We start from the raw sequence: 57,671 nt of genomic DNA, 5'->3' as shown, positions 1-57,671 counted from the left end.
TCAGCGTTGTGCAGAGCGATGGCTCGCCCACTGGCTCCCCGGCAGTTCCAGTTGAAGCGCCGGATATCCAGGCCCCCACTGCCCCTTCCAATCTGTCGCTGAATGCAGGCGGCACTGAACTGAGCGGCACCGGCGAACCCGGTGCCACGGTGTCGGTCAAGGATTCGGCCGGCAATGTGCTGGGCACCGCGATCGTCGACGGCACCGGCACCTTCACGGTGACGCTGAACAGCCCGCAGATCGATGGCCAACAACTGCAAGTGAGCCAATCGGATGGCGTGAACGTCTCCCCCAACACGCCGCTGACCGCAGCGGACACCACCGCGCCGCTGGCGCCGGACAATCTCGTGCTCGCCAGCAACGGCGTGACGTTGACCGGCACCGGACAAGCCGGCAGTACCGTAACCGTGAGCGCAGCGGACGGCACGGTGCTCGGCACTACGGTGGTCGCCAGCGATGGCAATTTCAGCGTCAACCTGAGCCCGGCTCAGCTCGACGGTCAGGTGCTGAGCGTGATCCAGACCGATGCGAGTGCCCTGCCCTCGCCCGCCACACCGGTCACCGCACCGGACATCACCGCCCCACCTGCACCGAGCGGTCTGCTCATCGATCCGGCGGGTGCCACGGTCACCGGCACCACGCAGCCCAATAACACGGTGCAGGTGCTGGATGCCGACGGCAACGTCATCGGCACCGCGACCGCTGACGGCACGGGCGCCTTCATGGTCAACCTCGATACTGCGCAGACCAATGGCGAAGCCTTGCAAGTCGTGGTGTCGGACGGCGCCAACAGTTCGCTTCCCGGCAGCGTCACTGCGCCGGACAGCACCCCGCCGGCGCCAGTCAGCGATCTCGCGCTCAATCCCGCCGGCACGCAGGTCTCTGGCCTTGCCGAACCGGGCACCACGGTCACCGTCAGCATTGCCGGCGGTGGCGCTGTGCTGGGCACCGCGACGGCCGATGCGGACGGCCGCTTCGTCGTGACCCTTAGCCCACCGGCCGAGCCTGGCGGCAATCTGGAAGTCATCAGCACTGACGGCGACGGCAATGATTCGCCCGTTGTGCCGCTGGCAGGACTGGACGGTAGCCAGGTCGCGACCCCGACCGATCTGGCCTTGAGTGCCGATGGTTTCACCCTGACCGGCGCCGGAACGCCTGGTTGCACCGTGACGGTGACCAGCAGCAGCGGCGCTGTGCTCGGCTCCGGGCTGATCAACAGCTTCGGCCGCTTCACCCTGTTGCTCAGTAGCAAACAAATCAATGCGCAAGTCCTCCAGGTGACGGCCACCAGTCCCGACGGTGACGTGTCGATTCCGGGCACGGTGACGGCGGCCGATGGCACGGCGCCGGACGCGGTGACCAATCTGGCGCTGAATACCAACGGCACGACACTCACTGGGCGCGGAGAGGCCGGAGCGACGGTCACTGTCACCGACGCTACCGGCACCGTGATCGGCACTGCACTGGTCGCCAGCAACGGCACGTTCAGCCTGACGCTGACGCCGGCACAACTTAATGGCCAGGCGCTTACCGCGATCCAGAGCGACGCCGCCGGCAATCTGTCGCAACCCGCCGGCATTATCGCTACCGATCTGCAACCGCCAGCCGCAGCGACTGGCGTTACGATCAATGACGTCGGCACCGTGGTCAAAGGCCAGGGCGAAGCCGGCAGCACCGTGACCGTGCGCGATGCCGCCGGCAATGTTCTGGCCACCGGCGTGGTCGATCAGAGCGGCAATTTCCAGGTCACCTTGCCCAATGCGCAGAACACCGGCGAAACCCTGCAGGTCACCCTGACCGACGCCAACGGCAACACCTCGATTTCCACTGGCGTGGTCACCGTCGACGGCACCCCGCCGGCCGCTGTGCAGAACCCACTGATCAGCGCCGATGGCAGCACCCTCAGCGGCACGGGTGAAGCTGGCGCAACCGTCAATGTCACCACCGCCAACGGCACCCTGCTGGGTAGCGCCGTAGTTGGCGCGGACGGCTCGTTCAGTGTGACCCTGGCGCCAGCGCCGACCAATGGAGAGGCATTGGCGATCAGCCAGACCGACCCTGCCGGCAACGTCTCGCCATCGACCAGTGTCAACGCCCCCGACATCAGCCCGCCGGCGGCACTGACCCAGGTTGCGGTGAATGCTGACGGTGTCACCGTCACCGGCCACGGCGAGCCCGGCGCCACCGTGTCTGTGCGCAGCGCCGACGGCACCTTGCTCGGCACCGCACAGGTCGGCAGCGGCGGCGCGTTCACTGTCACCCTCAACGCAGCACAACTGAATGCTGAGGTGCTGACCGTTACTCAGGAGGATCCGCCGGGCAATGTGTCGACTGCGGTTGAAGTCACCGCCGTGGATTTGACTGCGCCGGCGATTCCGAGCGCATTGACCCTCAACGCTGCCGGCGTGCAACTGTCGGGTAACGCCGAGGCCGGCAGCACGGTGACCGTGCGTGACAGCCAGGGCAACCTCCTCGGCACCTCCACGGCGGCCGCGAACGGCACTTTCCAGATTACCCTCAACAGCCCGCAGACCAACGGCCAGTCGCTGAACGTGACGGCCACCGATGCGGCAGGCAATCCGTCAGCCCCGGCAATCCTCAATGCGGTCGATAGCACGGCGCCGTTGTTGGCGAGCGATCTGGCGGTCAGCGCCAATGGTGCCACCCTGACCGGCATCGGCGAGGTCGGCGCCAGCGTGGAAGTTCGCGATGCCGGCGGTATTTTGCTGGGTACTGCGACCGTTGCCAGCAATGGCAATTTCAGCGTCACGTTGTCCCCGGCTGCGGTGGCTGGATCGAATCTTTCCGTGGTGCAGATCGATGCTGCCGGCAACACCGGACCGGCAGCGCCGGTGACTGCGCCGGGCAATCTGGCGGAGAGTGCACCGACCAATCTGGCCCTCAGCGCTGACGGCCTGACCCTGACCGGCTCGGCCACCGCCGGCAGCACCGTGAGCATTCGCAATGCCTCGGGCGTGTTGCTCGGCAGCGCGCTGGTGGCGGCCAATGGCACTTTCAGCGTCACCCTCAACGCCGCGCAACTCAACGGCGAACAGCTGTCTGCCGTGGCGACGTCGAGCACCGGTATCAATTCATCCCCGACCGACTACACCGCTGCCGATATCGCCGCGCCAGCGCCGCTCAGCGAACTGAGCCTGGCACCGAACGGCACGGCCCTGACCGGGCGCGGTGAAGCCGGCGCCACGGTGACCGTGCTCGGCACCGGCGGAGTGGTTCTCGGCAGCGCCGTGGTGGCGGCCAATGGCACGTTCAGCGTCACCCTCAGCCCGGCACAGACCTCTGGCCAGACTTTGAGCCTGAGCCAGGCCGACACCGCCGGCAACGAATCCAACAGCGTCAACCTGATCGCCCCGGATCTAATCGCGCCCAATCCGCCGGCGGCGCTGGTGGCGAGCGCTGACGGCACCTTGCTGTCGGGCACCGGTGAGGCCGGCACCACGGTCAACGTGTACAACGCCGCCGGAGCGCTGGTCGGGACCGGCACCGTGAGCATCGACGGCACCTTTGCGATCACCCTGACCACACCGCAAGCCAACGGCCAGGCGCTGACTGTGTCGCTGACGGATGCAGCGGGCAACACCTCGGCAGCCACGCCGTTCACTTCGGTCGACAGCACACCGCCAGCGGCCGTTTCGCAACTGAGCATCGGCGGCGACGGCGCAAGCCTGACCGGGCGCGGCGAACCGGGCGCGCAGGTGCGCGTCATCGACAGTGACGGCAACGTGCTTGGCACCGCCGTGGTCAGCGCGACCGGTACCTTCACGCTGCCACTGAACCCGGCGTTGACCAATGCCGAAGTGATCACCGTGGTCCAGGCCGACGCAGCGGGCAACGACTCGCCGGCAGTGAACCTGACCACGCCGGACTTCACCCCACCTGATCCACTGGACAACGTCGATATCAACTCGTCCGGCGCGCTGGTCATCGGTACTGGCGAACCCGGCGCGACCGTGACCGTGCGCGATGCCAACGGCACTTTGCTCGGCACCAGCGTGGTACTCGGCGACGGCACGTTCAGCGTCACCCTCAATCCGCCGCAGATCAACGAACAGATTCTCAGCGTGCAGCAGGCCGATCCACCCGGCAACGTCAGCGCCCCGGTGACGGTCACCGCCCCGGATCTGACCCCGCCAGCGACGCCGGCCGATCTGCAACTGAATGCCGATGGCGGTCTGCTCACCGGTACCGGCGAAGTCGGCGCCACTGTCCGTGTGACGTCGGCCGATGGCACCGAACTGGGCACCGGCACCGTGGGTAGCGATGGTCGTTTCCAGATCACCGTGACTCCGGTGCAAACCAATGGCCAAGCGCTGTTCGTGGTGTTGGCGGATGCAGCCGGCAATGCCTCGCCTGCCGGCACGCTGAGCGCACCGGACAGCACGCCTCCTGCAGCACTGACCGATGTCGAGATCGACGCCAGCGGCAGCCTGATTACCGGCTCCGGTGCGGCTGGCTCGCAGGTGGTCGTCACCAATGCGCTGGGCACTATCGTCGGCACTGGCACGGTGCAGGCCGACGGCAGTTTCAGCGTGACGCTCGACCAGCCGCTGCTCAATGGTGAAGCCTTGTCGGTGATCCAGCGCGATGCGGCGGGCAACCCTTCGCCGATCGTGCCTATCACTGCGCCGGACATCACCCTTCCCGCTGCACCCACCGGCCTCATTCTCACGCCCGACGGCGTGACATTGACCGGCAGCGGTGAAGCCGGCGCCACGGTGCGTGTACTCAGCGCGACTGGCACTGTGTTGGGCTCGGCAACCGTGGCCGGCAATGGCTCGTTCAGCGTGACCCTCAACCCGCCGCAAGTGAACGGCGAGCTGTTGAGCGTCAATCAGACCGATCTGGCATCCAACACATCGCCGACAGCGCCCGTGCAAGCGGGCGATATCACCGATCCACTGGAGGTGGCCGACCTCAATGTCAGCCAGGACGGCTTGACCGTGACCGGCACCGGCGAGCCCGGAGCGACCGTCACCGTGCGCGACGGCACGGTGGTGCTCGGCACGGCGACCGTGGCCGCAGATGGCAATTTCAGCGTCACGTTGTCGGCTGCGCAAATCGATGGCCGCGCACTGTCGGTCGTGCAAGCCGACGCGCAAAACAACCAGTCCGAGCCCGTACTGGTCGACGCGCCGGACAGCACTGCACCGATCGCACCAACGGTGACATCGCTGACCGGCGCCGGCACCTTGCTCGCCGGGACCGCCGAAGCCGGCAGCACCGTGACTGTGCTGTCCGCCACCGGCACCGTGCTCGGCACAGCGGTGGCATTGGGCGACGGCACCTATACAGTCACGCTGAATCCGGCTCAGGCCAATGGTCAGTTGTTGTCGGTGATCGCGACGGACGAAGCGCAAAACGCATCGCCAGTGCTGCTCTACCCGGCGGCAGATACCACGGCTCCGGATGCCGTCACCGGTCTGACCATCAGCGGCGATCTGAGCCAGCTCGCCGGTCGTGGCGAAGCCGGTGCCAGTGTCGAGGTGACCGATGCGCTGGGCAATGTTGTCGGCACCGGCACGGTCGCGGCCAACGGCACATTCCTGATCGATCTGGATCCGGGCATCACTGCCGGCCAGGTGCTGACAGTGAATCAAACAGACGTCGCGACTAACGTGTCCGCAGACGCCGACCTGACTGTTCCGGCAGTGCCAGCCCCGGCTGCGCCGGACAATCTTGTGCTGACAGCCGACGGCGTGACGCTGACCGGCACGGCGGCGATCGGCACCATCATCAATGTCTACGCGCCGGACAACAGCCTGATCGGCACCGGCGTCACCGGCGGGGATGGCACGTTCAGCGTCGTGCTGACGCCCGCGCAAACCAACGGCGAAAGCCTCGAAGTCACCGCCAACACTGCGTTGGGGGGTGCCTCGCTGCCGACTGAAATCACCGCAGGTGACACCTCGGCGCCGGCGCCAATCAGCGATCTGGCGGTCAACGCCAACGGCACTTTGGTTACCGGTCGCGGCGAAGTCGGCGCGTCGGTGACCATCACCGGCGCTGGCGGCGTCGTGCTGGGCAATGCGACGGTTGGCGCCAATGGCACTTTCAGCGCACAGCTCAATACGCCGCAGGTCAACGGTCAGGTGCTCAATGCGACACAGACCGATGCGTCCAATAACACCTCATCCGGGCTTAACGTAACGGCGCCCGATATCACTCCCCCGGCCGCTCCGACGGCGCTGGTCCTTAGCGGTGCCGGTCTGGTCCTCGGCGGGCTCGGTGAAGCTGGCGCCACCGTCACTGTTCGCGGTGCGGGTGGCACGGTGCTGGGCACGGCGACGGTGGCGGGCAATGGCTCGTTCTCGGTGACCTTGTCCTCCGCGCAACTCAACGGCCAGCAGCTGAGCGTCACGCAGAGTGATGCGGCGGGCAACGTTTCGCCGGTTACCAACCTCAGCGTCGCCGATACCACCGCGCCAGCGCCGCTGAGCAATGTCAGCTTGAACGGCACCGGCCTGGCGGTCAGCGGCACGGGTGAGGCCGGCGCGACCGTCAGCGTGACCAACGCAGCCGGTACCGTCCTCGGCACCGCTGTGGTCAATGCTGGCGGCACCTTCACCGTGCAACTGTCCAGCGCGCAATTGAATGGCCAACAGCTCAACGTCCAACAGGCCGACCCGACGGGCAATCTGTCGCAGGTCTTCAATCTGACGGCACCTGACGTGCAGGCGCCGATTGCAGCCAGCGGTCTGACGCTCGCTGCCAACGGTCTGACTTTGAGCGGTACGGGCGAAGCCGGTGCGACGGTCAACGTCTACGGCCCGGGCGGCGCGCTGATTGGCACTACCACCGTGGGCAGTGGCGGCACGTTCAGCTTCAACCTGAACACCGCACAACTCGACGGGCAGCTGTTGACCGTGCGTCTGGTCGACCCGGCCGGCAATCTGTCGCCCAACGCCAGCCTGACAGCGCCGGACATTACCGCGCCCGGCGCGCCGACCGGCGTCAGCGTCAATGGCAGCGGCACCGTGCTCACTGGCGTCGGTGTGCCCGGTTCGACCATCAGCGTACGCGGCGTCGGCGGTGTGGTGCTCGGCACCGCGACCGTTGCCGCTAACGGCAGTTTCTCGGTGACACTGGCCTCGGCGCAGATCAACAGCCAAGTGCTCAGCGTTACCCAGGCCGATCCGAGTGGCAACGTATCGGCAGCGGCGACCGCGACGGCGCCAGACCTGACACCGCCCGCTGCGGCAACGGCGCTGCTGGTCGGTGCCGATGGCCTGACCGTCACCGGTACCGGTGAAGCCGGTGCAACCGTGACCATCAAGTCGGCCAGCGGCAGCGTTCTGGGCACTGGCACGGTCGACAACCTCGGCGTGTTTAACGTCACCCTGAGCAGTGCGCAGATCAACGGCGAAAACCTCACCGTCAATCTCAGCGACGCTCGCGGCAACGTTTCGGTGGCCGCCAACGTCATTGCGCCGGACGTCGACGTCAACGCGCCAGTGGTCGCCAGCGATAACCTCGCCGTCGGCACCGTCACCCTGGCACCGGTCACCGCGTCGCAGACCTTCAACGACTCGTTCACCACACTGCTGGCCGGATTCTCGAAAACCTTCACCTTCACCGTCGCCGGCGGCACGCGTCTTGATCCGACCCTGACGCTGACCACCAGCAGTCTGATTTCGCTGATCGATGGCGTGGTCTACACCCTGCAAGTCAAGGATGCCAGCGGCAACTGGGTGACTCTGGATGTCAACGGCAGCGGCGGCCTGCTTGACCTGATCGCGCTCGCCGGCCAGGGCGTACGGGTCGACATCGGTAACCTGCTGTCAGGCGATTATCGACTGACAGTTTCGAGCACCGGTATCGGCGTGCTGACCACGGTCAATACCCAGCTGCAACTGGACGTCAGCAGCCTGACCCAGTTCAACGGCATTGCCGGGCCAGCGGTGACCGGCAACGTCATCACCAACGTCGGCGTCGATGGTACGGCCGATCAGACCGGCCCGGACAACGGCGCGCAGTTGCAGATCTTCAAGAACGGCGCCTGGGTCAGCGCCGGGGCCGGCACCACGGTGCAAGGGTTGTACGGCACGCTGACCATCGACGCCAACGGCAACTACAGCTACAAACCGAACGGCAGTGTCGGCAGCGTCGGCAAAGTCGACGTGTTCAACTATCAACTGGTGCACCCGAACGGTTTGAGCGACACCGCCAATCTGTATGTGCGCATCGACAGCCCGCAAGCCACCGAAGTGTGGAATGACGCCAACCTTGGCAGCCCGGCGCTGGTGGTGGATGCCACGCCAGACGTCGCCTCTACTGACGTCACCCTGGTCAACCGCGAAGTCACCACCAACTCTGCCCTCGGCACGTTCAATGTGCTGCTGGGCGGCGGCAGCGGTAACTACAACACTGTGGTCGCGGCCGATACCGTCAGCGACCTGACCGTGGTGGTCAACTCGAGCAACCTGCTGGCGCTGCTCGGTTCGATGACGGTCGGCCTGTATAAACTCAACACGGCGACCAACCAGTACGTGCTGGTCAAGAGTTACGGCGGCAACGCGCTGGTCAATCTCGGCGGCGGCAACTACGGGATCAAGTTCGACGACCAGACCGCCGGCAGTTATCAGGTGCGGGTGGCAGTAGGCGGCCTCGGCCTGCTGACCAGCGTCAACACCAGCCTGATCAACGTCGCGACCTACAACAATCAGTTCGTGGTCGGCAGCTACACACCGGTATCGGGCAACCTGCTCACCGACACCGCTGGCGGCGGCGCCGATGTGCTGGGCTCGGTCTATACCTTGCTCAGCGTGCTGGTCGCTGGCAGTTACGTCGCGCCGGGTTACAACGGCGTCTCGCTGGTCGGCAACTACGGCACCCTGGTGGTCCAGGCCAACGGCAACTACACCTACACGCTCAAGGCCGGGCTGACCGATGCGGTGATCGGCCAGGAAGACACCTTCACCTACCAACTCACCCACCCCAACGGCACCGTGGATACCGCGACGCTGACCATCGACCTGAACAATGCCGGCGCATTCGCCAGCACCGCGTTCTCGGCACTGGCCAGCGATGACCTCGGTCTGGCCCATGTCGCTGGTAGCGAACTGATCCAGGGCACCGAAGGCAACGACACCCTCGACGGCTCGCACGGTGGCGCCGTCACGCTGCAAGGTGGCGGTGGCGACGACACGCTGATCATCGCCGATCAGCAGTTCACCTCGGTGGACGGCGGCAGCGGCACCGACACCCTGCTCTGGGCCGGTGGCGATGTGTCGATCAACCTCGGCGATCTGCAGAGCAAGATCCACAACGTCGAAATCCTCGACCTCAACCATTCCAGTGCGGTTGCGCTGACATTGAATCTCGGCGATCTGCTGGCGATTACCTCTTCGGACAACAACACCCTGCTGATCAAGGGTGACGACAGGGACAGCGTGCACATGACCGATGGCTGGGTCGCCGATGGCACGCAACAGGCCGACGGCATCGACTATGTTCAATACACGGCACAGGAGGATCCGAGCCACCACTTGTGGGTGCAGAACGGCATTCAAGTGGTTTGAAACAAGACATCAAACGTCGGTCTCTCAACAGTAAGGGAAGTCTGTGGAGTCAGTTTTTCGCCAGAAATGGCCGGTGGTCCTGTTGACCATCGGCCTCTACCCCGCGTTCACCGTCGGCGTTCGCGCTGACGACAACCTCGACAGCAGCTTGCGCAGCATCAGCCCGTCGCAACTGCAACAACCTGCAGGCAATGACAATCGTCAGCGCCCTGCCCCTGCTTCAAAAACGGCCGCCAACGCGGATACTTTGGGGCTGGAACAAGCGGTCAGGCTGGCCGTGGACTGGCACCCACGCATCGGCGAGGCCATCGGCACCCTGTTCCAGCAAGGCGAAGGGGTCAACGTCGCCGAGTCCGGTTATTACCCGCAGGTCACCGGCGGCATCAAGGGTGGCTACACCAGCGGTTACGGCAGCGATGCCGGCAGCCAGTCGGTGAACATTTCCCTCAAACAGATGCTGTATGACTTCGGCAAGGTTTCCAGTTCGGTCGACGCCGCCCGCGCCCGGGTGGCGCGCAGTCAGGCCGGGATTCTGCTGGCGATCGACGACATCGCCCGCGACACCGCCAGAGCCTACATCGAAGTGCAGCGTTATCAGCGTCTGCTCGAGGTTGCCCGTGAACAGATTCAGGGCATCGGCGGCATCGTTGACCTGGCCAGACAGCGCAGCGACATGGGCGCCAGCACCCGTTCCGATATGGTCCAGGCGCAGTCCCGGGCCGAAGGCGCGACGGCGACATTGCAGGAATTCAAGGCGCAATACGCACGCTGGCAAGCGACCCTGACCAGTCTGCTCGGACGGCGCACGCCGCCGGCGGTCAGCGACGCCGCCGCGCCGACATTGACTCAGGCCTGTGACGCGTCGCAGATTTCCGACACCCTGCCCGCCGTCCTCCAGGCCGCCGCGCAACGCACTCAGGCCCAGGCCGAGCTGGCCCAGGCCAAAGCCGAGGCCTACCCGACCCTGTCGCTGCAACCGTCGGTCAACCAATATCTGGACGACCATTACGACGATCAGAACTCGCGCGCCGATCGCACTCAGGTCGGGATCTTTCTCAATCTCGAAGTGCCGATCTACCAGGGCGGTGCGATCAGTGCGCGCAGCCGCGCCGCCGGGCATGCACTGACCGCAGCGGACTCGGCCGAAGACTTCGCCCGTCTGCAAGCGCGCCAGGGTCTGGCCGAAGCCCAGGCGCAAACCTCGGGCCTGAACCGGCGGCTGCGCTCGCTGGAATTTCGCCAGACCAGCATCACCGAGGCGCGCATGTTGTATGGCCGCCAGTACCTGGAACTGGGCACGCGGCCGCTGCTCGACCTGCTCAACGCCGAGCAGGAAATCCACCAGTCGCGCTTCGATCTGGTCAACACCCAGGCTGATCTGCAACGTCTGCAGATCGACTGCTTCTACAACAGCGGTGCGATTCGCCGGGTCTTCGGCATCGACCACAGCGCCATCCAGAATGTCGAGATCCTGCCATGACCGATGTCAGCATCACTGTCCCCGAACCCGCCGCTGCCGAAGCTCGCGAAGATTATTCGCCATGGCTGGAAGCGGTGCTCAAGGTCGCCCGTCACTATCGCCTCGACGTCTCGCCGGAAAGCGTGCGTCTGGCCTCGGTGCACAGCGAGGGCCGCGTCGAAGAAGTGGTTCGACACATGGCGCGCCAGGCCGGTTTGAGCGTGAAATTCGCGGCATTCGACAACAAGAGCCTGAGCCGCTGGCGCACGCCGCTGGTGGTGCAACTGCGCGACGGTCAGGTCGGCGTGCTCGAAAGCATCGGCGAAACCGGCGAGCTGGGCATCTGCTTCAGTGGCGATCAAGGTTTGCAGAGCCGCATGGAGGCTGGCGCGCTCGCCGAGCAGGCGCTGCGCACGGTGATTCTGCGTCCGACGCAACCGGTGGCGGACGTGCGCACCAACGATTACATCAAACCCTACGACGAGCACTGGTTCCGGCGCATCGTCCTCACCGATCTGCGGCCCTACAGCCAGGTGATGATCGCCTCGCTGGTCGCCAACCTGCTGGGCATGGCCGGGGTGCTGTTTTCCATGCAGGTGTACGACCGGGTGATTCCGGCCGAGTCGCTGCCGACCCTGTACGTGTTGTTCGGCGGGGTGATGCTGGCGCTGCTGTTCGATTTCGTCATGCGCATTCTGCGTCTGCGCATCACCGATGTGCTGGGCAAGCGCGCCGATTTGCGCGTCTCCGATCTGGTCTTCGGCCACGCCTTGCGTCTGCGCAATTCCGCGCGGCCGAAATCCACCGGTTCGTTCATATCGCAGTTGCGCGAGCTGGAGCAGATCCGCGACCTGATCACCTCCAGCACTGCCACGGCACTGGCGGACATGCCGTTTTTCCTGCTGTTCCTGCTGGTGTTCTATTTGATCGGCGGGCCGCTGGTGCTGATTCCACTGGTGGCGCTGGTGTTCATGTTGCTGCCCGGGATCATCGCGCAACCGCGTCTGGCGCGACTGGCCAATGCATCGATGCGTGAAGCGGCGCTGCGCAACGCCATGCTGGTAGAAAGTATTCAGGGCCTCGACGACATCAAGGCATTGCAGGCCGAGCAGCGTTTCCAGCAACAATGGAACCAGTACAACGCCGCCTCGGCGGACAGCAGCCTGCGCCTGCGCACCCTGACCAACAGCCTGGTGGCGTGGACGCAGAACGTGCAAGGCGGAGTGTTCGCGGTGGTCATTGTGTTCGGCGCGCCAATGGTGATTGCCGGCGACCTGACCACCGGCAGTCTGGTCGCGGCGTCGATTCTGTCGTCGCGGATGATGGGGCCGATGGCGCAACTGACCCACGTGCTCACCCGATGGCAGCAGGCCAAGGTCGCGCTCGAAGGCTTGAACCGGATCATGCAGATGCCGGTGGATCATCCCGAAGGCAGTCAGCGCGTGCACCTGCCGGCGATTCGCGGCGACTACCGCCTGCGTCAGGCCAGTTTTCGCTACAGCGAGGAAGCGACCCCGGCGCTCAACAACATCGATTTGAGCATTCGCCCCGGCGAGCGCATAGCCCTGCTCGGCCGCAACGGCGCCGGCAAGTCAACGCTGCTGCAAGCGCTGGGCGGCGCGATGGATCTGAGCAGCGGTGAAACCACTCTGGACGGCATTGCCCTTGCGCATCTGGATCCGGCCGATCTGCGCCGCGACGTCGGCCTGCTGTCGCAACAGGCGCGACTGTTTCATGGCACCTTGCGCGACAACATCACCCTCGGCGCCGGTCAGGCCAGCGATCAGGAAATCATCGCCGCGCTGACCGTCACCGGTGCCCTGGACTTTGTTCGGCAGCTGCCCAAAGGCATGGATCACCTGGTGCTTGAGGGCGGCCTGGGTTTGTCCGGAGGTCAGCGTCAAAGCCTGTTGCTGTCACGCTTGTTGATCCGTCAGCCACAAGTGCTGTTGCTCGATGAACCGACAGCCGCGCTCGATGACGTCACCGAGCGTTTGCTGCTGGAAAAACTCGCGACCTGGACCCAGGGCCGAACGCTGGTGGTCGCCACGCACCGGGTCAGTGTGTTGCAACTGGTCGAGCGGATCATCGTTCTCGACAATGGGCGTATCGTCATCGACGACCACCGCGACGCGGCCCTCGCGCGGCTGCGCGCACCGGGTAAAGGAGTGGCGGTATGAAGCCGATGATGACCGACGTGCCGGACCCGATGTCCTACCTCGACGGCCGCGATGAGCGCGCTCTTGCCGGTGGCGCAAAGGTGATCTGGGGTTGCGCGCTGATGCTCGCCTGCTTCATTGCCTGGGCGGCGTGGTTTGAGATCGTCGAGGTCTCGACCGGCACCGGCAAAGTGGTGCCCAGCTCGCGCGAGCAGGTGATCCAGTCGATGGAGGGCGGCATTCTCGAACAGCTCAATGTCAGCGAAGGTGCTTTGGTCGAGCGCGGGCAGATCCTCGCGCAATTGGACCCAGTGAAGAACCAGTCCAACGTCGGCGAAAGCGCGGCCAAGTACCGCGCGGCGCTGGCCAGCGTCAACCGCTTGCAGGCCGAAGTCAGCGAAAAGCCCCTGACCTTCGACGCATCGCTGCAGGAGTTTCCCGATCTGATCCGCGCCGAAACCGAGCTCTACCAGACCCGGCGCAAAGGTCTGGCGGAAACCCTCGACGGCATTCAGAGCTCGCTGAAACTGGTACGTAGCGAACTGGCGATCACCGAGAATCTGGCGAAGATCGGTGCCTCGAGCCGGGTCGAAGTGCTGCGCCTGACCCGTCAGCGTTCGGAGCTGGAATTGAAAGCCACCGAAGCCCGCTCCGATTACATGGTCCGCGCCCGCGAAGACCTGGCCAAAGCCAACGCCGAGGCGCAGATGCTCGAAGCGGTGATCCGTGGGCGCACCGATTCACTGTCGCGCCTGACCCTGCGCTCGCCGGTTCGCGGCATCGTCAAGGACATCGAGGTCAGCACGATTGGCGGCGTCATTGCGCCCAACGGCCAGGTCATGCAGATCGTGCCGCTTGATGAACAACTGCTGATCGAGACGCGCATCTCGCCGCGCGACATCGCCTTCATTCACCCAGGCCAGGCGGCGAAAGTGAAAATTACCGCCTATGACTATTCGATCTACGGCAGCCTCGACGGCGAGGTGGTGACGATCTCGCCGGACACCATCCAGGACGAAGCCAAGCCGGAGATCTTCTACTACCGCGTGTTCATCCGTACCGCTTCGGATGAACTGCGCAACAAGGCCGGCAAACGCTTCGCCATCGTCCCCGGGATGATCGCCACGGTGGACATTCGTACCGGCGAAAAAACCGTGCTCGACTACCTGATCAAACCACTCAACCGCGCCCGCGAAGCGTTGCGCGAACGCTGATCAGCGGCTGGCCAGTTTGGTCGCTGGTGGCGCTGTGGGGGTGATGCTGGCCTGATAGCGCGACCACTCGCGATTGATCTCCGCGTACGGCAAAAAGATGCTTACGCGCGGTTGATCGAGCAAGTCCTTGCGCTTGAGGCGGCTGACATCATCGCGGGTGAGAAACGCCACGTTGATGCCAACCACTTTGCCATCGGCGGAAAACACCGGCCCGCCGGACATGCCTTTGGCCAGTGCGCCATTGTGGGTGCCGTAAAGCACATTGCCCTCTTTGACGTCGAGGCGAACCATCGCCGGCAACGCCTGGCCGGTACCCTTGACCGACATGTACAGCGAATTGAAGCCCACCGAAGTCAGCTCTTCGCCCGGCTTGTAGCCGCGCCACGCCGGCACGCTATTGGCCTTGTGGCGGAAGAACTGTACGTCTGCCTGCCCTTGGAAAACCGTGCCCGACAAGTAAGGAATGTGCTTCACCGTCACGGCGAAGTCTTCGTTCCATTGCACAGCCGACCCCATCAGCACGTAAGGCAAAGGTGCGCCGGAGTGGACGACAAAGGCTTGGTCTAAAACAGGATCCTGAACATAAGCGACTGGCATTCCATTGCACCCGCTGAGCAGCAACGACGCTGCAACAAGTGACTTGAGGGGGCGCATTTTCGGTACATCTTGAAGTGAGGAAAGGTGCTGCAATATGTCATTGCGCCATCACTTTTAGCAATAGGCTCAGCCTACCGTTTGTCGGCGTGCGATATACTCAGTCAATGATTGGATCCAAGTAGCGATGTTGGGACGATGGTCGTCATCGTCCCATTCATACTCAGATCTGCGCTTGACCACCGTCGACAAACAGCTCGATACCGTTCACAAAGCTCGAGTCGTCCGAGGCGAGGAACACAGCGGCAGCGGCGATTTCTCCCGGCTCGCCGACACGCCCCATCGGTATCTGCGACGCCATGTAATCGAGCAAACCCTGTTGCTGTTCAGCGTCCGGACCGGCCAGCCCCACCAGCCCCGGGGTTTTGGTTGCGCCGGGACTGAGTGTGTTGATGCGCACGTTGCGACCCTTCAAGTCGAGAATCCAGCTGCGCACAAATGCCCTGACAGCCGCCTTCGACGCGGAATACACACTGAACGCCGCCGTGCCGGAACTGCCCGCTGTGGAACCTGTGAGAATCACCGATGCGCCTTTGGCCAGCAGCGGCAGGGCTTTCTGCACGGTGAACAGCACGCCTTTGACGTTGCGATCAAAGGTATCGTCGTAGTGCGCCTCAGTGATCTCACCCAATGGAAGCATCGACCCACCGCCGGCGTTGGCGACAAGCACATCGAGGTAGCCTTTCTCGGCACCGATTTGCTGGTACAGCGCATCGAGCTGTTCGAGGTTCGTCGAGTCAACCTGAACGCCTTTGGCGTTGCCGACCAGGGCAACGGCGGCATCGAGCTCAGCCTGACGACGGCCGGTAATGTAAACGTAAGCGCCTTCTTCGGCGAAGCGCTTGGCCGTGGCAAGGCCAATACCAGTGGTGCCGCCGGTAACCAGTGCGATTTTGCCTTGAAGTTTGCCAGTCATAAGTCTTCTCCAGAACGTGAGTACAGCCAGTCAGCGTTGGGTTGCGCATTGGGCAAAGCTTATCGACGCTGTAGACCTTTCAAAATAGACTTGTCTGAAACTCATCGTTGCAGAATTGAAATGAGCAAACTGCCTGATTTTGAAGGTCTGGCGATGTTCGCCAAAGTCGCGGAGGAAGGTTCGTTCGCCTCCGCCGCGCGGGTCATGGGTGTTTCGGTACCGACGGTGTCGCGCGCGATAGCGCGGCTCGAAGAGCGCCTCGGCGGTCGCCTGTTCAACCGCACCTCGCGGCAATTGGCACTGACTGAGTTCGGTTCGAGCATGGCGGTCAAAGCCGGGGACATTTACCGGCAGGCCGAGGAAGTCGAGAGTGAAGCCCAGGACCTCTCGGTGCAGCCGCGCGGACAAGTGCGCCTCGCCGTGCCCATGTCTTTCGGTTTGCGCTGGATCGCGCCGTTGTTGCCCGAACTGCTGCGCCGATTCCCCGAGCTGTTTGTCGACCTGCATTTGCACGACGCCTCGGTCGACCTGATCGCCGAGGGTTTCGACGCCGCGTTGCGTATCGCCGCCCTGCCCGATTCATCGCTGGTCGCGCGTCGACTGTGCGCCGTGAGCCAGTTGCTGGTAGCGTCTCCCGGCTACCTGGAAACTCATGGACGTCCCGCGCACCCGCGTGATCTGGCGACGCGTTCGTGCCTGAGTTACGCCTACCGTGCGCGTACACAAGTCTGGCGCTTCACCCACGAGAGCGGCGTCGAGGAAGATGTCGTGCCGAAAGGCCCGTTGCGCGTGACCAATTCCGATGCGCTGCTGCCGGTGTTGCTCGAAGGGCTGGCGATCGCCGAACTACCGGAATTCATCGCCAGCGAATACCTGGCCGATGGGCGGCTGGAAGTGTTGCTGCCGGAGTGGCACATGACGCGCGGCGGCCTGTATTTCGTGACGCCGTCTGCACGCAGTCGGCCAGCGAAAATCCGCGCGCTGTCCGACTTCTTTGCCGAGCATCTGTCAGAGCCGGTGTGGCGCTGTGATCCGGCCCACGCTTCGTACTTGCTCAAATGAACGTTCGTCGGTGCGCCTGAGGACCGCACGGGCAATCCGGAAAGTGCGTGTTAGGGTGTTTAGCCAAAGCACGTTTCAATCCAGGAAAAATGAGGAGGATTCATGCCACTTCATCCCATTCTGTTCATGGGCGGTTCCGGCGCCATTGGCCACCAGACAGCCCGCGCATTGCGCGCGGCGCATCCCGACGTTCCGTTGCTGATCGGCGGACGCGACCTCGCCAGGGCTGAGCAAACCGCCGAGCAAATCGGCAATGCCCAGGGTGTGGTCATCGATGCTCGCGCAGAAGATCTGGGACTGGGTGATCGCCCGGTCAGCGCCATCGCCTTGTTCTACATGGACCACGCCCTCGCCGGGCTGCGCTTTGCGCAAAAGCGCAAGGTGCCGCACTTGAGCATCTCTTCCGGCGTGTTCGAAATCGCCCCGCAGATCGCCAGTTTCATGCACACGCCTGACGCGTCGCCCATTGTCCTCGGCTACGAATGGATGGTCGGTGCCACCACCGTGGCAACGCTGCACCTCGCCAAGGCATTCGCCCGCGTGCACGACATCCACATCCATGCACTGGTCGACGAACAGGACGGCGGCGGCCCGACCGTGGCCGTCGATTTCGAGCACCTGAACAAAATGCTGCCCGCCGCGCTGACCCGCCGTGACGGCGAATTCATCTGGCGTGAAGGCGACGATGCCAAGGTCAGCTTCCGCGCCGTCGACGGCACCACCCTGCAGGGCGCCGGCTTCTCCTCCATCGACGTCACCGGCCTGGCCGCCGCCACCGACGCCCCGAACGTCGAGTTCAACCTCGCCAGCGGCGTCAGCTCGACCCGGCGTCAGGGTCAGCCGATGTCGACGGAGATACTCATCGAACTTGAAGGCACGGATCACGATGGACAGCCATTGCGCACCCGCCACGCCGTGGTTCACCGCGCAGGTGCAGCGGCGTTGACCGGGCTCAGCGTGGCCATGCTGCTGGAGCGACTGGTTGGGCTGGATGGGCAAGCGCCGGTAAGGCCGGGGCTGTATTTCCCGTATCAGTTGCTGGAGGCACAGGTGTTTTTGCAGCGGTTGAGAGAGGACGCTGGGGAGTTGATCGAACTGCTTCAATGAGACCGCGCACAGGTCGCTCGACACTTGAACTGCTCGTTTGAGAGAGTACCGGTCCTGCCCGCCACTGCTCGCAAGGATTGATTGCCATGGATTGCATCCCCACGCTTTACACCCGCCGCTTGATCCTCACGCCGCTGCAACTGAGTGATGCAGCGGCGGTGCAACAATTGTTTCCGCAATGGGAGGTCGTGCGCTATCTCGACAGCCGCGTTCCGTGGCCGTATCCGGACGACGGCGCGCTTGTTTACGTCCGCGATGTCGCGCTGCCCGCGATGGCTGCCGCAAAGGAATGGCACTGGATGATCCGCACCCGCGTTCAGCCCGAGAGCTGCATCGGCAGTATCAGCCTGTTTGATCAACCGGGTAACCATCGAGGCTTCTGGCTCGCCCCACAGTTTCAGGGCAACGGCTACATGCGCGAGGCCTGCAAGGTGATCAATGCCTACTGGTTCGATACGTTGATGCGCCCATTGATGCAGGTGCCCAAGGCCGCCGCCAACCGCGCTTCGCGCAAGATTTCCGAAGATGAAGGCATGCGGATGGCTGAAACACGGGACGGCCAGTTTGTGTCGGGGCCGATGCCGGTGGAGGTGTGGGAGATCACGCGCAGCGAATGGCTTGCCGAAGAAACAAACCGGTCAATTGATTGTTAGAGCCGATCAAGTGCTCAATCTTGCGTATATGCTGCTGTCTGCAAAATCAGGACAAGTACTCCCCAAACGTTCGAGACAGTAGAAATGATCTCCGATCCAGGAACACCAACGCTTGATCAACTGAAAGTATTTCTGACGGTTGTAGAAGTGGGCAGTTTTGCCGCTGCGGCCAGAAAACTGCATCGCGCGACATCGGTGGTGAGTTACTCCATTTCCAATCTGGAGATGCAGCTCGGGGTTTCACTGTTTGACCGCAAAACCACGCGCAAACCGCAACTGACGGAGGCAGGTCGAACCGTCCTGGCTGAAGCACGCACTATTACCAACGGCGTAAATGGGCTGCGCGCAAAAGTCTCCGGTTTGCTGCATGGGCTTGAAGCAGAAGTTCACCTCGCGCTCGATGTAATGCTCCCTGCCGAGCGAGTAGTCGATGCGTTGAGGACCTTCAGGGAAGAATTTCCCACAGTCACTCTGCACTTGCACATGGAAGCCTTGGGGGCAGTGACCCAACTGGTGATGGAGAAGAAAGCTGGAGTCGGCATCAGCGGTCCGCTGGACATTGGCCTGGACGGCATCGAGCGCATCGGCGTGGGCAGTGTTCAATTGATACCGGTCGCCGCGCCTGCACACCCGCTTGCAACCGAGTGTTCCAAATCCCCTGGCGCTGCCAGAGAGTTTGTTCAATTGGTGCTATCGGATCGTTCAACGCTTACGGGTGACAAGGACTTTGCCGTCGTGAGCACTCGCACTTGGCGACTGGCGGATCTGGGCGCCAAACACATGCTTCTCAAAGAGGGCATCGGATGGGGGAATATGCCGGTGCCCATGGTTCAGTCTGACCTGGACGAAGGACGCCTGGTCGAGCTTGATATGCCCGACTGTAAAGGCGGCACCTATGCCTTCGATGCGATTTATCGAACCGACTCGCCGCCCGGTCCGGCTGGGCAGTGGCTGATCAAGCGGTTCGGCGAACAGCTCTTGCCGACGTAAGCAATTCAGGGAAAAGAGCAAAAATCCGACAGCCTGAGCAAGGCTGCCGGAGAGATGCATGTCAAAAAGCAGGAAAGTTGAATTGTCGAAAGCGACTGACAACAACTGTTTATCCTCTTTTGATCCCCGGAGGCGCCATGACCGCATTTCGAAAATCCGACTTCCCTTTGAGCGAGGTTCGCCAGCATCTGGAAACCGGCCCCATCGTCCTGGTGACCTCCGCCTGGCAAGGTGAAACCAACATAATGACCATGGGTTGGCACATGATGATGCAGTTCTCCCCCGCCCTGTTTGGCTGCTACATCTGGAGTGCAAACCACAGCTACGAGCTGATCCACAACAGCCAGCAGTGCGTCATCAACGTGCCCACCGTCGAATTGGTGGACCAGGTTGTTGCCGTCGGCAACAGCAGCGGTGGCGCCATCGACAAGTTTGCCCAATTTGACCTCACAGCCGCCCCCGCAGAACGGGTAAAGGCCCCGTTGATCAAAGAGTGCTACGCCAATTTCGAGTGCAAGCTGTTCGACTCCAATCTTATCGGCGAGTACGGTCTGTTCGTGTGGGAAGTGGTCAAGGCGCATGTGGCTACGTCGGTGAAAAACCCCAAAACCCTGCATTACCGCGGGCAGGGGAAATTTATGGTGGCGGGCGAAACCCTGGATTTGCGCGATCAATTCCGCCCACAGAATCTGTAATACGACACTAATAAAAAAGCCGGAATGTTCATTCCGGCTTATGCGTCAGCGCTCGGGATATAACACCATGCCCGCGTGGTACAGCACGTTATCTCGAAACTCTCCGTCTGCGGTAAAGCCAGTATCGTCCACATACTCGATGTGGTCGCCTTCCAGCCAGTAGCGCCCTTGATAAGCGCTTTTTTGCCGACCGCGAGCCTCGTCATATCGCCCTCCTGGCAGCAACTCATGGCGAATATGACCGTCGGCTGTCACCCACATGCCAACGTACTTGCCCTGATCGCCGGCTGGATTTGCCGTGGCGTTTTCTTGCGCATCAGGGGTTACGCGAATTTCGACATCGGACATTTTAGAACTCCTGTTTTCAGATCATAGTTTCCTGCCGTTCAGCAGGATTTGAAGCAAGAGTAAAAAGTCGCGGCGCGGTGCCGTTATGCAATTCCTGCGCAGGTTTTGCCCAATGCTCCAGGCGCTCGCAGAACGTCTAAGCGAAGGACTACGCGAACTTCTGCAAAGGAGAGAAGGCCCGCGCATCTTTCAGCGCCCGTGCCCACCAGGCCAGCTGGATCAACAACTGCGCCATCGAAACCCGTGCTTGCGCAAAGTGCTCCAGTCCGAGGCCTTGTTCGAGACGCTCGGCAATCTCAGCGAACTTCACATAGCCACCAACAGGCATGGCCTGCAGCTTCAACAACTCGCATCCAAGCTCGTCGACCTCATCCTCCCCGCCGGTCGTGGTGCCATAACCAACAAATGAACAAGGTCGTCCCTGGAGGTGTTCAGGCCAGCGCGCCATCAAGACTTTCAATCCATGCTGGTAACCAAGGTGACGTGCGGGCACCAAGACGATATAGGCATCTGCTGCCGCTAGCGCTCTCAAGCACACTCGACGACCGGGTTGTTCCGAAAAATCGTCTATAAATCTCAGGTCAAACGGCTCTACCACGCTCAACGCAAATTCGCTGCGGTCTTGCACCACGGCGGTAATCCATTGCACCAACGCCGTGTCTACGCCGTTGGACTGGTTGCTGTTATGGATCAGTACTAATTGCAGTGTGTGAGTCATTTCAGCCTCCGAGCAGCTATCAACTTGGCAATGTTCTACGGTTAGAGAAAACAACGTGACAGCAAGAGCGCGATGGTTGGAAGTGGCCACTTCTTTGCTTGCAAAGTCGGCAACCGTTCCATATCGCGTTGGCAAAATATTAGGCGCGCGAAATGGTAGATAAACAGCCCGTGCCCAGGCACACGATTTATGACGTGAGTTCACATGCGACGACTGGATATCAATTGCTTCGCCGAGATGAGCGTGTTCGTTAAAGTGGTGGAACGCGGAGGTTATTCAGCGGCCGCAAGAGCTTGCGCGATAACCCCCTCTGCCGTGAGCAAGCTCATGACGCGCCTGGAAAGCCGTCTTGGCGCACGTTTGCTGAGCAGGTCCACGCGCAAGCAACTGCTGACGCCAGAAGGAATGGCTTTTTACGAACGCAGCGTTGCCATACTGGCCGATCTTGACGAAGCGGAACGCGAAGCATCTGCCAGTTCTGCACCGCAGGGAGTGGTCAGAATCAGCTCTAATGTGGGTATCGGCCGCCAGCTTTTTCTTCCCATCATCAACTTGTTCATGAATCAACATCCTGGGGTCAGCGTCGAACTTTTCCTCACCGATGAGGTGGTCGATCTCATCGAAGCACGTGCGGATATCGCCATACGCACCGGAGCGCTCAAGAACTCCAACCTTGTGGCGAAACGACTCGGGCAATCCAGAGGGCTGATCGTAGGATCTCCTGACTACCTGGCGGCCAAGGGCACTCCGCTGGTGCCTCAAGACCTTGCCGATCACAACTGTCTGGGTTTCACCTTTTCGCCTCCCGCCATGGAGTGGGCCTTGCTCGACGAGAGCGGCGAGCAACGTATGTACCCGGTAAAAGGCAATCTGCGCGTCAGCGATGGCGACGCCTTGCGTGAATTGACGGTGCTGGGCGCAGGGCTAGCCAGGCTGGGGTTCTGCCAGGTTGCAGATGACCTGGCTGCCGGAAGGTTGGTTTGCGTCCTGCAACCATTCGTGCCTGCAAGCGTCACGGAGATTCATGCGATTTACGTCGGCCAAGGCGGACATCTGCCCGCACGCGTAAGAGCCCTGATGGATTTCCTCGCCGCCCATTTGCATGTTCATTGAACCGCAACGCGGGCAAAGGGCCGTTCCTTCAATGCATAGGCCAGCACAAGAGCCGCGGGCAAAGCAGCGCCCAGTAGGCACAGCCCTTCCCAGCCGACATACCGAATACCGAAACTTGCAACTGCGGAGCCAATAGCGCCGCCAACAAAGTTGATACTGATAAACACCGCGGTAATCCGTGAGTTGGCTGCGGGGGCCAGTTTGTAGATGACCGATTGATGGGTGATCTGCAAGCCCATTACGCCAACGTTCAAGGCCATTGCGGCAGCGATAATTATCCAGAGCCCTGTCGCCGCAAAGCTCAGCATTGCCCAGGCCAGTATCATCAACGAGGCCAACCCGAATGCCAGCGCGTGCCGGTAGCCATGATCACAGAGCCGGCCAACCACACCGGGAATCAACGCGCCAGTCACTCCCGTGAGCCCGATCAGTCCGATGCTCGAAGTCGAAAAATTGAACGGCGGTTGCGACAACAGTATTGGTAATCCAGTCCACAACATGCTGAAGCTGGCCATTCCCAGCGCACCGTAAAGCGCCCGGCGAGCAAGCGCTGGGTACTCGAGGATGAGTTGCCACAACGAGCGCATCAACTGCTCATAACGCACGGGCTGGCCTCGGCGCTCGGGCTCGGTTGGCAAGGTGATTCTGAGCAGCATGAGCAGGATCAGCGCCGCGCACCCGGCGCTGGCGTACACCAAGCGCCACCCTGCCGCGTTGCCGATACCGCCGGAGACCAGCCACGACAGCGGTATCGCGAGCAAGGCCCCGGTCATCACTACACCGATCACTTGACCGCGCCGATGCTCGGCTGCGATGGACGCTACATACGGCACAATCAACATGGCAGCGGATGCCGTGACTCCACTGATCAACACTGCGGCGCAGAACAGCAAGAAATTCGGGCTGGCCGCAGCCACAAACAGCGCTAATGCGTTGATGGTAAACATCCGGCTCAGAAGCGCTCTTCTTTCGAGGACGTCACCGAGCGGGACGACCAGCACAATGCCCAGCGTGTAGCCAAGTTGAGCGCAACTCACCAGCAGGCCGGACGTGGCAAGCGGAATACCAAATGCCCCCGTTACCAACGACAGGATCGGCTGCAGATAATAGAGATTAGCGATCATGGCCCCCGCTGCGAATGCGCAGAGCCACATGAAAGGTCGGGACGGGGACGACGAATTCATACAAATACTCCTCGGTAAATGCCGTTCAAAATTGGGCGAGTCAACTCACTCGCCCAGTTTTTCCCGCACCGCGTCGTCCCCGTTAACTCACTCCTCTCAGGTGTTTGCCTGATTCTGTAGCGTCCATGCCATCAGTGCGGGCTTCGCCTGTCAGGCCGTCGGGAAGTCCGCGCCACGGGCGGTAGACTCCCATGCGCTGAACTCGCGGCCCATGGCGGCAAGCTTCGCCTGCGCTGCCTCATAGGCTTCATTGCCCAACAGCAGGCGCGCCGGCGGCGCTGCGCAGGTAACCGCGGCGTAGATCGCCGCTGCCGCCCTGTCTGGGTCGCCAGCTTGATTGCCAACAGATTGCTGGTAAGCGCGCATCGCAGCGCCGGCGGTTGCCTGATAATCCTCGGCCACCGTTTGCGCAGCGCCCGAAGACCCCGCCCATTGGGTTCTGAAGGCGCTGGGCTGAACGGTCATCACGCCGATACCCAGTGGCGCAACTTCGGCGCGCAGACTTTCCGACAGGCCCTCAACGGCGAACTTCGTCGCGCAGTAGTGGCCGACCGCTTCGAACCCGACCAGACCGCCTACCGATGTGAGGTTGACGATCATGCCGGTGCGCCGCTTGCGCATGCCAGGCAGTACCGCGCGAATCATATGGGCCGTGCCGAAGTAGTTGACCTCGAACATCCGCCGAACAGCCCCATCGTCGCTGTCTTCTATCGATGAGAAATAGCCGACGCCGGCGTTATTGATCAGCACGTCCACTCGCCCGAAGCGATGCTCGGCCGCCTGTACGACCTGCATCGCCTGCGCCGGATCGGTCACGTCCAGAGGCAGAATCAAAGCGTCGCCGAGGGCGGCCAGATCCTCGATCTGCTGTGTGTTGCGCGCCGTGACCACCACACGCTCACCCTCATTCAGCAGCGCCGTGGCGATGTGGCGACCGAACCCGGTGGAACAGCCTGTAACCAACCAAACCTTAGTCTCGTTCATTGCAGTACTCCTCTAGATAGCGGCGGTTCAGGATTCGGCTGAACCGCGTTCGAGACCAACGTACCGAATCCGCCCCGCCACTGTTATCCGATTAATCCGCGACATTTGCCTGATCCTGCTCTCCAACACACGTCGCTGACCACAGTGGAAGGTCCACTTCGATTTCTGCTGCATTTCTATTTTTTCGAACCTGATCATCGAAACTTGTCGGCTATTGCGCAAAGCTGCGCGGTGACATCATCTGCTCCACAACGGCGCTTCATGGTGAAGCGCTGAAATCAGCGGAATCCACGTCATGTCCCACGCAGCCACAATTTCCAGCGTCACTGCTTCAACGTCTTCCAACCTCAACAGCACCGTTTCCTTGATCGGGCGGATTCTTCTGAGCGCGATCTTCATTCTTTCGGGCCTGTCGAAAATCGCGGCACCGGCCATGATGATTGGCTACATCGGCTCTTTCGGGTTGCCTTTTCCCGAACTGGCGTTGGGCGTGGCGATTGCTGTCGAGGTTCTCGGCGGCGTAGCGTTGATCGCCGGTTATCGCACACGTACCACCGCAGCGCTGTTGGCGATTTTCAGCGTACTGACCGCACTGATTTTCCATAACGCCCTGGCGGACCAGAATCAGTTCATTCACTTCTTCAAGAATATCGCCATGGCCGGTGGGCTCTTGCAGATCGTTTCTTTCGGCGCAGGGCGTTTCAGCCTCGACGCACGTCGCCACTAATCGAATCGCCGGCACGTCCATTCCTTCCGACGAGCCTTGACCATCACAACGGAGAGAATCATGAAAGCGATCCAAGTCGCGCAGTACGGCCAGGCAGAAGCGCTGGAGCTCAAAGAACTTGCGGATCTGAAACCCAATGACGATCAGGTGTTAATCAATGTTGCCGGTAGTGGGATCAATCCAATCGATTGGAAAATCCTCTCCGGTGCCATGCAGCAATTCATTCCTCTGCCACTGCCCTACACGCCTGGCGTGGAAGTCTCAGGCACAGTCGCCGCGGTGGGCAGGAATGTCAGAGACTTTGTCGTTGGCGACAAGGTGTTCGGGTTTATCGGGATTACCGGCGGATATGCGACCCAGGCCCTCTCAACGCCAGATCGTCTGGCCCACACGCCGACAACACTATCGTTGCAAGAAGCCGGCGGCGTGCCGGCGGCAGCGCTGACCGCTTGGCAAGCTCTGCATGAACACGCCGGCATTCAGGCAGGTCAAAAAGTCCTCATTCACGGCGGCTCAGGTGGCGTGGGCAGCTTCGCAATCCAGCTCGCCCGCCTTGCCGGTGCTTATGTGATCGCGACCAGCTCTGCGAAGAACCACGACTATCTGCGTTCACTTGGCGCCGATGAGGTGATTGACTACACCACGGCTAAATTCGAAGACAGCGTTGCTGACCTCGATGCGGTCATTGATCTGGTCGGCGGCGAAACTCAGAACCGTTCATGGAGTGTGATCAAGCGCGGGGGCGTTCTGGTTTCCCCCGTAAGCGCACCCTCTGCACAGAAGGCAAGCGAGCACGGTGTGAGTGGCAAAAATTTCGCCACCCGCTCCGATGGCAGCCAATTGGTCGAGATTGCCGCGCTGTTCACATCCGGCAAGCTCAGCCTTGAGGCTCAAGTGGTACCGCTGACAGAAGTTGTCGACGCGGTTAAACAAAGCTGGGCCGGACACACCCGGGGAAAAATCGTGCTCGATGTCAGCGCTCAGGCCGAATCCTGAACCAGATCGCATACATCGCCGGCAGAAACACCAGCGTGATGATGGTGCCAACAAACGTGCCGCCGATCAGCGTGTACGCCAGCGTGCCCCAGAACACCGAGTGGGTCAGCGGAATGAACGCGAGAATCGCCGCCAGCGCGGTCAACAACACCGGCCGCGCCCGTTGCACTGTCGCTTCGACCACGGCATGGAACGGCGCCAGCCCTTCCTGCTCGTTGTGATGGATCTGCCCGATCAGAATCAGCGTGTTGCGCATCAGAATCCCCGACAGCGCAATCAACCCGACCAGCGCATTGATGCCGAACGGCTGGTTGAAGATCAGCAGCGTCGGCACCACACCGATCAAGCCTAACGGCGAGGTAAGGAAGACCATGATCATCGCTGAGATCGAGCGTACCTGGACGATGATGATGAGCAGCGTCATGGCGATCATGATCGGCAGCAACGGCAGAATCGCTTTGCCGGCCTTGCCGGATTCTTCGATGGCGCCCGCCTGTTCAATCCGGTAGCCGGAAGGCAGGTTTTCGAGGATCGGCTGCAACTGCTGGATGATCGCGCCTGAGACGTCCGGCGGCTGCAAGCCTTCGGCGATGTCGCCACGCACGGTGATGGTCGGCGTGCGATCGCGGCGGCGCAGGATCGGGTCTTCCATGCGCACTTCGACCTGGCCGATCTGCGACAGCGGGATGCGCTGCCCCGCCGCACCGACCAGGGTGAAGCCTTCGATCTGCGCCGGATCAAGGCGGATATTGCCCGCCGCACGGCCAACGACCTGCACGGAACGGATGTCTTCGCGCACCGCCGTGATCGGCACGCCGCTGAGCAGAAACTGCAACTGCTGGGCGACTGCGCTGGACGTCAGCCCCACTGCCTGCAAGCGATCCTGATCCAGGTTGAAATGCAGCGTCGGCGTCAGCGGCCCCCAGTCAGTGTTGACGGTTCTCATCATCGGGCTGTTCTGCATCACCGCCCTGACCTGCTCGGCAATGTCGCGCAATTTCGCCGGATCAGGCCCCATTACCCGGTAGGCCACCGGAAATGGCGAATACGGGCCGAATACGATCTGCGTCGCCCGAACGCGCGCCTCTGGAGCAAGCCCTTCGGCGACCGCTTCGCGCAAACGCAACTTCAGAGTTTCACGGGCGTCCTGGCTGTCGGTCAGCACGACGATTTTGGCGAACGATGGATCCGGTAACTCTGGCGCCATTGCCAGGAAAAACCGAGGCGCACCCTGGCCGATATAGGCGGTGACGATTTTGGCCTCTTCCTGCTTGTGCAGCCAGGCTTCGACTTTGGCCGCCGCCGCGCTGGTCTGCTCGATTGACGTGCCGTAAGGCATCTGCACTTCGATCATCACTTCGGGGCGGTCCGAGGTTGGAAAGAACTGCTTCTTCACCAGCCCCATGCCTGGGATCGCAACAGCAAACAGCGCGACCACCGCACCGGCCACCAGCCATTTCCGGGTAATCACCCACGTCAAAATCCGCCGGAAGCGGTTGTAGCGTGGCGTGTCGTAGATCGCCGCGTGCCCGCCTTCGACTTTCTTGATGTCGGGCAACAGCTTCACGCCCAGGTACGGCGTGAAAGCCACGGCGACGACCCACGAAGCAATGAGCGCGACGCCGACAATCCAGAACATGTTGCTGGTGTATTCGCCCGCCGTTGATTGCGCGAATCCGTTGGGCAAAAAGCCAATCGCGGTGACCAGCGTACCGGCCAGCATTGGCGCTGCCGTGTGGCTCCAGGCATAAGCGGAGGCCTTGATGCGGTCGTAGCCCTCCTCCATTTTCACCACCATCATTTCAATGGCGATGATCGCGTCATCGACCAGCAAGCCGAGCGCCAGAATCAGCGAACCCAGGGTGATCCGGTCAAAGTTCTTGCCGGTCGCCGCCATCACTACAAACACGATCGCCAAGGTCAAGGGCACCGCCGCTGCGACCACCACGCCGACACGCCAGCCCATGCTGAGAAAACACACGAGCATGACCACCAGCAGCGCGACAAAGAACTTGACCATGAACTCGCCGACCGCCGAGTCGATATTCACCGCCTGATCAGTGACTTTCGACAGGGTCATGCCCAAGGGCATTTCCTCGTTGATCCTGGCCGTTTCGGCGTCCAGCGCCTTGCCCAGATCGAGACCGTTCCAGCCCTCGCGCATGATCACGCCGAGCAATAAGGCTTCTTCGCCGTTGTTGCGTACGAGGAAGGTCGCCGGGTCTTCGTAGCCGCGTTCGACCGTGGCCACGTCAGACAGTTTGAGTGTTCGTCCCTGCGCCACCACAGGCGTGTCACGGATTTTCTGCAGCGTGTCGAACGCGCCATCGACGCGCAAAAATACCTCCGGCCCTTTGGTTTCGACCGATCCGGCGGGGGTCAGCACGTTCTGATTGTTCAGCGCGGCGAAGATGTCCTGTGGCGCCAAGCCCAGCGTCGCCAACCGATCATGGGAAAACGAGACGAATATCCGCTCGGCCTGCTCGCCGATGATGTTGACCTTTTTCACCCCCGGCACGTGCAACAGGCGCTGGCGTAACGTCTCTGCATCGCGTACCAGCAAGCGCTGCGGCTCGCCCTTGGCTTTCAAGGCGAACAGCGCGAAGGTCACGTCGGAGAACTCGTCGTTGACCATCGGCCCGATGACACCGGTCGGCAGCCTAATCGCTTCATCGTCGAGCTTCTTGCGTGCCTGATAAAACTCTTCCTGCACTTGCGACGGCGGTGTGCTGTCGAGCAACGAGACCATGGTGAACGCCAGTCCCGGACGCGTGTAGGTTTCCGTGCGGTCGTACCACTTCAATTCCTGCAAGCGTTTTTCGAGTGGTTCGGCGACCTGATCCTGCATCTCTTGCGCGGTCGCTCCTGGCCACGCGGTGATGACGGTCAGCTGCTTGACCGTGAACGGCGGATCTTCCGCCCGGCCCAATTTGAAGAACGACAGGACGCCGGCAACGGCGATGAGAAAAATCAGAAACACCGTGATTGCGCGCTGGCGCACGGCGATGGCGGAAAGGTTGAACCGGCCCTCGCTCATGGACGACTCCCGTCAATCTGGCCATCGTCGCGGGCAAGCAAGCGCACTTCTTCGCCATCGCGCAGCAGATGCGCGCCCAGCGCGACGATCGGCTCACCGACGTTGAGCTGGCCAGCGACACGGGCCGAGTCATCGCTCAAGCCCAGGACCTCGACCGGGCGCCAGCTCACTTTGGCCGGTGTGCCGGCGATGACCCACACGCCGGGGCCTTTGCCCGGGTCGTAGATCGCGGCGACGGGCACCTTCAGCGCTTGATCTGGCGAAGAACTCTGGGCAATTTCGACGGTGACCGTCGAGCCGATTGGCGCATTGGCCAAACTGCCTTCGAGCACATAGCGCGCCTCAAAAGTACGAGTTGTGCTGTCAGCCGAATCGGAAAGCAGACGCAGTTTTGCGCTCACGGTAGCCGACTTATCGCCATACAATTTTGCCTGAGCGGTCGAGCCCGGCGCGGGGCGCAAGGTCTCGGGCAGATGGACGATGGCCTCCCGCTGACCGGCCCGCGCCAGCCGCACCACCGGTTGTCCCGGGCTGACGACTTGCCCGGGCTCGGCGAGGGTTTCCACCACCACGCCATCAGCGTCCGCCAGCAAAACCGCGTAACCCGAGGCGTTGCGCGCTACGTCCGCTTGCGCCACAGCGGCATTGAGTTGCGCCCTGGCGGTGTCGGCTGCGGCTTTGAACTGATCGTAGGCCGATGCCGAAATGGCGCCGGCGGCGACGAGCCGGCGATTGCGCGCTTCGTCACCGGCAGTCTGTTTGGCTCGGGCGCGAGCGGCGCTGACCGCTTCTTCCTGAGCTCGCGCCTGCAGGCCGAGGTCGATCGGGTCCAGGCGCATCAGCGGCTGGCCGCGCTTGACCGTCTGGCCGGTATCTACCAGACGCTCAAGCACCTTGCCCGAGACGCGAAAACCCAGGTCGCCCTGCACTCGCGCCGCCACGACACCGGTGAACGATCGGGAGCCGTCTTCTGCAGGCTGCACCGCCGCCGACCTGACAAAGGGCGCCAAGGTACGCGGATCCTGCGCGGTGGAAGAATCACCGCACGCCGTCAGGGCCAGGGGCAATAAACATACCGCGAGGGGAAAAGGTCGGAGCCGGCGCATGGAATTCCTTCACTGAAAATAGGATGATCATCATATTCTCAATCTTGTGACCGATATCGTCAACAGTCACAGAGTCACCGGCCCGATGTTCAGCGCTGAATCAGAAGCGATAGCTGACAGAAGTACCGAGCCCGCTGGCGCTGTTCTTGTATTTCGCGCTGTACGAACCCTTGCCAGCCGAGGTGTCGTTGATCTCCACGCTCTCTTCCCAGAGATAGGAATAGGCGACGTCGATGGTGACATTTTCCGCAGGCGTCCAACCGGCGCCGAGGCTGAACACCTTGCGATCGCCCGTTGGAATACGCGGCCCGCGATTGGTGTTGTTCGCCGGAGACTGATCAACCGAGAACCCGGTACGCAGCACCCATTGGTTGTTCAACCGGTACGCCGCGCCGATGGCGTGAGCCCAGGTGTCGTGCCAGTTCTGCTCCTCGCTGATCGTGCCCAACTGGCCGGCTAGCAATGGCGGCAATCCACTATTTTCGATGGTCAGCTCTTTGAAGCGACTCCAGCGCGTCCAGGTGCTGCCGGCATACAGCGTCCAGTCGTTGTTCAGTTGATGGGTGACCGAGAAGTCCACCGACTCCGGGGTGTCGACGTCCAGCGAGGCGTCATAGCTGCGACCGCTGACCCCAAGCACGTTGAAGATGCCATCGCTGAGTTTGCTTTTCGCGTCGAGGTGGTAACTGACTTTTGAGTGATAGGTCAGGCCCAGGCGGGTCTGCTCGGTCGCCTGCACCATGACCCCGACGTTGAAGCCCAGCGCGGTATCGTCGCCCGTGCTTTTGACTTTGCCGTCATTGCGCCCGGGGCTCAGCGGATTGGCGACCATCCCCGACAGCTCGCCGCTGATGCGGTTGATGGTCGGGCCGAAGCCGATCGACACCTTGTCATTGAAGGCATAACTGATAGTCGGCTGGAACGTCAGCGTGGTGACTTCGCTTTTGTTGGCGTAATAGCGGCCAGCGAAACCACTGCCGTAATCGGTGATCAGGCCAAACGGCACGTAGAACCCCACGCCGAACGCCCACTGCTCGTCGATCGGTTTGACGTAATAACCCATCGGTACCGTGGTGGTCGGCACCATGTCGCCGTCTTCCTTGCCGCCGAACGTGCTGCGGGTCTGGCTGATATCGGACTTCGCAAACAGCGTCGCCTGCCCCACGCTCGCCTGCTCGCGCTTGAGCCGCGCCATGCCCGCCGGGTTGCCAAAAACGGTGCTGGCGTCTTCCGCCGAGGAAGAGCGACCGGCAAAGCCCGATCCCATGCCGCTGACGCTTTGCTCATTGAGCGCAAAACCACCCGCAAGAACATTCGACGAGGCAAGAACGACAGCCAGCCCCACCGGGCGCTTGAGCATTGTTTTTTTCATTGTGTGGACTCTATGGGTGACTCGGAATTGGATGAACTGCGGCGGCCATGTTATCCGAGTGACCATATCAGTCAACAGTCACGCCTTGGGCAATTTTTCATCGTCCGCCCTGTACAGGCGAGGCGAGATCAGGGGCGACTGATCCGAGTATTCAGATCAGAAGAGGGTCAAGGCATCAAGCTGCGCAAGATGAGGTTCGAAGTCAGCGTGGGCGCCACTTCGATAAAGTCGAGGTTGTGTTGCAGCATCAGTGGATTGACGAAGGGCCGCAGCGCCAAGTGGATCGATTCGACCGTCTCGTCCAGCGGCGTCCTGCGCTCGAACTCACCGGCCTCGCGCCCTTCGCGGACAATGTCGGTGATAAAGCGCTTGATCTGCGCATCGTAACGCTGCGCACTTGGCCAGTTCTCACCCGCTGCAAACGCGGCAATGTCATAGAGTTTGCGATCGTTGAAGAACAGATTCACACCCGTGGCGATCACGGTTTTCACCAAACGGCGGAAACGCTCGGTAGGCGTCAGGTCTTCCTCGTTGATCGCCTGCTCGACCGCCGCAACGATTTGCCCCAGACAGTTAGCGCAGATGGCTTCGCCAATCGCCTGCTTGGAATCAAAGAATTTGTAGATGTACGCCTTGGAGAAACCGATGGCCTTGGCCAGATCGGACACCGTGGTCTTGGCGTAGCCGTACTGGCTGAAATGCTCGTTGGCCGCCGCGACAATCTGATCACGAATGTCGTGATCAACGGGACCACGCGGGCCGGGGAAGGATGGGGAAACTGAGGACTGATTCATGTCGGCAGCTTACTCACCCGCCCGCCGACTGACAACGTGTGACTCATTCTGAAAACCACCACCCATCCACTGTGGGAGCGAGCCTGCTCGCGAATACGCCCGCCCAAACAACACCAATTCCCCAAGCTGCTGCACTACCCGGCCTTACTGATCGCAGAAAAATTGATACGAGAAAAGCCATGCAGCAACATCCCGACAATGATCAGCGCCCCCGCCCGCAACCACGTCTCCCACCCCTGCTGACTGAGCAGCACCAGACACGAAACAATCGCAAGCACCGGAACGAAGGTCGGCACGCGAAAGTGATCCTCCTCCACCCTGTCGCGACGAAGAACCAGCACCGCCACATTGGTACTCAGAAAAACGAACAGCAACAGCAAAACCACCGTCTCTGCCAACGTTGCCAGCGTGCCTGTGAGTGTCAGGGCAATAGCGACCACGGTAGTTGCAACAATGGCAGCCCATGGAGTTTTTCGTTCAGGCAGCACCGCACCCAAAACACCCGGCAACAGCCCCAGATTCGCCATGCCATAGGTCAATCGGCTGGCCATGATCATGGTTAACAGCGCACCGTTGGCCACAGCAATCAGCGCAATGAAAGAGAACAGTGCCGGCGGGATTGCGAGGGTCGATGCGCGGACAACTTCGAGCAAAGGCGCCGACGTGGCCACCAACTTCTCGGTAGGCAACACCGAAGAAGCCGCCACGCCCACCGCCATGTAAACCACGCCAGCGGTGAGCAAAGCCGCGAACAAGGCGCGCGGGTAGACCTTGCGCACGTCCTTGATTTCCTCGGCGAGATTGGCCGAGGTTTCGAAGCCTACGAAGGAATAGAAAGCCAACAACGCCGCCCCCAACACCGCCAGCATGGGACTGACGCCCGGCTTGAACGTGAGCGTCCGCCCCAGATCCGCATCGCCTGTGCGGAAATACCAGACAGCGGCGACGATCACCAAAATCAGCCCGGACAGTTCAATCACGGTCATCACCAGGTTTGCCCCAAGCGACTCCTTGATCCCCCGCGCATTGAGCAGGCCGATAGCCAGAAGAAACACCAGCGCTGCAATCTGCGGCGATACGTCGACGAAGGCGTTCAAGTAATCACCGGCAAACGCCAGCGACAAACCCGCTGCACTGGTGACCGCAGCCGCCAGCATGCAAAAACCGACCAGGAAGGAAATGAGCGGTGACTTGAAGGCTTTTTCCGCGAATACCGAAGCCGCGCCGGCGTGGGGATATTTGGTCACCAGCTCCGCGTAGGAACCCGCCGTCAACATGGCGAAGAACAATGCGATCAGCAGCGGCACCCAAATCGCGCCGCCCACCTCCCCCGCGATCGTTCCGGCGAGTGCGTAAACGCCCGCCCCCAGAACATCGCCGAGAATAAACAGAAACAGCATCGGGAAAGTGATAGCCCGGCGCAGAGAAGTTTTATCAGTGGGAGCCGTCACGGTCATTCCTTGATTCAGGTGGGTAGGAGCTGGAGGGTTGTCACCTCAAACAATGGAAATGGCGCCGAAAGCAAAGTTCAAAATGTGTGACCGCCCGACTGGCACGACGCTGTAAACGTTGCCCACTCGACACCTGTGGGAGCGAGCCTGCTCGCGAAGACCCCAGCCCGATCAACACGAAACCTCAGCCAAAACCAATTCCCTAAACACCCCGTTTAAAACCGACATCCAGACTGTTCCAGCAAGCTACAACGCCTTGCGCCATTGCCTACGACTACGCCAGAATCCGCCGGCTTGTGCGCCTCGGGCCGTGGTTCTATCGTTGGCCGGTCACTGAAAACAGTGATCGGGTTTGGTAGCCCGCTTTCCACATGGCGCATAACGTCATTCTATGCAGATGCTTTCGCATCGGTTTTATGGTGGCCATGCGCAGGGCGTTTTCGAGCGCGCCGGTTTTTCCATGTGGGCCGGTCTACCAACCTTCGTATGGCCACCACCCTTCGTTTGGTAGCGAGAGTGATGGCTCCCTTGGTCACATATGGAGCTTCACCATGTTCAAAGTCACGCCAAACCCGCCACAGTCGGACGCAACCTCCCCCTACGAATCCCTCGACTCAAAAAAACTCCACGAAGCTGCCGACCGCGCCCTCGACCACTACCTCAAACCCAGCGACACCATCAAAACCACGCCCTACCAGACCAGCAGCATGTTCCTCGCCAACCCGAAAACCGCGACTGAAGAATTGCTGGTCAACGCCAGCGAATCGCTAGGCTCGGCCTCGGTGATGTTGAGTGACGTGATTGGGATGGTTGAAGGATCTGCGCGCAAGACGCTGCAAGGTATCGCGCAGGTCGTCATGCTCGGCGAGCTGGCGGTTAATCAGGCGTTGGATAACGTCGTGCCGGTGGAGTAAGCGCAAACTCCCTGTCGCTGGTGAGGTACGAAGTTTCAAAGACCAGCGGTGAGCGTTGGCGTGGGCTCATGTCTCGCACCCTATCGCGCTCGTCTCAAAAGCCCAGCCTTGCGCTGGGCTTTTGCCGTTTAGTGGCAGTGGTAGTCGTTGGTTTTATGGTTGCGATGGCAACCCTTTGAATCAGTGCCACCGCTGTGCGCAAAGGCAGCAACGGATGTAATCGATAATATTGCGGCAATCAGAATGGCGGACAGTTTCATCAGGGCTTGCTCCATGCTCGTGTTGTTATTCTTTGTGAGATGTCTCACGCGGAGCAGCGTATGGCCAGGTGCCTTCATTGAGCAAGCGACTTCTCCGGACATTCGATCAAAGGTCAAGTGCTTATTTCTTGAGCTACGCATATCTCTGGTTTAGGATGAGCTCGCATCCCCCTAGGGGGGATATAAATTCATCTGAAACCGAGATTTCCTGAAGCCTCTTTCTTCGAGAAATCTCAATAATCAGATGGGCGCACGCGTTACATTCGAGATTGCTCATGTTGAAAATCCTGGCCAACCGCACCTATCGTCACCTCTTCCTTGCGCAAGTAATCGCACTCGTCGGGACCGGTCTTGCCACGGTCGCATTAGGCCTGCTTGCTTTCGACTTGGCCGGTGCCCAAGCGGGAGCCGTACTCGGTACGGCGTTAGCGATCAAAATGACCGCCTATATTGGCGTTGCGCCGATCGCAGCGGCTTTTGCAGAGCGACTTCCCCGGCGTGCAATGTTGGTGTCGCTGGATCTGGTGCGAGCCTTCGTCGCGTTGGCTCTGCCGTTCGTGACGGAAATCTGGCAAATCTACGTACTGATCTTCGTCCTTCAATCAGCTTCGGCAGCGTTCACTCCCACGTTTCAAGCGACCATTCCAGACATCCTGCCGGATGAAGACGATTACACCCGCGCCTTGTCGCTATCGCGCCTGGCTTACGATCTTGAAAGTGTTGCCAGCCCGATGCTCGCCGCCGCGTTGCTCACAGTGATCAGCTTCCACAATCTGTTCGCCGGCACGGTCATCGGCTTCCTCGCGTCGGCAGCTTTGGTCGGCACAGTATTGTTGCCAAAGGCGAAGCAGATACCACGACGCAGCATTTACGAACGAACCACTCGAGGTATGCGTATATTTCTGGCCACACCGCGCTTGCGTGGGCTGCTCGCTCTGAATCTGACAGTGGCCGCCGCCAGTGCCATGGTTATCGTCAATACGGTGGTGCTGGTGCAATCGCGCTTCGCTCTGCCTCAAAGCTCGACGGCATTGGCGCTGGCTGCGTTTGGAGGAGGCTCGATGGTGTCAGCACTGGTCCTGCCTCGGCTGCTCAAGAACATCAAAGATCGAACGGCCATGCTGGCTGGCGGTGGAATACTGGTCGCAGGCTTACTGGTTGGCATCAGCCTGACCACTTATCGCTTCCTTCTGCCGCTATGGCTGGTGCTGGGGGTGGGCTATTCGCTGGCTCAAACTCCAAGCGGTCGACTATTGCGACGCTCGGCACATGCCGAAGATCGGCCGGCATTGTTCGCCGCCCAATTTGCTCTCTCCCATGCCTGCTGGCTGATTACCTACCCGTTGGCTGGATGGCTGGGCGCAAACATCAGTCTTACGGCATCGTTTGTTGGGCTGGCTGTGGTGGCAGGTTGTGCTCTCGTTGTCAGTATCGTCATCTGGCGTCCAGCTCATGACCAAGACTCGATCAGACACACCCACGTGAACCTGTCGGACGATGACGCACACATCGACGGCGAGCAAGGGACAGATCACGAACATCCTTACGTGATCGATGATCAGCATCGCCGATGGCCCAACACCTGAGCGCCATTCCCTGAAACCTGACGCCGCTGGTGACCAGCATTCATATCAGTAACCGCAGGACTTGCAGAGCGGCAAGGTGCCCCGGATAGAACCAGTAGCCCCATTGCCTTACCGGCCAGACTTTGAAGGACAGGTTCTGACGCAGTAACCAGAGTCCTGTCAGAGGAGCGGCGAACGCGGTGCTCAAGGCCAGCAACGAATACAAATCCAGTTCCAACGCTTTGGTCACGATACTGCTTCGGGTGTTGATCAACAGGCATAACGCTGCTGGCAGCAAGCAAAGAACACCAGGTTTCTTTATCGCTACCAGGACGGCCGCTGGAACAAGTGCACCGTAGAAGCCATACATCAGTGGGTCATCCATCACGTAGGCAATAGCCACAGCCATCAACGCCGTGGCGCTACTCAACAACGTGCGATGTTGCCATCCCCAGGCGATCAACAGCCCTAACGCCAGGGTAACCAACACGTTGAATGATCCCGAAGTGCTGACATAGCGATAAGGCACTTCTGAAATGGCAGCAAACAAGACCATCAATGCAAGGTATCTGCCGTTCGCCCGCGTTAACAGCGCGCCCTGTTTCGAGCGCGCGACGTTGGCCGCAATGGCGACACAGAACAACGGAAAAGACAGTCTTCCCGCAATAAACAGATTGCTCATCTCGGGCCAGACCAAGCGTAAATGGTCGATAACCATCGTCAGCAGCGCCAGCCACTTGATCAGATCCAAGCTACTGCTTCGGCTGATTTGTGAGGAGTACGGGGGATTCTGAGCAGACGTCATACCCACCTCAAGTGACCGCAGGTAGCAGCGTGGCGGCACCGAATGCCGCCAAGAACAGACCGATGTAGCTGGTGAGCTCGATCACTCCGACTCCGCCTTATGCGCTCAGGCCAATCCAGCCATGAAAGCCGACATAGAGGCCAACGCCAATGATCAGCACGCTGGACAGGTAAGGAGCGCGGCGCGCCACGGTTCCCAGCCACGGCCAGCGATTGGAAGCCTGTCTGGCACCAATGGCCGCAGCGGCACCGACAGTGACCAAAGTCAGCGCCAGGCCGATACTGAAACACAGGACGAGCATGCCGCCGAGCGCGACTTCTTTGACTTGGAGGCACAGCAACAGGACAGTGATGGCAGCCGGACAGGGAATCAGGCCGCCAGTCAGCCCGAACATGACGATCTGACCCGTGGTCACTTCGCGGTTGGTGAAGCGCTTACGGATGTCGTTGGCATGAGCACGTTCGTGCGCATCCTGATAGCCATCAATCGACAGCTCCAGGCCTTCGAGTTCGGAATGCGCATGCCCGTGATCATGCTCCTGGAACGTCAGGTCGTAATCATGCGAATGCCCCGCGTGTCCAAGGCTCAAGCGAGCGCTGAACTCGTGCGGTTCCGGAATATCCACCGTCGACTGCAGAAAGCCTTCGCGCTCGACGAACGCGAACGATTGGCTGCTGCCGTCCGGACGCGTCGTGGTCAGGCGAACATCCGAGGCTGCCCAGGCGTGTCCGCTCAAGGTCTTCAGGCGCCAGTGCGGTGGCATGCCTTCCTCGAAGATCGACAGTTCAACACGGCCATGGCCGGTATCTATTCGGTGCGTTTCATCATGATGACCATGGTCGTGTTCGCCGTGATGGTGATCATCGCTTTGCTCAAACTTGAACATCTGCTCACCGCGCCAGGTACGCCACAGCATCCACAGGGCAATCGCGATGATCAGTGCAGAGGAAGCAAGCTGGAAATACGGCTCAGTGGTTTCAGCATCCAGGCCTTTGCCCAGGTACATGCCGCCGATGGCGACCAGCCACACCACGGCGGTGTGCGAAAGCGTTGCGGCCAACCCCAACAAAACAGCCTGTTTGACCGAGCCACGGATGGCCACGATAAAGGCCGCCATCATGGTTTTCGAATGGCCTGGCTCCAGGCCATGCAAGGCGCCGAGCAGAATCGCGCTCGGGAAATACAGCCAGGCGTGAGCCCCGCCTTGCTGCAACAGTTCAGCGAAATCGGGCATGTCAGACCTAAAGGTACTTGGTGATTTGTTTGAAGGCTTCCAGCGGTGCGCGCTCGCCATTGCCTAGCGCCGAAACGGTATCTTCGAGGCAGTGGTCGATGTGATCCTGGATGAGCGTGCGTTTGGCCTGGCAGATCGCTTTCTCGACCGCATGAAGCTGCTGGGCGATATCCACGCACTGACGCCCTTCTTCGATCATGGTGATGATGCCGCGCAAATGCCCGTCCGCCCGTTTGAGGCGTTTGATGATCGCCTCATGGCTTTGGTGGGTGTGGGGATGGCTGTGGTCGTGTTCGTGTTCACTCATGAGTTGAGTCTCAGGGCTCGATGAATTACGCTGGCATCGTATCCCCCCAGGGGGGATTAGGCAAATCGCTTGAGCGCCCTGTCGACGAGTTGAAACCTTTAACGCCATGTACAGCAAAACACTGACAACGACGGCAGTAATCGCGCTTGCTCTCGCCATGTTCATGGCCTGGGCCGGGCATACCTATTCGTTGCCAGTCACCTCGGGGCAGCCAGCCTGGGAGATCGCTCAGGACGTCCATCATGCTCACGGCGAAGAGTCGTCATCCAGCCACGACCGGCGATTACCTGAGCGTCAAACAGTAGTCCGGAACACATTGAAAACGAGGCCGCAAATGCGGCCTCGTTTTTTTCTGCGCGAAGAAAAGTGCTGGATTCAAATTCCACAAATGTCCGTGCGCAGCCGCCAGGCGTCTTTCGCTGGTGGCATGCCGAACAGACGGGCGTAGTCTCGGCTGAACTGCGAGGGACTTTCATAACCGACTGCATATCCCGCCTCTGCGGCATCGACCGCTTCGGTGACCATCAGCCGGCGTGCTTCCTGTAGCCGCAACTGGTTGCGAAACTCCAGCGGGCTCATCGAGGTGATCGCCTTGAAATGCGTATGAAAAGAAGAACGGCTCATGCCGGCGATTTCGACGAGCTCATCTATCCGACACGCTTCGTTGTAGTGGCTGCGCAGCCAGGCAATGGCCTTGGCGATCTGGTTCAAGCGGCTGTCTGCTTGCGTCATCTGCCTGATGATGCTGTTGCCTTTCTCGGTTAGAAGGCGATAAAGCATTTCGCGAATCACCAGCGGAGCGAGCGCTTCGATATCCCGTGGCCTGTCGAGCAACCCGGCCAGCCGAACCGCAGCATCCAGCAGTTCTGGAGTCGTATCGTTGAGCGTAATGCCTGCCGGCGGTGCACTGACGCTCTCTTCTCTTAGCGGATGGCGCAGCGCAAGGTCGCTCAACACAGTGGTATCGAGATCCAGCGCCAGGCACAGATAAGGAACAGCCTCACTCGCCTCGATGACCGAGCCCATCACCGGAAGGTCTACCGATGCAATCAGGTACTTGGCCGGATCGTAAACATAGACGGTAGTACCCAGCATCGCTTGTTTACGTCCCTGAGCGACAAGGCAGAGTGTCGGCTCGTACACCACCGGCATAGGCATCGTGGGCGAAGCCGAGCGAATAAGGCTGACACCTGGGATCGCGGTGCTGTGAATGCCGTCATCCAGGACGTGACGACCAACGATATCGACAAGCTTTGAAAGGGAATTCAAACACAACTCCATAACGTGGGGATGCGGCGGTTAAACATCTGGCCTGTCGGATGATCAAGCAAGAAATCAGGACGATCCTGCAACAGCCCTCCTCCGCTCATAAGTCACACTTCAGATGAAGCCCAGAGGTACTGCCGGCCAAACCCGCGCCGATTCTTTGCCAAAGCCCCATATAGAGCAACGGCGCGGGAAAACGCAACTAGCGGCTTACAGATAACAACCACGGCCCATCCAACTCGACGGGGCTCATCCGACAGATTAAGGAGCACAGGAAATGACGCTTGTTCAACGCCTCTCTACAGCGCTAGCACTGGTCTTCACCACACTCATTGCAGGGCCGGCGCCCGCCGTGGCCAGCGAACCAACTACGGAACGCAATCGCCAATTCGTTGCGCAAGCGTTCAACCAGTGGGCTCAAGGCGGCCGGACGTTCTTCACAGATGTGCTGGCTCCCGACGTGACCTGGACAATCAAGGGGACGAGCCCCTCGGCAGGTACTTATCGGGGCCGAGATGACTTCCTGAAACGCGCAGTCCAACCCTTCGCAAAACGGCTCGCCTCGCCCGTTCGCCCGACGGTGGCGGATATCTGGGCTGAAGGCGATGACGTCGTTGTGCACTGGGACGGCACCGCCACCGCAGCCGACGGCGCGCCTTATCGCAACAGCTACGTATGGATCATGCGCATGCGAAATATGCAGGCAGTTGAGGTGACTGCCTTTCTCGACCTGGTGCCTTATGACGACGTTATCAGGCGAATTCCGCTTGAAGCTGGCGATGTTGAATAGATAAGTCCGCCAGGATCGACTGGAGGATCTGCTCGCGAGACGCTGCGAGATCTTACGTAGGTGGGCATGTCGTCGAATGTCGGCTTTCGGCCAATAGCAGCCATTAACGACCGGAAGCAACAGTACAAAACGGCCAAAAGCGCCCCATCGGATTACTAGAAAGTCAGAGACTCTTCAACCAATCGCGGATTCGTTCAAAATTTTGCATTGGGAGGATGAGCAACTCAAACGAGCATTGCCTAGCTAAATCTATCTTAAGACCGGTATTGTGACTCGCAAATCGGGTACATTCCGTTAGTGAGCATATCGAAATAGACAGTTAGTAAGAATAAATTATGGAAGGGTCGTCTTGTCTATGGATCAGTCTTTTTCAATAAAAAATCTTAATGACTTGCTCAAAGGCGATAGGGAGAAAGGAGGGGATCTTGAAGAACGATATATTCCTGCTGCCTTCGATATAAGAGTCAAACTCTACGAACTGAACAAGCTTAAATCATTTTCGAGGTACCGATTCCGCACTGGAAAAATTACGCCAGCGTTCTATGAGAAGCGTATGTCGCGCTTGGCTATGGTTATAGACAAGCGCAAAATTCAGCACGGACGTTTAGTTGACTTTGAGCTTGAAAGAGTCTCTAAGATAATAAGTGGAAAAGAGTTCAGAATAAATGTAGCTCTCCTACCTGCTCTGGTTGGAGGGAAAAAAGTTTACGGAGTCGGGAATAGTTTAGAGCAGGTTCTTGCAATTAGATTTGTTCAGAGAGCACTGAAGGTTCTGTACGAGCTCCGCATGCCTCCACGCGATATACTAGTTAGTCAAATAAAGTCATTGGCTTTAGATGGCGTACCCAAGTATATAATAAGGTCGGATGTCGAGTCGTTTTATGAGTCTGTCAGACACAAGGAATTGCTTGATGGAATTCACCAGGCTCCAGAACTATCGGTACTGATTAAAAGGATTTTAACGCGACTTATGAAAGATTACGTCGTCGTTTCTGGGGACGAAAACGGATTGCCGCGCGGCATAGGAATAAGTGCATATCTATCTGAGATATATCTGTCGAGTATTGACGCTGAAATTAGACGACAAGATAATTTATTTTATTACGCCAGATATGTTGATGACATGGTACTTATGTATGCCCCCCAGCGAAAGGAGCTTGCAGCGAAATATTTAGAAACTCTCAGCGAAATACTTCATGGAAAGGGGCTGAAATTCAACGACAAAACGAAACCTATTGATTTGCTAGAAGAGTTCAAAGGTAAATTTGATTACCTTGGATATACATTTGACGTATCTAGCAGCTCTTCCGGCGTACAACTGAGCCAAAGAAAAATCAATAAATATAGATCGCGTATCGACAAAGCTTTCTCAGATTACAACTCAAAGTTCACATTCATTCCAGAGAAGTCTGAAGAGGAGTTGGTGCTTAGATGCCTTTTCTTAACCGGAAATATGCGCTTGTTCAATAGGAAAAGCAACGCATTCATCGGTGTTTACTTTAGCAATAAGTATATAACTGATACTAGTCAGCTTTCCGGGTTAGATCACTACTTTCGCAATAAAATCAAAGGCGTAGCTAGTCCATCATTGACGAGAAAGCTCTCGAAGCTATCTTTTGAAAGAGGTTTCAGAGAAAAACTATTTAGAAATTTTGATTCCAAGCAGCTTTCAGAACTTTCGCGAGGTTGGAAGCATGTCTAGAAAAAAGCATTATCTATAAACTTTCCTGTAGAGCGGGTAGTGTTGTCTGATGTGCTTCCATATGAAGTTCCGATAGTTTTTTCGAATAGATATTTTTATAGATTCCTATGTGAGCACGATATAAAGTTTAACGGAAACAGAATTTCATGGCGCTACAGCGATGAAGTGCTAGACAACCTTGTAAAAATGGTTCTAGGTGTTCAGCCTAATACGGCTGTTAGACATACTGCCGATAACGGCAGACCTGCATCCATAATAGAACTAGACAAATCAGACCTTGTCCATACTGTTCCTTTCATTTTCTCGACTACGCATAAACAGGATCAGTTGCGCCAGTTGTCGCTAATGCATCCAAAGGGTCAGTTGCTGGTGGTAGATTTCTATGACCAATTTAAAGATCTGATGATTTATTACACTGGTCGAAGTGAATTCAGCCTGCGATCACCAAGGCGAGTTGCTGGGTGTACGTATATTGACTTTCGCTCGCAAATTGAGCGGCAGGATAAATCTGACACTTTGGTAGAAGTAGATGGCGAAAATTATGAGAACTTAAAATCTTTCTTTGTATATGAGCGGTTCAGTAATGTTTTCAAATTTTACGAGTCGAGAGAGCACCTCCGTAGCGAGCGCGATTTCAGAACCCTTACGAAATTTGATGTTTCAGGGTGTTTTGATAGCATATATACTCACTCGCTAGCATGGGCGATATACGGAAAGGATTTTGCAAAGCAGAATCTTAAAGCTATATTAGGGTCATTTGCGGGTAAGTTTGACTCATTGATGCAAAAGTTGAATCATAACGAAACGAATGGAATACTAATCGGCCCGGAGGTTTCAAGAATTTTCGCCGAAATAATCCTCCAGGCAGTTGATATTGATATCGCAGGCAAGTTACTTGAAAAGGGATATGTACATAACTCAGACTTTAAGATTTATCGCTACGTAGATGATTATTTCGTCTTCTACAATAGTGATGAAGTCTGTCACCAGATAAAAATGACACTTCAGGAAAGCTTAAAACTATATAAGCTATCATTAAATAAGGGTAAGGAGGAAACTCTAGGGCGCCCTATAATCACTCCGATATCTATCGCAAAAAAGCGTATCTCTGATCTTTTTGATCGTGCGCTAGCTTATGAGGTCGCTTCAGAAGTTAAGGAAGGTGAAACATTGCCAAGGGGTCAGATTTATATTGGCAGGTCTTCACTTATAACTGACTTCAAGTCCATTCTTGCAACCTCTGGAGTCAACTATGGCGAAATTCTTAATTACTCTCTTTCAGTAGTCGAACGAAAAATTGGCTCTTTGATTGAATCTTACAAAAAAATAGAGAAAGTTGGCGGTGTCGATAAAAGTTTTTCAAAATCAATGGAAGCCCTTCTAGGTTTTGTATTTTTTATCTATGCGGTATCGCCAAAAGTCAACACAACGATTAAGCTTTGTCGAATATGTCAGCGCGTTCTTTCTTTTTATAAGCTTGAGTCCATAGGGCTCAGCTATGAGGCATTAATCTCGCAAGTGATATACGAAAGATGCCGGAGCGTTATGGATCATAATTCAGATGGCAAAAGCGCGAAAATTGAGGTCATGTATCTTCTGGTTTTAATGCGCCAGCTTGGTAAAAACTATCGTATAGATGAAAAAGTGCTTGGCCATAGCTTCGGCTTTGAACTTTTAGACGGGCATTATCAAGCGAAATCCAGTTTGAATTATTTCTCCATAGTAACTCTTCTTTTTTATATAGAGAACAAAACTCGTTATTCATTGCTGAGAATCGCTTTGGAAAAACATATATTGGAGAGATTTGGGCTGAAGCAGGACTCGTTGGTCGGTGACTCTGAAATGATTCATTTAGCGTTAGATCTTGTCGCATGCCCTTTCGTGAGTAACGAGACCAAGATTAGAGTTTTACAGTTGTACGGCGTGCCTGCAAACAACCTGCTAAGAATTCAAAAGTATAGCGAATATTGGTTCACCAAATGGGGCGAATTCGACTTTTCTAAAGAGCTAGACGCTAAGGTCAGTCAGGAAGTATATTGAGCGGGATGCATCACGCACATAGAAGACCGTTTGCGGTCGCACACACCAGCATCATGGCCCGGTTGTTCTATGCACGAAAACCTTGCCTCGTTGAATCCTCGTGAGTTCTGCGGTCTTGACTCCTTCACTTTCCTCAAAGCTTTAGGCCTACCAGGGGAGTGAAGGATGCTCGATTATCTCAGCAATCATCCCGGATGGCTGCATTTGGCCGAAAGTCGCCCTCACGAATGACCGCTGTCAGCCAGACGCGCAGGATCAAAGTCTTTGTTCGCCGCCCCCCACCGTGCGGCTCTCCCTAACTTTGCGCAAGTCATCATGGAACTCAAGATAGCCGCTTGCTAACCAGCAGTGCTGGTCAACCCGTCACAGAAAAAGGCTACGACGCCGGATTCTTGCGGCGTTGCTGCAATCGCTATTGCATTTAGCATGTCATGCCTTGTAGGGTCATGAAGCGAGAATTACAAGCCGGTTTGCTACGATCACGATGACGAATACTTTTCGTAGAAATTTATCATTCGGTGCAATTGCATTTTAGTAACGTTGATTATAACCGGCTCTATATTTATTCGAACCGGAAGATTTTGCGCTTGTATCATGCGTTGCTTGAGAGCTTTGTGTAAGGTTTCTTTTTTGGGGGATTATTTTGATTTCAAATACTTCGTTATTGGAAGAGGTCGTCGAGAATCTCGGCGGGGATGATGAGTTTATTGAGAATACTGTCCCGCTATCGGCGGAGGACGAAATGCTCATAGGGCGATTCGTTCAACAGTATTGCTGGGCGGATTTAAATGCTCGGCGCGCCGTGAATTACCTAAGGCACATTAATAGAGGAGACGCACGTAATTTTTCAGGGGACTTAAATGATACGCATGTACTTAACCATCTGGCTTCTGAAGCGGCGGCCTTGAAGATTCTGCCAGCTGTCAAAAGTGGTTTGAGCGCAACAGTGGAAACGCTACAGATGCACCGCGACTTGCGCCATAAGTTCGCTCACTGGGCTGGCCGTCGAGCGAAACATCACAACGCCTTCGTTCTACTGACCACTAATGCGTCGAAGGCTCAGAGTAAAGGGATAGCTACTTTGGAAGTCGGCATGTTAGGTTTTGCCGTCCTATCTGTTCATGATCTTGAACGAGAGATAGTAAATCTTGTTTCTCATAATGAATATTTGGCGCGGGCTGTTAATTTTTTAGGTAACTACGTAAAAGATCCTGCATCAGTATTATGATGTGGAGTTAAGTGAGTTTGCGTTAGCGCCTTGGCTAATTCCCTTTGCTGAATCGCCTCTAGTTCGATAGACGTCATTAGGTGGCTGCTTTTGCCTGAGTGAGCTGTCCAGATTAGCCCTTTGAGACAGGCAGCAATCGGTAAAAACATTCACCCTCGACTGACTGCTTTTGGCCGCTTTCTGTCGGTCGCCACCGTCAGCTTTTGGCCGATTGCTGCCAGTCGCCATGGGCGCTCTGCTGCCAAGCCATGCATTCGCCTCACGAAACAGCGTTAGACACCTGAACTCTCCGCAATCCGCCCTTCCCCCCGCAAAAAATCCACAAACGCCCTCAGCGGCGAAGGCATGTGACGGCGTCCGTGGTAATACAGAAACGGGCCGTCGAAGTCCTGCCACCAGTCCTCGAGAATCGGCACCAGTCGACCATCGGAGAGTGGCTCGCGCAGAAAATCCTCGAAGGTATAGACGATGCCCAGTCCGTTGATGGCCGAGCGAATTTTCAGATCGTGCGACGACGTCAGCAGTTGCCCCTGAGGCGGGATACGCACGATACGGCCGTCTCGATGGAACTCGAATACGCCGACTTTGCCACTCTCGAACCGATGGCCAAGCAGGTCATGGCCCGGCAGTTCTTCGGGGTGAGTGGGTGTCCCACGTTCAGCCAGATAGCCCGGGGCGGCGGCTGCAACGAAGCGTTGGCGACGCGGGCCGATGGGCACGGCGATCATGTCCTTGGCCAGGCTCTCTTCATAGCGCACGCCGGCGTCATACCCGCCAGCGTTGACGTCGACGAAGGTGTTGTCCATGACGACTTCGACACTGACCCCTGGATAAAGGCGCAGAAAACGCGCCAGCAGGTCGGGCAACAGAAAGCGTGCCACCGGCACTGGCACATTGAGTTTGAGCGTGCCGACCGGGCGCTGAGCGTCGTCGTCCAGGTCGTTGAAAGCGGCGTCGATTTCTTGCAAGGCCGGGCGCAGGCGCTCGAGCAATCGCTCGCCGGCGGCCGTCGGCGTGACGCTGCGCGTGGTTCGATTGAGCAGGCGCACACCCAGGTCGCTTTCCAGCCGACGCATGCAATCGCTCAGCGATGAGGCGGACAAGCCCCGCTTTTGCGCGGCAGCACGAAATCCCCCCGCCTCGACCACCGCAGCAAATATCGACACATCGGTAAGGTTTGGTTTACGCATGGACTCTTCCTCCGCAAGCGACTCACTGTACGCCATACCGTACGGGCCATCCATTAATGCCCGACTTATCCTCGCGCATTCGTACACCGATACTGCTCACTCGCCCCGCCAACCGGGAACCTGTACCGCGAATGAGAATCCCCCGATGAGCCATTCACCCGCTACGCCGAGCAATACCGCGACCCAACGCCTCCTCAAGGCCGCCCGAATGCTGTTCGCCATTTCCGCGATGGCCGGCACACTGGCTGCGCAGGCGACTTCCCGAACGGAGCCGAAGCCGGACTGGTCAACCCACGACATGCCCAGCCAGAAAGGCCGCATCGTGCTGGTCACCGGAGGAACCAGCGGCATGGGCTATGAAGACGCGCTGGCGCTGACGCGAGCCGGTGCCGAGGTGATCATCGCCGCACGCAACGCCGAGCGCGGCCGCGAAGCGATCACGAAGATCAAGCAAGCCGTGCCCGAGGCGCGCGTGCAATTCGAAACGCTGGACCTTGCCAATCTGCAATCGGTGCGCGACCTCGCCAACCGTCTGCAAGGGCGCCTGCCGAGGCTCGACGTGCTGATTAACAATGCTGCGATCATGTCGCCGCCTGTTCGAGGCGTTTCGGCCGATGGCTACGAGATGCAATTGGCGACCAATTATCTGGGGCATTTCGCCCTGACCGGCCTGCTGATGCCCCTGCTACGCAAAAGCGACGATGGTCGGGTGGTCAGCCTGTCGAGCATCGCCGCCGGGCGCGCAAGCCTGAACTTCGATGACCTGCAGGCTGAGCGCAGTTACGACCCTTTCGCCAGCTACAGCCAATCGAAACTGGCGGTTCTGAAGTGGAGTATTGAGCTGCAGCAGCGCAGCGATGCCGCCGGTTGGGGGATACGCAGCATCGCCGCTCACCCCGGCGTTGCCGTGACCGAGCTGATCGCGCGTGGGCCTGGCCTGGACAGTGAATTCGGCAAACAATGGGCTGTAGAGCGGGACATGTATCATTCCGCAGCGCAGGGCGCGCTGCCCACCTTATATGCGGCGACGGCGCTGGAGGCTGTCGGCGGTGCCTACTACGGGCCTACCGGTGATAACGAGAAGCGCGGGCCGCTGGGCTTCGCCAAGATGCCGCCGGCCGCTGCCGATCGCTCGAATTCGGCCACACTGTGGCAACTCTCCGAGCGACTGACTGGCGTCACCTACCGCTGACCGCCCGGCACGGGCAGGCCCCGTGCCATTGCCCCGCCACTCCCACAGGAGCGCAACATGGATACGTCTCTTCTCGCCCACCGCGCCGGCGCCATCATCAATGCCGAGGCTCACGAGCTGCGCCCTGCGCTCAACGGTTTTCTGCTGTTCGTTTGCCTGTTCGCCGGCTATTTCATGCTCCGTCCGATCCGCGAATCGATGGGCATCACTGCCGGCGTCGAGAACTTGCAGTGGCTGTTCACCGCGACCTTCCTGGTCATGCTGGCGGCCGTTCCGCTGTTCGCCTGGCTCAGCGCACGCGTGCCGCGCCTGCATTTCGTGGACTGGGTGTACGGATTCTTCTGCACCAATCTGCTGTTGTTCGCCGCCTTGTTCCTGGGCGAGGAAAGCCCTTGGCTGGCGCGCGTGTTTTACGTGTGGATATCGGTCTACAACCTGTTTGTCGTATCGGTCGCCTGGAGCCTGATGGCCGATGTATTCGACAGTGCCCAGGCCAAACGCCTGTTCGCTTTCATCGCGGCGGGCGCCAGCGTCGGCGGCCTTTGTGGCCCTGCGCTGAGCGCCTTGCTGATCGGTTCGCTGGGCGAGTCCGGCCTGATGCTGCTGGCCGCTGTTCTGCTGGGCGCTGCGATGTGGTTCAAGCGCCAGCTGATGCACTGGCGTGAAAGGGGTGGCGCAGGACGCCCCGATGCCGCGCCGAGCGAAAGCCCTCGCAGGCCGTTGCCGGGCAATCCGTTCAGCGGTATGACGGCCGTTGTGAAATCACCTTATCTGCTCGGCATCTGCGGTTTTGTGGTGCTGCTGGCAACAGTCTCCACCTTCCTTTACTTCGAGCAGGCACGCGTCGTCGCCGAACACTTCCCGGACCGCGAGGCGCAGGTGCGCGTGTTCGGCATCATCGACTTTGTCGTGCAGGCAGGCGCCCTGTTCTGTCAGCTGTTCATCACTGGACGCCTCGCGCAAAAACTAGGTGTCGGCGTGCTGTTGGCCATGGTGCCGCTGGTCATGTGCGCGGGGTTTATCGGGCTGATCTTCGCCCCCGGCTTTGGCCTGATCGCCGCGCTGATGATCGTGCGCCGCATCGGTGAGTACGCCTTCGTGCGCCCAGGCCGAGAGATGCTGTTTGCCCCGCTCGATGCCGAAAGCAAGTACAAGGCGAAGAACTTCATCGACACCGTGGTCTACCGCGCCGGCGATGCCATCAGTGCCTGGGCGAAAAGCGCGCTGGATGCCCTCAGCCAAGGTGCAGGCATGGCGGCATTGGTCGGCGCGTTGTGTGCACTGCTGTGGGGTCTGCTGGGATGGCGACTCGGCGAACGGGCGGACCGCCGAGCCAGTGTGGCGGGAGCGCGGCAAAACCCAGCGTAGCGCTCAAGAGTCATTGACTGAGACAGGCATTGCCGTAGAATCGCCCGCCCAAAAAATCAGCTTGCAGAGCGAGAAGGAGCTTCGATGCAACGGGTGATGATTGTTGGTCAGCCTGGGTCTGGCAAAAGTACGTTGGCGCGCAAGCTGGGTAAGCGCACGGGGTTGCCGGTCGTGCATATCGACACGATCCACTGGCAGCCAGGCTGGATCGAGCGAAGCCCGGATGAGAAGACCCGACTCTGCCTGGAGGTCGAGGCGCGTGATCGCTGGATATTCGAAGGTGGCCATTCAACCACTTGGGAAAATCGCGTCGCCCGTGCAGATCTGCTGATCTGGATCGATCGTTCGCCACCGCTTCGATTCTTGCGCGTCCTGCGTAGAACGCTGCTCAACCACGGTCAGTCTCGGCCTGACTTGCCGGAAAACTGCCCCGAACAGCTGGCGAACCTGCCGGAGTTTCTAAAGTTCATGTGGCGGACGAGAAAAACCTCGCGAGCCAAAATGCGCCAATTCGTGTCAACGGCGCCATCGGCTTGCCGGGTGGTTCATCTGCGATCCAATCGAGAGACGAGGATATTTCTTGAAAGCATTCGCCATGCACAGGGCCAGACTTTGCAGACTGACTGACGGCTGACCGCCCCACCAGGGAACTGCGGGTGCCTGGCATCGTCCGAGCTTAAGCGTTTAAGCAAACAGCTCGCCACGAGGTTTCCGTTTGAAAGCTGCCATCGTCAAAAAATACCGTCTGATCATCAAGACCCTGGGTTACGTGGGCTGGTCTTTGTTCTGGTTGCTGCTCTGGGACATCGCCGTCACCGTCGACTTCATGCTGTTTCTCAACGCCAAGCTGAACCTGCCGTTGATGCCGCTGACCTTGCTCGGTTCGGCGTTGATCGTGTTGATCAGTTTTCGCAACAGCAGCGCTTACAACCGCTGGTGGGAGGCGCGGACGCTGTGGGGGTCGATGATCAACAATTCCCGCAGCTTTGCCAGGCAGGTGCTGACACTGCTGGACGACGCTGGTGGCGAGGTGAATCCGGTCAAATCCACGCTGTTGCGCCGCCACGTCGCTTACGTAAATTGCCTCGCCGCGCACCTGCAAGGCCAGCCATGTCCCGACGAGGTGCGGGCATTTATTCCCGCCGAAGAATTCGCCCGCAGTGGCACAACCAATAACTTTGCCAACGATATCCTCACCGGCTCGGCGACTCTGCTCGCTCGCGAATACAAGGCCGGGCATCTGGACAGTATTCGCCTGGCGCGGCTTGAGTCGACGCTGGTGGATCTGTCCAACAGCCAAGGCGGCATGGAGCGGATCGCCAACACCCCGCTGCCCTACCCTTATGTGTATTTCCCACGGCTGTTCATTTCGCTGTTCTGCCTGATCGTCCCGATAGGTCTGGTGGAATCCCTCGGCTGGTTCACGCCGCTGGCGTCGACTGTGGTCGGGTTCATGCTGCTGGCCATCGAGCGCATCGGCACCGATCTGCAAAGCCCGTTTCGCCACAGCGAACACCAGATTCAAATGGAAGCGCTGTGCGAAACCATCGAAAAGAATTTGCAGTCAATGCAGCGTGATTCGTTGGGGGATGTACGCAGGGTTGAAGAGCACGCTTGAGGCGCTGCTTTAGCAGCAGCGCTTTACATCAGCTGCGGAGCGGCTATTGACGAGTGTCCGCCTCCTCGGCCGGGTAAAACTCGCCCTGCTTGCCCATTTCTTCCAGTCGTTCGCGCGCGATCGCCTCAACACGGGCCACTGCGTCTCGATCGTCAGGGTCAACCAACTGCAAGCACAGGCGTCGAACATTTTGGTCATGGGTCCCCTCGCTGAGCATTTCGTGGGTGAAGACTTGTTCAGCACGCCATAGGCATAACTGGGTATGGGTCCCGCCGAGCCATATCTCGTTGATTGATCCAAGATCAGTGGTTGCCAGTTGATCCACGGTGATTGTCTTATCCATTGCGCCGTACCTTGAAAATGCTTGTACAGGTACGACTGGCAGGCATAGCGAGTCGTTCAAGTCGTCGACAGTCCACCCACGCCCCACTCTCACTTGTTCGGAAAATTCTTATGAAATCGCCAAAAATCGAAGATTACATCGCTCAATGGCCATTACTGGGCGTGGACTCCGCTGTCCCTTGGGCGGTGGGCGGTGGTTCAGGATTGCGAGAGCCGGATTCTGGAATTGCTTGAAACGCTCGGCCCAGGATACCGGCGCCACAGCAATTGTGCGATTCATGAAACCGCCATCGTTGAGCAAGGCGCCGTTCTCAAAGGCGCAATCATCATCGGCGAGGGCTGTTTCGTAGCAGCGGGCGCTTACCTCCGTGGAGGCGTTTACCTGGGCAAAAACTGCATCGTTGGCCCCAGCTGTGAGCTGAAAAGTACCTTCATGCTCGATGGCAGCAAGCTTGCCCACTTCAACTTCGTCGGCGACTCATTGATTGGCGAAGCGGTAAATATTGAAGCCGGCGCGATCATCGCCAACTACCGTAACGAACTGGACGGGGCTGATATCAGGATCCGCCACGAAGATCAGGTGATCGACACAGGCGTCAGCAAGTTCGGAGCGCTGGTGGGTGACGGCTGCAAGATTGGCGCAAACGCTGTGATTGCTCCTGGCGCTTTGTTGCGGCCCCACACACGTGTTCCTCGTCTGGGGTTGATTGATCAGTTTGCTTACGATTGACACCAGATATTCGAATCTATTTTTCGGCCAGAAGCTGCCGTTGGAATGTGTACCTTCCCGAGTATGTTCCGAGGTGGTGATCTGTCTGCCGGGAATATGCAAGTGCGATTAATTGGCTGTCTGCTCTTGCTTGAAAGCAGTCCGTGGTTCCAGCCTTGTCACTGAACCGTCACACCCGCCTCCTACGCTCGACCGATCTCGACCATCGCCCCAAGAGCCCGCATTCCAAAATGCCGCCCATCACCGCCACCTCCCCACCCCGCCAAAAGATCATCCTGCGCTCCGACAACCTCACCTCTTCCGACTTCGGCGCCCTGTTCTCCAGGCTCTTCGGCAACCGCTACGCCGATACTCCGCCGCCACCTTCCAACATCATCATCGGCGGGGTCTACGGGCGGCACGACGGGGTGAGTTTTCGGCGTATGCATTACCACGGCGACTTCAGCGTCACCCTCCCCGATCCGCAGAACGAAATCACTTTCGTCATCCCCACCGCCGGCAAGATCGTCTTCAACCACGCCACCGAGTCCATCGGCATGGCGCATGTCGGTCTGGCGATCGACAAGGCGGATATCCGTTCGATGCGTTTTGTTGACGATCACGCGCATCACGGCATTTCGATCAATCGTCTGCAGCTCACCGAGCGGTTGTCGGCGCTGCTGGAGAAACCGGTCGTGCAGAAGATCGTGTTTGAGCCAAGCGTGGATCTGAATGCCCCAGCATTTCAGGCCCTCAAGGCGTTGATCGATCTGGCCACGGGCACTGAGTTCGATGCCTTGATCAACAGTGGCACGCTGATGCCGTCGCGCTTACGCGAGATGTTGATCGATGCGGTGCTGGAGGCGTGGCCGCACAATTTCACCGAGGCATTACGGCGGCCGGCACCGTGTGTGGCGCCGCGACATGTGAAGGTGGCGATGGAGTTTATTCAGGCGCATCCGCAGCAGTTGGTCAGTGGCGTGGATCTGGCGCGGTTGAGCCATGTCAGCCAGCGCGCCTTGCAGGAAGGTTTTCGGCGTTTTGTCGGGATGTCGATCGTCGCGTATCAGCGGCAGGTGCGTTTGCAGCGCGCCTATGAGGCGTTGGTGCGCGGGCATGCAGGCTCTGTGACGGAGGTGGCGTTGAGCTTTGGCTTCAGTAATGTCGGGCGCTTTTGTCAGTATTTTCAAAGCGCTTACGGCGTAAGCCCAGCGGAGCTGAAGGCCAGGCGTTGACCATTCGGTCCGGCGAAACCTGCATTTGATTGAACAGCAGGAATCTCAGGACGACTAACCCCAGACAGGTCGCTTGACGGCATAGCCGATTGAGGCGGCGTTTACCTGGCTGCGGCCGGCGCTGCGCTTCTGCGCCAGCGTCGTCGCAGGCTTCGCAAGGGGGTTTCAATGACTGAGGATTTCATCGGCTTTTTCACGACGCACACACTTCTGGGAATTTCACTGGCGAACTGGGTCTTGGCGTTGCTCGCCGCAACGCTCAGTTATCTGCTGACCACCACGGCGATCCGCTTCGTTTTCCGCAAGGTGCAGGCGCGGGCCACTGCCGGCAATGGGCATCTGACGTACATGGCCAGCGAAGTGCTGGCGGCGACCAGCACCACGTTGCTGCTGTTGGCATCGATTCTGGTCGGCATCGGCTTGCTGGATTTGCCCGAGCGCTGGCTCGGGCGGGTCAGCAGTTTGTGGTTCGTGGTGGCGGCGTTGCAGGTCGGCCTGTGGACCAACCGCGCACTGGCGCTGGGGCTGCATCGCTATTTTTCGCGGCATAACGCGACCGGCTCTTTTCAGGCGAGCGCTCTGGCGACCCTGAGCCTGTGGGGCGTCAAGGTGTTGCTGTGGGCGGTGATTCTGCTGGCGATGCTGTCGAATCTGGGCGTCAACATCACTGCGTTCGTCGCCAGCCTGGGTGTCGGCGGTATCGCGGTGGCGCTGGCGGTGCAGAACATTCTCGGCGACGTGTTCGCCTCGCTGTCGATTGCCGTCGACAAGCCGTTTGAGGTGGGCGATTTCATCGTCGTCGGCACGCTGGCCGGTACGGTCGAGCACGTCGGCCTGAAGACCACGCGCATCCGCAGTCTTGGCGGTGAGCAGATTGTCATGGCCAACGCCGACATGATCGGCAGCACCATTCAGAACTACAAACGCTTGCAGGAGCGTCGAGTGGTGTTCGAATTTCGTCTGACTTACGAGTGCACCAGCGAACAGATCCGCCAGATCACTCAACGCGTTGAAAGCATCATCAAGAACGAAAAACAGGCGCGCTTCGACCGCTGCCATTTCCGCAGTTTTGGTGAGAGCGCGCTGGAATTCGAGACGGTGTATATCGTTCTGGACGCCAGCTACAACGTCTACATGGACGTACAGCAGCGCATCAATCTGGCAATCATGGAAGCGGTGGCCGAGCTGGACGCGACGTTCGCCTTCCCGGCGCGCACCGTGCATGTCGCCTCCCTGCCCGAACCCACCGCGCCACCGGCACGCACACAGCAACCTTCGCGTGCGCAGCATGCTTGAGCGCAAGAGCCCGGCAATTTGCCGGGCTCGCTGTGTTCAAAACGCGTAACTGGCCTTCAGCCCGCCATTGATACCGTGGCTGTCACCGCCACCGTTGGCCCCGACCTCAGCGCCTACACTCAGGGCGCCGAGGTTGGCCATCAGATTAACGCCGCCGGTGAACTGGTCGCGATTGTCGAACGCCGCGCGCTGCTCGATATCCAGCCCCAGCAGGTGGCCTTCGCTGTGGACTTGCTGATCGCCGAGCGCACGTTCATAGCCCACGCGAACGCCCGGGACCAACTGCCACGCACCCACGGCCACTGGGGCAAATGACACGTCGAGATTAGCCACCGCGCTGCGGCGGGTTTGCTTGATGCCATCGACGTCGAGCGCCAGCTCGCTGCCCTTCTCTTTGAAACCTTGCAAGTCGAGATGACTGACGCGAAAGCCCAGGTTCGGTTCGACAATCACGCTGCTCAGCGGCAGGCGATAACCCAACGCCACGGTCGCGCCAGTGAGATTGCCGTGAGTGTCGCCCTTGGCAGTGCCGAGACCACCGCCGAGCTCGCGTTTGCTGTCGTAGTCGACGTAACCGGCGCTGGCATTGGCATCGACAAACATGCCGCGCTCAAGGCTGGTGAGGCCGTAACGCGCACCGAGGTTGAGGAAGGTGAAGTCCGTATCGGCCTCGCCACCCGCGCCGCCCACGCTGCCCTTGCTGTAGCCAAAGCCGCCGCGTGCGCTGAGTTGTTCGCTGAAGCGCTGGGTGATGCCGAGCATCAGGCCCTGGCTGTGTTCGTTGCTGCTGTCGGCGTGGGCCGAGCCGTCCGTGCCGAGGTAGCCGGCAAGCGCGGTGGTCCAGAGGCGGTATTGGCCGATCTTCAGATCGCTGCCGCTGTCGAACGGTGCGGCGGCTTGTTCGATCATCGCGTTCTGCCGCAGCAGGTAGCTGGCCGCATCAGCGTGGACCTGACCGCCGACTTGAGATTCGACACCGCCCAGACTGCCGGCGTCGATCGCCGATTGCAGGTAGTAGTTGTAGGCGCTGTAGGTGCCGGACAGCTCGGAGTTCTGCAGCTGGCGCAGCAACTCGGCACCAGCGGCGGCATTGCCGATCAGCCCGGCCTGCCCCGGCAAGCTGTTGTACTCCACCAATTTTCCGCGCAGCACATAGATGGTTTCCTGGGACAGACCGAGGCCCTGCTTGAGGTAGTTGTCCATGCTGCCGTACTCGGCGGCGACCTGGTCGAGACCGGCCTGCAAATAACTGGCCTGCACGCCGAGCAGCGGCTCGTAGACAGCGGCCATGCTCGGCGGCAAGGCTTTCAAGGTCGCGGCAACTCGGGCGGCGGTGTAGTCGTTGGTCGCCAGGTAGTTGGCCATGATCGTCGCCTCATCAACGCCAGCGATGCTCTGCAACACGGCGGCGGTCCAGCCGGTGCGGTCCTTGCCGGCGGTGCAGTGAAACAACTGCGCGGCGTCGACACTGGCCAGCTCATTGAACAACTGGCCGAACTGCCCGCGCATGCCGGCATCGCTGACGAAGGCGCGGTTGGTTTCCTCCATCATCGCCACGGCCTCGGCGGCGCTGTGGAACGAGATATTGGTGATGTTCGCACCAGAGGTGGTGCTGCCAATGATGTCGATATTGCGGTAGGCCGCGCCCGTGATCATCGTGTCGGGCGTGGCGGCAATTTCGCTGGGCGTGCGCAAGTCGTAAATGGCTTTGATGCCAAGCCCATTGAGTGTCGCCAGATCCGCCGTCGACGGCGTCAGTGCGTTGGAACGGTAGAACACGCCGCTGCGCATAACGCCGTCGTGGGCGCTGGAGTACGCAGTGGCGATGCCGGCGATGTCGCGAAAGTTGTCGATGCCGCTCAAGCGCGGCGTGTCGAGGCTGACAGGCTCGGCCGCGTGGGAAGCGGCGATGGACAGGCTCAGAACGGACAGCGAACACAGAAGACGTTGGAACACAGTGCAGCCTCATGAAATCAGCGTTGGGCTGGTCACTATGGGCAGACGAGTGGGAGGGAATATGACAGTTTCGGCTGGCTACAAAATGCCTGCGCGAATTGGCCGTGGAGTGCGTGATCGGTCCATCAATCCTGCTTGGATGTTTGAAGATCCCTGTGGCAGCGAGCCTGCTCATGAAAGCGGCGTGTCAGCCGATTATATTCAAACTGAAAAAAGCTTTCGCGAGCAGGCTCGCTCCCACAGGGTTTGGTGACGTATCCGTTTTTTCAATTTGTCGCGCGCAATCACAACCCCTTATAAGACTGCCATCACTTTCAAGAACAAGAGGCTGTACCCATGAGCAACGCCTGGAACGAAGGTTATTTCACCGACGAAG

Annotated in this window: 44 protein-coding genes and 1 pseudogene (2 of these 45 cut by a window edge); 26 read left to right on the top strand and 19 right to left on the bottom strand. The window is 59.3% G+C overall.

Features of this window, described 5'->3' with window-relative positions; translation table 11 throughout:
• The 4 genes in view from AB4O45_RS24490 to AB4O45_RS24475 are tightly spaced (at most 43 nt apart) and all read left to right on the top strand, a layout consistent with a single transcriptional unit that may run on beyond the window.
• A protein-coding gene (locus AB4O45_RS24490; protein ID WP_460160684.1) for a BapA/Bap/LapF family large adhesin crosses the window boundary here: on the top strand, nucleotides 1-9,539 show its 3' portion. Its footprint begins 2,182 nt before the window's first position; only the last 9,539 of its 11,721 coding nucleotides appear in the window; its start codon lies off the left edge, out of view; it ends in the stop codon at nucleotides 9,537-9,539.
• Between the two features lie 43 nt (nucleotides 9,540-9,582).
• Complete coding sequence (locus AB4O45_RS24485; RefSeq protein ID WP_110645707.1) at nucleotides 9,583-11,019, top strand: TolC family outer membrane protein; 1,437 nt, start codon at nucleotides 9,583-9,585, stop codon at nucleotides 11,017-11,019.
• The gene (locus AB4O45_RS24480) at nucleotides 11,016-13,178 is read left to right on the top strand and encodes a type I secretion system permease/ATPase (RefSeq protein ID WP_460160683.1); all 2,163 of its coding nucleotides are present in this window, start codon (nucleotides 11,016-11,018) and stop codon (nucleotides 13,176-13,178) included. The genes AB4O45_RS24485 and AB4O45_RS24480 overlap by 4 nt, the downstream gene beginning before the upstream one ends.
• A 5-nt stretch (nucleotides 13,179-13,183) precedes the next feature.
• A complete protein-coding gene (locus AB4O45_RS24475; protein ID WP_370593533.1) occupies nucleotides 13,184-14,371 on the top strand; it encodes an HlyD family type I secretion periplasmic adaptor subunit in 1,188 nt (395 codons plus the stop codon).
• Here AB4O45_RS24475 and AB4O45_RS24470 read toward each other — a convergent pair whose 3' ends face one another.
• Together AB4O45_RS24470 and AB4O45_RS24465 are read right to left on the bottom strand one after the other, a co-directional pair.
• A complete protein-coding gene (locus AB4O45_RS24470) occupies nucleotides 14,372-14,968 on the bottom strand; it encodes a trypsin-like peptidase domain-containing protein (protein ID WP_150742630.1) in 597 nt (198 codons plus the stop codon). It abuts the gene before it with no gap.
• Between the two features lie 220 nt (nucleotides 14,969-15,188).
• A complete protein-coding gene (locus AB4O45_RS24465) occupies nucleotides 15,189-15,941 on the bottom strand; it encodes an SDR family NAD(P)-dependent oxidoreductase (protein WP_460160682.1) in 753 nt (250 codons plus the stop codon).
• 120 nt (nucleotides 15,942-16,061) lie between these two features.
• Here AB4O45_RS24465 and AB4O45_RS24460 point away from each other — a divergent pair, with 120 nt between their 5' ends.
• The 5 genes from AB4O45_RS24460 (at nucleotide 16,062) to AB4O45_RS24440 (ending at nucleotide 20,448) form a co-directional block, all read left to right on the top strand.
• Nucleotides 16,062-17,003, top strand: a complete 942-nt coding sequence (locus tag AB4O45_RS24460; RefSeq protein WP_460160681.1) for a LysR family transcriptional regulator — start codon at nucleotides 16,062-16,064, stop codon at nucleotides 17,001-17,003.
• Between the two features lie 102 nt (nucleotides 17,004-17,105).
• The gene (locus tag AB4O45_RS24455; protein WP_460160680.1) at nucleotides 17,106-18,110 is read left to right on the top strand and encodes an NAD(P)-dependent oxidoreductase; all 1,005 of its coding nucleotides are present in this window, start codon (nucleotides 17,106-17,108) and stop codon (nucleotides 18,108-18,110) included.
• A gap of 86 nt (nucleotides 18,111-18,196) precedes the next feature.
• Nucleotides 18,197-18,763: a GNAT family N-acetyltransferase gene (locus AB4O45_RS24450; RefSeq protein ID WP_252877954.1), complete on the top strand. Its 567-nt coding sequence runs from the start codon at nucleotides 18,197-18,199 to the stop codon at nucleotides 18,761-18,763.
• An 84-nt stretch (nucleotides 18,764-18,847) separates the two neighbouring features.
• Entirely contained in the window at nucleotides 18,848-19,753 is a 906-nt protein-coding gene (locus AB4O45_RS24445) for a LysR family transcriptional regulator (RefSeq protein WP_024012654.1), read from the top strand.
• Between the two features lie 137 nt (nucleotides 19,754-19,890).
• Nucleotides 19,891-20,448, top strand: coding sequence for a flavin reductase family protein (locus tag AB4O45_RS24440; protein ID WP_056785061.1), 558 nt, complete (start codon nucleotides 19,891-19,893; stop codon nucleotides 20,446-20,448).
• A gap of 45 nt (nucleotides 20,449-20,493) precedes the next feature.
• Here the strand turns inward: AB4O45_RS24440 and AB4O45_RS24435 are convergent, their stop codons facing one another.
• Both AB4O45_RS24435 and AB4O45_RS24430 read right to left on the bottom strand, forming a co-directional pair.
• Complete coding sequence (locus AB4O45_RS24435; RefSeq protein ID WP_056786820.1) at nucleotides 20,494-20,709, bottom strand: Atu4866 domain-containing protein; 216 nt, start codon at nucleotides 20,707-20,709, stop codon at nucleotides 20,494-20,496.
• 235 nt (nucleotides 20,710-20,944) lie between these two features.
• Nucleotides 20,945-21,514 carry an NAD(P)H-dependent oxidoreductase gene (locus AB4O45_RS24430; protein WP_016774391.1) on the bottom strand — a complete coding sequence of 190 codons (570 nt, stop codon included), beginning with the start codon at nucleotides 21,512-21,514 and terminating at the stop codon, nucleotides 20,945-20,947.
• 204 nt (nucleotides 21,515-21,718) lie between these two features.
• On the opposite strand from AB4O45_RS24430, the gene AB4O45_RS24425 reads away from it, so the two are divergent.
• Nucleotides 21,719-22,627, top strand: coding sequence for a LysR substrate-binding domain-containing protein (locus tag AB4O45_RS24425; protein WP_423661776.1), 909 nt, complete (start codon nucleotides 21,719-21,721; stop codon nucleotides 22,625-22,627).
• On the opposite strand, the gene AB4O45_RS24420 is transcribed toward AB4O45_RS24425, so the two are convergent.
• Together AB4O45_RS24420 and AB4O45_RS24415 are read right to left on the bottom strand one after the other, a co-directional pair.
• On the bottom strand, nucleotides 22,621-23,811 hold the full coding sequence (locus tag AB4O45_RS24420; protein ID WP_460160679.1) for an MFS transporter: 1,191 nt from the start codon (nucleotides 23,809-23,811) through the stop codon (nucleotides 22,621-22,623). The two genes, AB4O45_RS24425 and AB4O45_RS24420, sit on opposite strands and share 7 nt — an antisense overlap.
• Nucleotides 23,812-23,961: 150 nt before the next feature.
• A complete protein-coding gene (locus AB4O45_RS24415) occupies nucleotides 23,962-24,795 on the bottom strand; it encodes an oxidoreductase (RefSeq protein ID WP_056785051.1) in 834 nt (277 codons plus the stop codon).
• 295 nt (nucleotides 24,796-25,090) lie between these two features.
• On the opposite strand from AB4O45_RS24415, the gene AB4O45_RS24410 reads away from it, so the two are divergent.
• Together AB4O45_RS24410 and AB4O45_RS24405 are read left to right on the top strand one after the other, a co-directional pair.
• Complete coding sequence (locus tag AB4O45_RS24410; RefSeq protein WP_460160678.1) at nucleotides 25,091-25,522, top strand: DoxX family protein; 432 nt, start codon at nucleotides 25,091-25,093, stop codon at nucleotides 25,520-25,522.
• Between the two features lie 60 nt (nucleotides 25,523-25,582).
• Complete coding sequence (locus AB4O45_RS24405; protein WP_076563265.1) at nucleotides 25,583-26,518, top strand: NADP-dependent oxidoreductase; 936 nt, start codon at nucleotides 25,583-25,585, stop codon at nucleotides 26,516-26,518.
• On the opposite strand, the gene AB4O45_RS24400 is transcribed toward AB4O45_RS24405, so the two are convergent.
• The 5 genes from AB4O45_RS24400 to AB4O45_RS24380 form a co-directional block, all read right to left on the bottom strand.
• Nucleotides 26,496-29,555 (bottom strand): efflux RND transporter permease subunit, encoded by a 3,060-nt coding sequence (locus tag AB4O45_RS24400; RefSeq protein ID WP_460160677.1) that lies wholly within the window; start codon nucleotides 29,553-29,555, stop codon nucleotides 26,496-26,498. The genes AB4O45_RS24405 and AB4O45_RS24400 overlap by 23 nt on opposite strands.
• Nucleotides 29,552-30,661: an efflux RND transporter periplasmic adaptor subunit gene (locus tag AB4O45_RS24395; RefSeq protein WP_460160676.1), complete on the bottom strand. Its 1,110-nt coding sequence runs from the start codon at nucleotides 30,659-30,661 to the stop codon at nucleotides 29,552-29,554. Before AB4O45_RS24395 ends, AB4O45_RS24400 begins: the two co-directional genes overlap by 4 nt.
• A 100-nt stretch (nucleotides 30,662-30,761) precedes the next feature.
• Nucleotides 30,762-32,033, bottom strand: coding sequence for an OmpP1/FadL family transporter (locus AB4O45_RS24390; protein WP_460160675.1), 1,272 nt, complete (start codon nucleotides 32,031-32,033; stop codon nucleotides 30,762-30,764).
• Nucleotides 32,034-32,200: 167 nt separating this feature from the next.
• The gene (locus tag AB4O45_RS24385) at nucleotides 32,201-32,827 is read right to left on the bottom strand and encodes a TetR/AcrR family transcriptional regulator (RefSeq protein ID WP_016774383.1); all 627 of its coding nucleotides are present in this window, start codon (nucleotides 32,825-32,827) and stop codon (nucleotides 32,201-32,203) included.
• A gap of 134 nt (nucleotides 32,828-32,961) precedes the next feature.
• Nucleotides 32,962-34,284, bottom strand: a complete 1,323-nt coding sequence (locus AB4O45_RS24380; protein WP_310219559.1) for an APC family permease — start codon at nucleotides 34,282-34,284, stop codon at nucleotides 32,962-32,964.
• A 545-nt stretch (nucleotides 34,285-34,829) separates the two neighbouring features.
• Here AB4O45_RS24380 and AB4O45_RS24375 point away from each other — a divergent pair.
• The gene (locus AB4O45_RS24375) at nucleotides 34,830-35,192 is read left to right on the top strand and encodes a DUF6124 family protein (RefSeq protein ID WP_095179679.1); all 363 of its coding nucleotides are present in this window, start codon (nucleotides 34,830-34,832) and stop codon (nucleotides 35,190-35,192) included.
• A gap of 128 nt (nucleotides 35,193-35,320) precedes the next feature.
• On the opposite strand, the gene AB4O45_RS24370 is transcribed toward AB4O45_RS24375, so the two are convergent.
• Nucleotides 35,321-35,452, bottom strand: a complete 132-nt coding sequence (locus tag AB4O45_RS24370; protein ID WP_116657708.1) for a YHYH domain-containing protein — start codon at nucleotides 35,450-35,452, stop codon at nucleotides 35,321-35,323.
• Between the two features lie 275 nt (nucleotides 35,453-35,727).
• Here AB4O45_RS24370 and AB4O45_RS24365 point away from each other — a divergent pair, with 275 nt between their 5' ends.
• A complete protein-coding gene (locus AB4O45_RS24365; RefSeq protein WP_460160674.1) occupies nucleotides 35,728-37,038 on the top strand; it encodes an MFS transporter in 1,311 nt (436 codons plus the stop codon).
• A 40-nt stretch (nucleotides 37,039-37,078) separates the two neighbouring features.
• Here the strand turns inward: AB4O45_RS24365 and AB4O45_RS24360 are convergent, their stop codons facing one another.
• The 4 genes from AB4O45_RS24360 to AB4O45_RS24345 all read right to left on the bottom strand — a co-directional run bounded on the left by AB4O45_RS24360 (nucleotide 37,079) and on the right by AB4O45_RS24345 (nucleotide 40,632).
• Complete coding sequence (locus tag AB4O45_RS24360) at nucleotides 37,079-37,822, bottom strand: TraX family protein (protein ID WP_460160673.1); 744 nt, start codon at nucleotides 37,820-37,822, stop codon at nucleotides 37,079-37,081.
• Nucleotides 37,823-37,919: 97 nt separating this feature from the next.
• Nucleotides 37,920-39,056 (bottom strand): nickel/cobalt efflux protein RcnA, encoded by a 1,137-nt coding sequence (locus AB4O45_RS24355; protein ID WP_122601587.1) that lies wholly within the window; start codon nucleotides 39,054-39,056, stop codon nucleotides 37,920-37,922.
• Nucleotides 39,057-39,063: 7 nt separating this feature from the next.
• A complete protein-coding gene (locus tag AB4O45_RS24350) occupies nucleotides 39,064-39,363 on the bottom strand; it encodes a metal-sensing transcriptional repressor (protein ID WP_016774379.1) in 300 nt (99 codons plus the stop codon).
• Nucleotides 39,364-39,738: 375 nt separating this feature from the next.
• Entirely contained in the window at nucleotides 39,739-40,632 is an 894-nt protein-coding gene (locus tag AB4O45_RS24345; RefSeq protein ID WP_460160672.1) for an AraC family transcriptional regulator, read from the bottom strand.
• 274 nt (nucleotides 40,633-40,906) lie between these two features.
• Here AB4O45_RS24345 and AB4O45_RS24340 point away from each other — a divergent pair, with 274 nt between their 5' ends.
• From AB4O45_RS24340 to AB4O45_RS24325, 4 genes are all read left to right on the top strand, one after another.
• Nucleotides 40,907-41,419 (top strand): nuclear transport factor 2 family protein, encoded by a 513-nt coding sequence (locus AB4O45_RS24340; RefSeq protein WP_460160671.1) that lies wholly within the window; start codon nucleotides 40,907-40,909, stop codon nucleotides 41,417-41,419.
• A 355-nt stretch (nucleotides 41,420-41,774) separates the two neighbouring features.
• Complete coding sequence (drt3a, locus tag AB4O45_RS24335; protein ID WP_460161519.1) at nucleotides 41,775-43,121, top strand: antiviral reverse transcriptase Drt3a; 1,347 nt, start codon at nucleotides 41,775-41,777, stop codon at nucleotides 43,119-43,121.
• A gap of 39 nt (nucleotides 43,122-43,160) precedes the next feature.
• Nucleotides 43,161-45,161, top strand: coding sequence for an antiviral reverse transcriptase Drt3b (drt3b, locus tag AB4O45_RS24330; protein WP_460160670.1), 2,001 nt, complete (start codon nucleotides 43,161-43,163; stop codon nucleotides 45,159-45,161).
• Nucleotides 45,162-45,804: 643 nt separating this feature from the next.
• Nucleotides 45,805-46,389: a hypothetical protein gene (locus AB4O45_RS24325; protein ID WP_460160669.1), complete on the top strand. Its 585-nt coding sequence runs from the start codon at nucleotides 45,805-45,807 to the stop codon at nucleotides 46,387-46,389.
• 272 nt (nucleotides 46,390-46,661) lie between these two features.
• On the opposite strand, the gene AB4O45_RS24320 is transcribed toward AB4O45_RS24325, so the two are convergent.
• Nucleotides 46,662-47,579 carry a LysR family transcriptional regulator gene (locus AB4O45_RS24320; RefSeq protein ID WP_460160668.1) on the bottom strand — a complete coding sequence of 306 codons (918 nt, stop codon included), beginning with the start codon at nucleotides 47,577-47,579 and terminating at the stop codon, nucleotides 46,662-46,664.
• 145 nt (nucleotides 47,580-47,724) lie between these two features.
• On the opposite strand from AB4O45_RS24320, the gene AB4O45_RS24315 reads away from it, so the two are divergent.
• The 4 genes from AB4O45_RS24315 (at nucleotide 47,725) to AB4O45_RS24300 (ending at nucleotide 51,757) form a co-directional block, all read left to right on the top strand.
• Nucleotides 47,725-48,771 carry an SDR family oxidoreductase gene (locus AB4O45_RS24315; RefSeq protein ID WP_460160667.1) on the top strand — a complete coding sequence of 349 codons (1,047 nt, stop codon included), beginning with the start codon at nucleotides 47,725-47,727 and terminating at the stop codon, nucleotides 48,769-48,771.
• A 57-nt stretch (nucleotides 48,772-48,828) separates the two neighbouring features.
• Complete coding sequence (locus AB4O45_RS24310; protein WP_236169220.1) at nucleotides 48,829-50,139, top strand: NTP/NDP exchange transporter; 1,311 nt, start codon at nucleotides 48,829-48,831, stop codon at nucleotides 50,137-50,139.
• 84 nt (nucleotides 50,140-50,223) lie between these two features.
• A complete protein-coding gene (locus AB4O45_RS24305; protein WP_150635604.1) occupies nucleotides 50,224-50,766 on the top strand; it encodes an AAA family ATPase in 543 nt (180 codons plus the stop codon).
• Nucleotides 50,767-50,854: 88 nt separating this feature from the next.
• Complete coding sequence (locus tag AB4O45_RS24300; RefSeq protein ID WP_056784990.1) at nucleotides 50,855-51,757, top strand: bestrophin family protein; 903 nt, start codon at nucleotides 50,855-50,857, stop codon at nucleotides 51,755-51,757.
• 43 nt (nucleotides 51,758-51,800) lie between these two features.
• Here AB4O45_RS24300 and AB4O45_RS24295 read toward each other — a convergent pair whose 3' ends face one another.
• Complete coding sequence (locus AB4O45_RS24295) at nucleotides 51,801-52,100, bottom strand: hypothetical protein (RefSeq protein WP_256808713.1); 300 nt, start codon at nucleotides 52,098-52,100, stop codon at nucleotides 51,801-51,803.
• A 110-nt stretch (nucleotides 52,101-52,210) separates the two neighbouring features.
• Between AB4O45_RS24295 and AB4O45_RS24290 the strand changes: the two are divergent.
• From AB4O45_RS24290 to AB4O45_RS24280, 3 genes and pseudogenes are all read left to right on the top strand, one after another.
• A pseudogene (locus AB4O45_RS24290) lies at nucleotides 52,211-52,829 on the top strand (LbetaH domain-containing protein).
• 230 nt (nucleotides 52,830-53,059) lie between these two features.
• Nucleotides 53,060-54,043, top strand: a complete 984-nt coding sequence (locus AB4O45_RS24285) for a helix-turn-helix transcriptional regulator (protein WP_460161518.1) — start codon at nucleotides 53,060-53,062, stop codon at nucleotides 54,041-54,043.
• A 168-nt stretch (nucleotides 54,044-54,211) separates the two neighbouring features.
• A complete protein-coding gene (locus AB4O45_RS24280; protein WP_041480489.1) occupies nucleotides 54,212-55,339 on the top strand; it encodes a mechanosensitive ion channel family protein in 1,128 nt (375 codons plus the stop codon).
• Nucleotides 55,340-55,375: 36 nt separating this feature from the next.
• Here AB4O45_RS24280 and AB4O45_RS24275 read toward each other — a convergent pair whose 3' ends face one another.
• On the bottom strand, nucleotides 55,376-57,295 hold the full coding sequence (locus tag AB4O45_RS24275) for a tyrosine-protein phosphatase (RefSeq protein WP_460160666.1): 1,920 nt from the start codon (nucleotides 57,293-57,295) through the stop codon (nucleotides 55,376-55,378).
• A 336-nt stretch (nucleotides 57,296-57,631) separates the two neighbouring features.
• On the opposite strand from AB4O45_RS24275, the gene AB4O45_RS24270 reads away from it, so the two are divergent.
• Nucleotides 57,632-57,671: the beginning of a class I SAM-dependent methyltransferase gene (locus AB4O45_RS24270; RefSeq protein ID WP_095179669.1), read on the top strand. The gene runs 1,499 nt beyond the window's last position; only the first 40 of its 1,539 coding nucleotides appear in the window; the start codon lies at nucleotides 57,632-57,634; the stop codon falls past the right edge of the window.

It is taken from the genome of Pseudomonas sp. S2_B10, assembly GCF_054668425.1.
This window is presented reverse-complemented; position numbering and strand designations above follow the sequence as displayed.

What these genes read in the sequence shown, in the direction of transcription:
- AB4O45_RS24480 (WP_460160683.1), top strand. Translation starts at nt 11,016, where the DNA reads ATGACCGATGTCAGCATCACTGTCCCCGAACCCGCCGCTGCCGAAGCT.
- AB4O45_RS24475 (WP_370593533.1), top strand. Translation starts at nt 13,184, where the DNA reads ATGATGACCGACGTGCCGGACCCGATGTCCTACCTCGACGGCCGCGAT.
- AB4O45_RS24470 (WP_150742630.1), bottom strand. Translation starts at nt 14,968, where the DNA reads ATGCCAGTCGCTTATGTTCAGGATCCTGTTTTAGACCAAGCCTTTGTC.
- AB4O45_RS24465 (WP_460160682.1), bottom strand. Translation starts at nt 15,941, where the DNA reads ATGACTGGCAAACTTCAAGGCAAAATCGCACTGGTTACCGGCGGCACC.
- AB4O45_RS24460 (WP_460160681.1), top strand. Translation starts at nt 16,062, where the DNA reads ATGAGCAAACTGCCTGATTTTGAAGGTCTGGCGATGTTCGCCAAAGTC.
- AB4O45_RS24455 (WP_460160680.1), top strand. Translation starts at nt 17,106, where the DNA reads ATGCCACTTCATCCCATTCTGTTCATGGGCGGTTCCGGCGCCATTGGC.
- AB4O45_RS24450 (WP_252877954.1), top strand. Translation starts at nt 18,197, where the DNA reads ATGGATTGCATCCCCACGCTTTACACCCGCCGCTTGATCCTCACGCCG.
- AB4O45_RS24445 (WP_024012654.1), top strand. Translation starts at nt 18,848, where the DNA reads ATGATCTCCGATCCAGGAACACCAACGCTTGATCAACTGAAAGTATTT.
- AB4O45_RS24440 (WP_056785061.1), top strand. Translation starts at nt 19,891, where the DNA reads ATGACCGCATTTCGAAAATCCGACTTCCCTTTGAGCGAGGTTCGCCAG.
- AB4O45_RS24435 (WP_056786820.1), bottom strand. Translation starts at nt 20,709, where the DNA reads ATGTGGGTGACAGCCGACGGTCATATTCGCCATGAGTTGCTGCCAGGA.
- AB4O45_RS24430 (WP_016774391.1), bottom strand. Translation starts at nt 21,514, where the DNA reads ATGACTCACACACTGCAATTAGTACTGATCCATAACAGCAACCAGTCC.
- AB4O45_RS24425 (WP_423661776.1), top strand. Translation starts at nt 21,719, where the DNA reads ATGCGACGACTGGATATCAATTGCTTCGCCGAGATGAGCGTGTTCGTT.
- AB4O45_RS24420 (WP_460160679.1), bottom strand. Translation starts at nt 23,811, where the DNA reads ATGAATTCGTCGTCCCCGTCCCGACCTTTCATGTGGCTCTGCGCATTC.
- AB4O45_RS24415 (WP_056785051.1), bottom strand. Translation starts at nt 24,795, where the DNA reads ATGAACGAGACTAAGGTTTGGTTGGTTACAGGCTGTTCCACCGGGTTC.
- AB4O45_RS24410 (WP_460160678.1), top strand. Translation starts at nt 25,091, where the DNA reads ATGTCCCACGCAGCCACAATTTCCAGCGTCACTGCTTCAACGTCTTCC.
- AB4O45_RS24405 (WP_076563265.1), top strand. Translation starts at nt 25,583, where the DNA reads ATGAAAGCGATCCAAGTCGCGCAGTACGGCCAGGCAGAAGCGCTGGAG.
- AB4O45_RS24400 (WP_460160677.1), bottom strand. Translation starts at nt 29,555, where the DNA reads ATGAGCGAGGGCCGGTTCAACCTTTCCGCCATCGCCGTGCGCCAGCGC.
- AB4O45_RS24395 (WP_460160676.1), bottom strand. Translation starts at nt 30,661, where the DNA reads ATGCGCCGGCTCCGACCTTTTCCCCTCGCGGTATGTTTATTGCCCCTG.
- AB4O45_RS24390 (WP_460160675.1), bottom strand. Translation starts at nt 32,033, where the DNA reads ATGAAAAAAACAATGCTCAAGCGCCCGGTGGGGCTGGCTGTCGTTCTT.
- AB4O45_RS24385 (WP_016774383.1), bottom strand. Translation starts at nt 32,827, where the DNA reads ATGAATCAGTCCTCAGTTTCCCCATCCTTCCCCGGCCCGCGTGGTCCC.
- AB4O45_RS24380 (WP_310219559.1), bottom strand. Translation starts at nt 34,284, where the DNA reads ATGACCGTGACGGCTCCCACTGATAAAACTTCTCTGCGCCGGGCTATC.
- AB4O45_RS24375 (WP_095179679.1), top strand. Translation starts at nt 34,830, where the DNA reads ATGTTCAAAGTCACGCCAAACCCGCCACAGTCGGACGCAACCTCCCCC.
- AB4O45_RS24370 (WP_116657708.1), bottom strand. Translation starts at nt 35,452, where the DNA reads ATGAAACTGTCCGCCATTCTGATTGCCGCAATATTATCGATTACATCC.
- AB4O45_RS24365 (WP_460160674.1), top strand. Translation starts at nt 35,728, where the DNA reads ATGTTGAAAATCCTGGCCAACCGCACCTATCGTCACCTCTTCCTTGCG.
- AB4O45_RS24360 (WP_460160673.1), bottom strand. Translation starts at nt 37,822, where the DNA reads ATGACGTCTGCTCAGAATCCCCCGTACTCCTCACAAATCAGCCGAAGC.
- AB4O45_RS24355 (WP_122601587.1), bottom strand. Translation starts at nt 39,056, where the DNA reads ATGCCCGATTTCGCTGAACTGTTGCAGCAAGGCGGGGCTCACGCCTGG.
- AB4O45_RS24350 (WP_016774379.1), bottom strand. Translation starts at nt 39,363, where the DNA reads ATGAGTGAACACGAACACGACCACAGCCATCCCCACACCCACCAAAGC.
- AB4O45_RS24340 (WP_460160671.1), top strand. Translation starts at nt 40,907, where the DNA reads ATGACGCTTGTTCAACGCCTCTCTACAGCGCTAGCACTGGTCTTCACC.
- drt3a (WP_460161519.1), top strand. Translation starts at nt 41,775, where the DNA reads ATGGATCAGTCTTTTTCAATAAAAAATCTTAATGACTTGCTCAAAGGC.
- AB4O45_RS24320 (WP_460160668.1), bottom strand. Translation starts at nt 47,579, where the DNA reads ATGCGTAAACCAAACCTTACCGATGTGTCGATATTTGCTGCGGTGGTC.
- AB4O45_RS24315 (WP_460160667.1), top strand. Translation starts at nt 47,725, where the DNA reads ATGAGCCATTCACCCGCTACGCCGAGCAATACCGCGACCCAACGCCTC.
- AB4O45_RS24310 (WP_236169220.1), top strand. Translation starts at nt 48,829, where the DNA reads ATGGATACGTCTCTTCTCGCCCACCGCGCCGGCGCCATCATCAATGCC.
- AB4O45_RS24305 (WP_150635604.1), top strand. Translation starts at nt 50,224, where the DNA reads ATGCAACGGGTGATGATTGTTGGTCAGCCTGGGTCTGGCAAAAGTACG.
- AB4O45_RS24295 (WP_256808713.1), bottom strand. Translation starts at nt 52,100, where the DNA reads ATGGATAAGACAATCACCGTGGATCAACTGGCAACCACTGATCTTGGA.
- AB4O45_RS24285 (WP_460161518.1), top strand. Translation starts at nt 53,060, where the DNA reads ATGCCGCCCATCACCGCCACCTCCCCACCCCGCCAAAAGATCATCCTG.
- AB4O45_RS24280 (WP_041480489.1), top strand. Translation starts at nt 54,212, where the DNA reads ATGACTGAGGATTTCATCGGCTTTTTCACGACGCACACACTTCTGGGA.